Raw genomic sequence first — 57,057 nt, 5'->3', positions numbered from 1 at the left:
CATCTGTTTGTGGAAGTTGACGGCAACGATATGGAGGTGCTTTACAAAGATGCCGAGCGCATTGCCGAAGTGATGCAACAGCACAACTCCGGCGATGTACTTTTTGCCGACACCGCCGACCAGAAAAACATGCTTTGGCTCATGCGCCGCAAAGTGGCCGAAGCCGTAAAGTCGAACAGCGTGTACAAGGAAGAAGACACCGTGGTGCCGCGCGCCGCATTGCCGCAACTGCTCACCGGCGTAAAAGCAATAGGGCAGAAGTACGGCTTCAAATCTGTTTGCTACGGCCACGCCGGCGACGGCAACCTGCACGTAAACATCATCAAAGGCGAGCTGAGTGATGAGGTATGGCAAAACGAATTGCCCAAAGGCATCACCGAAATATTTGAACTTTGTGTGAAGCTCGGCGGCACCATTTCAGGCGAGCATGGCATTGGTCTGGTGCAGCAGCCGTATATCGGGATTGCTATTGATGAGAAGCGGCTCGAGCTGATGCGGGAGATTAAGCGGGTGTTTGATCCGAACGGGATTTTGAATCCGGGGAAGATTTATACATCTCTTACAGATTAATACTCAGGTAGTTTATTGATATTTGTTAATCATTAATGTATAGTCAACATGCCCGGAATATTGAAGTTTTCAAGTTTTGAGGAAATGAAGTCATACGAGCTTCAGCAAGCAAATATGCCTTTTGATGAAACTAAAATAGATCTGAATTTATCTGCTTTTATTGCAATTTCAAATTTGAACCCAAATAATAAGAGGCACTCTAACAGCGATACCAACAGTAATGAATTTGGACAAGCAACTAATTGAAATTTGCAGACTTTTAAATAATCACGGTGTTAAATATTTGATTGGTGGGGGGCGCTGCTGTAGGTTTTCATGTTAAGTAATAAGTAATATATATTGGGAATCATTTTATTTTTACAGAATAGAATTGAAGCGTTATGAAGCATCTGATAATTTTTCTGAGCTTAGTGTGCTGGTCTTGCCACTCTGGAAGTACCATGAGTAATGATTTTGAAAACTCAGATTCGGCTAAATATCTTTTATCAGATTCTTTAGTGAATGAAAAAAATGATTCATCCCAATCACCTGTCAATTATCATGAAATAACAAAATTAACAGCCGGAACAGATGAGTTTCAAGTAGTAATTGCCGGAGAATTTTATGCCACACAGGAGAAGTTCATTAATGATACTTTTCGGATAGAGGTTTCAGTGGGTATGAATCCGGGTGATTTATCTTTTCAACTGAATAACCTTTTACTCGATGAAATTAGTGTAGAACAATGTGCTCAAACCAGTGTAAGTATTATGCAGGAAGGTCCTCATTGCGATTTGGAAAACTGGTTGCATCATACCTCTTCCTGGCAAATGCTTACAGCAAATAATTCAGGAAGTTATTTCTTAAAAGATTCTTTAGGGCCGGAAACCGCTATGTTTCCCGAAGTTACAGCGGATGAAATAAAGAAAGCGGCTAAATATTATTGCGGATCAGATTGGAATGAAACAATAAATACCATTACAAGTGTAAATGAATATCCCTGTATTGTTGGAGTAAACAGATTGATTGTGCGGATTTCGGGAGAGGAAAAAGTCAGCAGAAAGAGGGTAGTAAAATATCTCCTTTTTGTATTTTCTATGGGGTGTTAGCGCAGGAAGCAAAATCTACACACTCAACAATCCATCCTTCATTACCAGCTTGCGGTCTGTTTTTGCAGCCAGCGCATCGTTGTGCGTTACAATCACAAACGTCTGGTTGAGTTGTTTGCGCAGGTCAAAAAACAGCTCATGCAGTTGTTGCGCGGTGGCAGAGTCGAGGTTGCCGGAGGGTTCGTCGGCAAATACTACGGCGGGTTTGTTGATGAGTGCGCGGGCCACGGCTACGCGTTGTTGTTCGCCGCCCGAGAGGGCTGCGGGTTTGTGTTCGGCGCGTTCGGCCAGGCCGAGCATGTGCAGCAGTTCTTTGGCGCGGGTTTCGGCTTCGGCTTTGGGTGTGCGGGCTACGAGTGCGGGCATGCACACGTTTTCGAGCGCGGTAAATTCGGGTAACAGGTGGTGAAACTGAAACACAAAGCCGATGTGCCTGTTGCGGAAAGCCGCCAGTTCGCGCGGCTTGAGCGACGAAATCTGCTGCCCGGCTATTTCGAGCGAACCGCCGTCGGCCAGATCAAGTGTGCCGAGAATGGTGAGCAGCGTGGTTTTGCCTGCGCCCGAGGCGCCAACCACCGATACTACTTCGCCCTCGGCAATACTCAGATCAATGCCGCGCAATACTTCTAAACTTCCGTAAGATTTGCGAAGATTTTGTGCGCGGATGAGTTCTTTCATGGATGCGAAGATAATAAACCCTGCCTCGTTTCGACTCTGCACCATGTGACAGGGGGGATTGATATCGGTTCGGCTGAAGCGTATAACGTTTCAAAAAAATCAACAGTAAAATGCACTGTCATTCCGGACGGAGTGGTGGAAAGACAGTGTATTGCAGTTGCAAGGCTTCTTTTGCATGGATTTCTTCCCCGCACATCCTGCAAGCCCCAGCACAAAAACAAGAATTAACAAACTTTTCATTCTGCGCATAGTCCTGAAAGATACGGCCTTCGGCTGATATTCCGGCCGGTAGGTCGAAAATCAACCACGGCAAAGAATCTTTCCGGGAAATTATAGGCATATTTGCCCGGAACCATTTATTCTGATTCATCATGTCGAACGCCACGCTTTCGATCCCCGTTCATAAAACAAACCAGTCGCGCCTGCCGGGTCTGGATATTAACAATCTTCCTTTTGGCAAGGTTTTTTCCGACCACATGTTTGTGGCTGAATACGCCGACGGTCACTGGCATAAATCCGAGATTGTGCCATACGCACCGCTGAGCATGAGCCCGGCCAGTTCGGTGATGCATTACGGCCAGAGTATTTTCGAGGGCATGAAGGCGCACCGCTCCGACAATGGCGAAGTGTTGCTGTTCCGTCCGCTCGAAAACCACAAACGCCTCAACCGCTCTGCCCAGCGCATGGCCATGGCCGAAGTGCCCGAAGCCATATTTATGGAGGGCCTCGACGAACTTCTGCGCCTCGACCAGAACTGGATTCCGGGCGGCGACGGACGTTCGCTTTACGTGCGTCCTTTTCTCATCGCTACGGATGATTACATTGGCGTAAAAGCTTCAGATACCTATAAATTCCTCATCATTACCACACCTGTAGGCGCCTATTACGATCATCCGTTGCGCGTGCGGGTAGAGAAGAAGTTCTTCCGCGCGGTTGAAGGTGGCGTGGGTTATGTGAAGGCATCGGGCAACTACGGCCGTTCGCTGTACCCTTCGGCGCTGGCCAAGCACGATGGCTACGACCAGCTCATCTGGACCGATGCCCGCGACCATAAATACGTGGAAGAATCAGGAACCATGAACCTGATGTTTGTGATTGGCGATACGCTTATTACGCCGCAGCTTGGCGATACCATTCTGGCCGGTATTACCCGCGACAGTGTGCTTACGCTGGCCCGCGACTGGGGCATGCGTGTGGAAGAGCGTAAAATTGGTGTGGATGAAATTGAGGAAGCCCTCCTGAAAGGCCAGCTCAAAGAAGCATTCGGTACCGGCACAGCCGCCACCATTGCCACCATCACCACAATTGGTTACGAAGGCAAAGACTACGATTTGCCGCAGGTAGATGAAAACGGGTTTGCCCGCCGCGTAAACAAGGCGCTCGACAGCATCCGCCGCGGGCGCATTGCCGATCCGCACAACTGGGTGCATCGCGTGTGCTGAGTAACTGTAAACCCCTAACTTTCCTCTATGCACTACATTTTCTCGTGGTCTAACCCACAGAGCAGATACCTTACCATTACTGCCATTGCCGAGGAAATAAATTCTGGCAGTGTTGACGTGCAATTGCCCTCGTGGCGGCCCGGCAGATACGAACTGGGGAATTTTGCCAAAAACGTGCGCGGATTCCGTGCCGAAACACCCGAAGGCAAGCCGCTGCACAGCGAAAAAATTACCAAAGACCGCTGGCGCGTGCAGTGCAACGGCGAGGCTACCGTGTATTTTGTATATGAATACTACGCCGCCGAACTCAATGCCGGTTCTACCTGGCTCGATCAAAGCCAGTTGTATGTAAATCCGGTAAACTGCTGCGTGTATCTCACCAACCGCCTGAGCGAAGTATGCACGGTAGAACTGCAACTGCCCGAAGGCTGGCGCGTAGCCACGGCATTGCAGCAGCCCGCTGCCAATGTACTTGTAGCTTCTGATTTCGACCGCCTTGCCGATAGTCCGTTTATTGCCAGCCCCACGCTGCAGCATAATTTCTTTGTGCTCGACGGGGTGGAGTTTCACCTTTGGTTTCAGGGCGAATGCCGGCCCGACTGGTCACGTATTATTGCCGACAGCTTTATTTACGTAAACGAAATCATGCAGATTTTCGGCTCCTGTCCGGCCGAGAAATACCATTTCCTTTACCAGATTCTTCCGCAGCGCTTTTATCACGGCGTAGAGCATACAGACTCAACTGTTATTGCCCTCGGCCCGCCCTACAAGCTGATGAATGAGTTGTATGGCGATTTTCTGGGCGTGAGCTGCCACGAGCTTTTCCATGCGTGGAATATCAAGGCCATTCGTCCGGCAGAGATGATGCCGTATGATTTCACGCGCGAAAACTATTCGCGCCTGGGCTATGTGTGCGAAGGGGTAACCACGTACTACGGCGATTACCTGCTTTTCCGTTCGGGTGTGTTTACCGAGCGTGAATACTGGCACACGTTCGAGGAACGCCTGCAAAAGCATTTCGATTCGCACGGCCGCCATTTCCTTTCCGTAGCCGATTCGTCGTTTGATACCTGGCTCGATGGCTATGTGCCCGGCGCGCCGCACCGCAAAACATCCATTTACCACGAAGGCTGCCTGCTGGCCTTTATTACCGATATTTTCATACGCCGCCACACCCAAAACACCCGCAACCTCGATCACGTGATGCGCCGCCTCTGGACCGATTACGGCCAGCAGGGAAAAGGCTACACCGAGGCTGAATACAAAGCACTTGTAGAGGAAATTTCGGGCAAAAAATTCGACCATTACTGGAATTCATACTTCTATCAGTCAGCTGATTATACTATTCCACTTGATGAGGCGCTTGAATACATCGGTTTGAAAATGAACCGGTATGAGGCGGCCAAAATTCACGAAGATAAATTTGGCTTCAAACTCACCGAGCAGGGCGGCGTAACCCGTGTTACCGAAATCTATTTCAATTCGCCCGCTGAACAGGCTGGTTTGGCGGTAAACGATGAAATTGTAGCTATTCAGGTGAATGGAAGAGCCGAAGATCCGATTCCGGTTAAGGTTGATTTGCAGGAATGGCTGCGCTATTTTGAGAGTGATTCGGTGATTTTGGTAGTAAATTCGGGTGGCGCACAAAAATTTCTTCCCCTCAGGGCCGATGGGGAAAATTATTACCCCGTGTATAAGGTTGCCAAGCTGAATAGCCTGAGTGACAGTCAGAAAGCCGCATTTAAAAGTTGGAGCGGGGGCATGTAACCTCAGGGTTTTCTGCGGCTTTGCCAAAAGATGTTAATAACTATAAGTGCTGTGGGCTTGTAAAGCCTGTGAAAAAGCATTTTTTTTGCCACACTTCAACTATTCACCCTTTTCAAAACCAAAAAACTAAATTTAAAATGGATCAAACAAACGCACCTTCAACTAAAGGTAAAGGCCTCGGCGTTGCCGGTATGGTAGTTAGCCTCGTAGCTCTTGTTATTGCAATTATCCCGGGTATCGGCGCTGCCGCCCTCTGGATTGCCGTAGTGGGTCTCGTACTCAGCGTTGTTGCTTTCTTCATGGCTCGTGGCGCTGGTAACCCCAAGAAAGGTATGATGATTGCCGGTATCATTATGGGCGCTGTAGCTCTTGCTCTCGCTATCTACTGGATCACCGCTATCACTTCTGCTCTTGGCGATATTAAAGACGGTCTCGAAAACATGGACACCGCCGCTCTGCGCAAGAACCTCGAAGATGCTTTCAAAAGCAACTAATCGGTTTTCATAAATAGCAAAAGCCGGATAAACTCTGTTTATCCGGCTTTTCTTTGCATAAAAAAATCCCGGATGCACAGGCATCCGGGTTTTTGTTTGTTTGCTGATTGCGTTAAACCAGTTCTTTCTTGCGGAAACGCTCGGCCAGTACAGGCGCTTTCGGGTTCGAGTAATCGTAGAAGCCTTTGCCTGTTTTATCGCCAAGATGGCCGGCGGTAACCATGTTTACCAGCAGCGGGCAGGGGGCGTATTTCGGGTTGCCGAAACCGTCGTGCAGTACGCGCAAAATGGCGAGGCATACATCCAGTCCGATAAAATCGGCCAGACGCAGCGGGCCCATCGGGTGGCCCATGCCCAGTTTCATTACGTTGTCTATTTCCTCCACGCCGGCCACGCCTTCATAAAGCGTAATAATGGCCTCGTTAATCATGGGCATGAGGATTTTGTTGGCTACAAAGCCGGGATAGTCGTTTACTTCTACCGGCACTTTTTCGAGCTTGCGTGAAAGCTCCATGATCTGAGCCGTCACCGCATCGCTGGTGGAGTAGCCGCGGATTACTTCCACCAGCTTCATTACCGGCACCGGATTCATAAAGTGCATGCCGATTACAGACTCCGGACGTTTGGTAACGGCTGCAATTCTGGTGATGGAAATGGAGGAGGTGTTTGAAGCGAGGATGCAGCCCGCCGGAGCGGCAGCATCAAGATCGCGGAAAATTTTGAGTTTGAGGTCCACATTTTCGGTGGCGGCTTCCACTACCAGTTCGGCATTGGCTACGCCTTCGGCCAGATTGGTGGTAGGGGTGATGCGCCCGAGCGCCGCCGCTTTGTCGGCCTCGCTGAGCGTGCCTTTGCTTACCTGCCGGTCCATGTTTTTGGCAATGGTGCCCAGCCCGCGGTCAAGCGCCTCTTTTGAAATATCAACCAGCGAAACGTTGTAACCGCATTGTGCAAACACGTGCGCAATACCGTTACCCATTGTTCCGGAACCGATTACGGTGATGTTTTTCATTGAAATGGAAGTAAATGATACGTATTGAGAGGCCGTAAAGATAAGCGGCCTGACGGGTTTCAAGCCGTTTTTCAACGGTTTTTGTAAACAGCTGGAATTGTGGAAAAGTTCAGGCTATTTTCCCCGACCCTGAACTACAATTAGCACGGTGTAGATCAGAATTTTAAAATCCACGTACAGCGACATATTCTCAATATACAGCAAGTCGTATTTCAGGCGCTCCACCATCTGATCCACATTTTCGGCATAACCATATTTCACCTGTCCCCACGAAGTGATGCCCGGCTTTACATTGTGCAGGTGGCGGTAATGCGGAGCTACCTGCACAATTTTATCAATAAAGAACTGCCTTTCGGGGCGGGGGCCCACCAGCGACATTTCGCCGATGAGTACATTGTAAAACTGGGGAATTTCGTCGAGACGGGTTTTGCGCAGGAAACGGCCGAATGGTGTAATACGCGGATCGTTTTCGCTCGAAAGGGCAGGGCCGTTGCGCTCGGCATCCACATACATGGAGCGGAATTTATGAATGCGGAATGGCTTGCCGTGTATGCCTATGCGGTAGTGGCTGTAAAAAACAGGGCCTTTCGACGAGAGCTTTACGCCAAGCGCCGTGAGCAGATAAACCGGCATAAAAACGGTGAGCGCAATGAGCGATACAATTACATCAATTATGCGCTTGATCGACTGCTGCCACGGCGGCATGATCTCGCGCTTAATTTCAATCATCGGCGCACCGAAAATGGTGCTCATTTTCACCTGCCCCGAAAGGATATCGTACATATCAGGAATTACCTTGATTACCACCGGCTGATCGTCCATTTCATTGATAATGGCGTTCAGCCTGTCGTGCTCCGATGATTCGATGGCAATAATCACTTCCTCGGCCTGATGTTCGCGGATAATGCTGCGAAGCTGATCCACCTCGCCAAGGTGCGGCAACCGGGCTTTCAGCTCGTGCGAGTAACCGTTTTTATTGTCCACATGCACAAACCCCACAAACCGGTTGCCCCACGATTTTGTCTGGCTTTCCAGTTCGCTGAACAGCTTGAGGGCATTGGCGTTGCTGCCTATAAGTATGGTGTTGAAACCCAATTTACGGTTTCGGATACGGCTGTTTGTAATGGAGGTCAGGATCATGCGGCCGGTTACGGTAAAGCAGAAATGGGTAACAAACAGTGTTAATGTACTCAGGTAGTAAGTTCTGTAGCTGATTACCGTATCATCAAGCAGCAGCGTAAAGAAAATTACCAGCACGCCAATGCAACTGAGCAGCAAAATCTGCCCGAATTCCTTGAGGCGCGAACGGCGGTATATATTCCGGTAACTTCCCGTAATGCCATACAGCGAAATCCAGAACAAAACCACCGCACCAAGTCCGATAAAGAACTTCTCGTCAAACATCACCGGCACTTTCAACCCGAACTTTACGGATTCAATATTCACCTTGCGGTATTGGTGAAACAAAGTCCAGGCTATAGCCGCCGAAACAATGTCGCTGAATAAATAGTAAAGAACCTGACGGGTTTTATTCATACCGGCAATTACCGCACTACTTTAATATTGTCTATATACAGGTAAGATTCACTTACACCAGCCGGCAATCGCTGGGTGATGTAAAACGCATAGCCGGTAGAGGAGGGAGGCTGATTGACCGCGTCGGTAAGGTTGATATATATTTTACCCCAGGTTGACTTAGGGCTGATGGTTGCTACATTCCGGTATTCATATTGCCGTGTCATGATGCCTACTGAAAAAGGCTGATCGCAGCGGTAATTGAGTTCCATATATACAAACGAAGGCGCGGGAAATAGGCCGGTGAAAAACTGCGAGCGGATAAACAGGTCGTTTGAATCAGTATCTAATTTAGCATAGCCTGATTCAAAGCCTTCGAAAACTTCGGTTGGGTTTAACGTGGTATGAAATACATTCTGCACGATAGCACCGCTGTCGGTAAAACTTTGTCCCGGCATTTCAAAATCTTCAAGCCACACAAAATCAGTAGCCGGAAAATATTGAAACCTCGGCGTAACGCTTACCACCTGTGCGCGGGTTATTGTAAATGTGCTGTCCCAGCCTTTGTAGGAAGGATAAATGGCGCGTGTGGTGGTGGTGCCGTTCATTTTTATTCCGGCGCGGATCAGAAAGCGGTGGCTGCCCTCGTTGAGAATGGGAATGGTGCAGGGTACTTCAAATGCGCCGATAAGCTCATCATCCATAAACACCCATACATCGGTAATCTGGTGTGCGGATGAGCCCTGTCCGGAAAGCGCATTGAATTTTACGGAGCTGATTCTCAGGTAGGAAGGAATTTCTTCGGTACGATCGAAGAGTTTACAGCCTGAAAGCAGCGATACCGAAAGCAGCGCAAAGGCAATAAAAGCGGGGTAAAAAGTAATTTTTCGAATCATGCAGTTTAATCTCCCGTGTATAACGCAGCCAGGCTGTGTTTATTGCCGGGCGGCTGCAAAATTAGTTTTTGCCTGCACTTGGTCAATAATTTTATGCGCAACTTCCAGTGCTTTGTACCCATCGTCTATAGACACCAGCGGACGGGTGTTTTGGGTAATGGAATCGGCAAAGGTGCTGAGTTCCATGCGTATGGCATTGGTTTGCTCCACTTCGGGGTGCTCGAAAAATAATTCTTTGGGTGCTTTTCCTTCGCCGGGCTGAATAATTATGGCCAGCGGATCGGGTTCACCTTCTATGGTTTTCATACGCACTACACTAACCTGTTTGTCGAGAAAATCGACAGATACATACGCATCGCGGCGGAAAAAGCGCGATTTACGCATGTTTTTCAATGAAATGCGGCTTGCGGTAAGGTTGGCTACGGCGCCGTTGTCGAATTCAATGCGTGCGTTGGCAATATCGGGCGTATCGCTCACTACAGCTACGCCGCTGGCGCTGATGTGGCGTATATTGGCACGTATCAGGCTGAGTACGATGTCGATATCGTGTATCATCAGGTCGAGGACAACAGATACATCGGTGCCGCGCGGATTGAACTGGGCCAGCCGGTGCGTTTCAATAAACATTGGCTGATCGAGCAGGGGCTGGGCGGCAATAAAGGCCGGATTGAAACGCTCCACATGGCCCACCTGCACTTTTACATTGGCTTCGGTGGCCAGCTGCACCAGCATTTTGCCTTCATCAACAGTATGCGTAAGCGGTTTTTCAATAAACAGGTGGCGCTGGCGGCGCAGGGCTTTTACGGCTACGGCATAATGATGCAGCGTAGGCGTAACAATATCAACCACTTCAGCCGCTTCAATTAATTCGTCGGTGGTTTCAAAGGCCCGGATGCCAAATTCGGCCGCCACGGCAGCACGCACGGCCGGATCGCTGTCGTGAAAACCAACCAGCTCATAGCGGCTGGCCAGTTCTTTAATCTGACGGATATGAATTTTGCCAAGATGCCCGGCACCGGCAACACCGATTTTCAACATAGCCTGTTTGATTTTTTACAAAATTATTCGCGCAGCCGCTCCTGCTTTCAGGTTAACTTCGTAACATATCAACAGCCAAGTGTTGTTTGCTGCTGCTGAATACACTTTATGACTACTCCTTTTGAAGATACCTACCGCCAGAAAGGTCTTCGCCGCAAACTGGCTGAGCTGATGCGCGAACGCGAAATTACCGATGCTGCCGTGCTGAAAGCCATTGAGCAGGTGCCGCGCCATTTGTTTTTCGACAAAGCCTTTCTCGAATTTGCTTATCAGGACAAGGCTTTTCCCATTGGCGCAGGGCAAACCATATCGCAGCCTTACACCGTGGCCTTTCAAACCCAGCTGCTGCAACTCCGCAAAGGCGACCGTGTACTGGAAATCGGTACCGGATCGGGTTACCAGACTGCCGTGCTGCTTGCCTGCGGCGCCCGCGTATGGACCATTGAACGGCAGCGTACCTTATATGATGTAACGCGCGCGCTTCTGCCTCAAATGGGATACTCGCCCAATTTTCAGTATGGCGATGGTTATAAAGGCTGGCCGGCATTTGCGCCGTTTGATAAAATACTGGTTACCTGCGGCGCACCCTTTGTGCCCGATGCACTTACCGATCAGCTAAAGCCCGGCGGCAGATTAGTGATTCCGGTGGGGGAAGGTGATTCGCAGGAAATGACTCTTATCACAAAAGATGAGACCGGAAAACTGACCAAAACCTTTCATGGTTTGTTTCGCTTTGTTCCCATGCTGGGTGAACGGGAGTGGAAGGGATGAGGAAAATCAATTTCCTGTTATTAACAGTATGTGGTGAAAAAGTTGATTTTTGTTAATACCGTATCTTCACTATATAAATCAATACCTTTGACAATAGGGTATAATCCCTGACCAGAATAAAGAAACATTAACTAAAACCACACATTATGAAAAAATCGACGCTCATCGTAGCGGCGCTGGCTTTTGGTGTAACCTCTGCCTTCGCACAAGATTTAACTTCAAAAAAAGGTGAACCTATTCTCCCCGAAGCAGGTGACTGGGCTATTGGCGTAGATGCCACGCCTTTCCTTGATTACTTTGGCAACTTTATCGGTGGTAACGGTTCTAACTATGGTACCGCCAATTGGGCCTTTACCAACCCGTTTGCCATGATCACCGGCAAAATGTTTGTAAGCCCCAATATGGCTTACCGTGGCATGCTCCGCATTGGTTTCGGTTCTGAAACCATGAAAAACTTTGTAACCGACGATGCTTCAACGGCTACCCCGCCCGCAACAGTTACCGACGAAATGAAAGTGTCTGGCAACTTTATCGGCCTTGGCGGCGGTCTTGAGTGGCGTCGTGGCAAAACCCGTTTGCAGGGCTACTATGGTGGTATGGCTATGGTAATGTTTGGTGGCGGCAAAACCAGCTACTCTTACGGTAATGCATTTTCATCAACTAACACTACTCCCACTACTACATCTGACTTCCTTACCGGAACTTCAGCAGCAGCGGGTTCACGCATTACAGAAGATAAAAGCGGCAGCACCCTCGGTTTTGGTGTACGCGGTTTCATTGGTGCTGAGTACTTTGTACTCCCCAAACTTTCTGTAGGCGGCGAATTTGGCTGGGGGCTTGCCCTTTCGCGCACCGGCGACGGTGAGCAAACCGTAGAAAGCTGGAATGGTACAGCTGCAACTTCTACCACCACCAAAACTGCCGGCGGCGGATCTTTTGGTGTGGATACCGACAATGCCAACTTCGGTATGGCTCCCGGTGCACTGTTTATCCACTTCCACTTCTAGTCGGAAACTGAATAATTAACAAAAACGCCTCCCGAGCAATCGGGAGGCGTTTTTGTTTTGTATGTGTGAAGAGTATTACTTGAACTTACGTGCGGTTTCGCGTTCAATATCCCGTTTCTTTATATCCTCGCGCTTATCAAACGTTTTTTTGCCTTTGGCTAACGCAATTTCAATTTTAGCCCAGCCGTTTTCGCTGATAAACATGCGCAGCGGCACAATGGTAAGGCCCTGATCTTTTAGCTTGTTCTGAAGTTTGCGCAGTTCGCTGCGCTTTAGCAGCAGCTTGCGGTCGCGTTTAGGGGCGTGGTTGTAATAGGTGCCTTTATCGTATTCGTTTATCTGTACGTTCCGCAGAATAAGTTCGTCGTTTTCAAATACACAAAAACCGTCGGTAATATTGGCTTTTCCCAGCCGCAACGATTTTATTTCGGTGCCGGTGAGCACCAATCCTGCAATAAATTTATCAAGGAATGCGTATTCAAACGAAGCCTGTCTGTTTCTGATGTCGATGGTATTGGGCGTTGAAGTAGCCATAACTGTAAAGTAAACTATAAATGAATAACAATACTCAAAAGCCCGCAAAAAGGCATAAAAAAAGGCAACCCGCAGTCTGGATTACCTGAAATGTTTTGGTGGTGTGCCCAGGGAGAGACTCGAACTCTCAAGGGATATTCCCAACGGCTTCTGAGACCGCAACGTTTACCAATTTCGCCACCTGGGCAAGCAATCAGCGGTAGTGCTGATTTGTGTAAAGAACTGTGCCCAGGACTGGATTCGAACCAGCACGCCTCGCGGCGCCACCCCCTCAAGATGGTGCGTCTACCAATTTCGCCACCTGGGCTTGAGATGAAAACGTTGCGAACAGCGTTTTCTAAAGCGGTGACAAAAGTAGTATCTTTATTTAACTTTGACAATATGAACGCAAAATATTTTTTTCTGCCCGTTTTTTCTTTCACGCTGCTCGCATTCGGAGCCTGTCAGCAAAGCGAAACTGCCGGCGTGGATTACCGTGCTGAAATGCGGGCTTTTGTGCAAAAAATAAATACACAGGCCGAGCTGATGCGCCCCGGCTTTCTGGTGGTGCCGCAAAACGGCGAAGCTTTACTTACTACTGACGGAAAGCCCGATGGCACGCCTGCAACCGGATATATCAATGCAATTGATGGTTTCGGGCGGGAAGAGTTGTTTTACGGCTACAACAATCAGGACGATTTGCTTACGCCCGAAAGCGAAGAGCGCACCGGCTGGCAGGAAATGTGTGTGCTTGGAAACAGTTTGGGCAAAAAAATATTGGTGACTGATTATTGCTCCACACCGTCGAAAATGGACGATTCGTATGCCCGCAATCAGGCGCTCGGCTTTATTTCCATGGCCGCCGACAGCCGTGAGCTGGATAAAATTCCGGGCTATCCGGCCACGCCGTTTAACGTAAACACTGCAAATACAAACGGGCTGAACGGCCGCAATTTTCTTTACCTGATTGCGCCTGAAAAGTTTGCCACTAAAGAAGAATACCTGCGCGCGCTGGAGCAGACCAATTATGATATCTTCATCATCGACCTGTTTTTTACCGGCGGCGATGAGCCCGAAATACTCACTGCGGCTGATGTAACCCGCCTGCGCAACAAACCCGGCGGCGGCACCCGCACACTGCTTTGCTACATGAGCATTGGTCAGGCCGAAAGCTACCGCTACTACTGGCAAAACGGCTGGAATGCACAACCGCCTGCATTCATAGACATCGAAGATCCGTCGTGGCTGGATAATTATTATGTACGTTACTGGGATGCTTCGTGGCAGGAAATCATTTGCGGCAGCAACGATTCGTATCTTCGCCGTGTGGCCGATGCCGGATTCGACGGGGTGTATCTCGATCTGGTAAATGCCTACGAATTTTTTGAGCAACGCTGATGAAGCAATTTCTCCTGGGTATTGTGCTTGGCATTTTCAGCCTGAGTGTATGTGCGCAAACGCCGCAAGACACTACCGCCGCCGCGCCCATGAGCCGGGCCGACAGCATTGTGGCCTATGCCAAACAGCATCTTGGTAAACCTTACAAATATGCACACGCCGGTCCCGATGCATTCGACTGCTCAGGCTTTGTGAGTTTTGTGTTTGCGCATTTCGGCATCGCACTCCCGCGTTCCTCGCGCGATTACATGCACACCGGCCGCGAAATTCCCATTGAACAGGCCCGCAAAGGCGACGTAATTGTATTTACCGGCACCAACCCGCGCGAACGCCGCGCCGGACACGTAGGCATTGTTATATCCGAACCCGGCGCTCCGCTGCAGTTCATTCACGCCTCCTCGTCCGACAAACACCGCGGCGTGGTCATTACGCAATATCCGGGCAGCAATTATCCCAAACGGTTTATTAAAGTGATTCGCGTGGTTGAATAGCGCCTCAGCCCTTAAACTGTTGCGGCACCACCACACGCAGCGCCGAGGGCGAAATACTTACGTTCAGCACCTTTTCAAGCATGGCCGGCTCACCGTCGAAATGAGCAGGGCCGTCGCTTTCGCGGGTTATCTTTATTGATTTTCCGGCGTAGGTGCTCACTAAGTTGGAACGGTCAATGGTTTGTCCGAACATGCGCCAGATGAGTGCAGGCACATCGTACCAGCTGAATTTGCCGAGCACCGATACGTGCAATATACCGTCGTTTACCAATGCAAGCGGGGCAATCCATGCATTGTTGCCATACTGTCCGGCATTGGCTACAGTAACCAGAAAGGCTTTGTGCTTGTAGGTGAGGCCGTCAACCTCAATGGTGTAGGTTTCGGGGGTGTAGCTTCGCAGTTCGCGCAGGGTAATTTTGGCGTAAGTCCAGAAGCCGCGTGTGTTGCTTTCGGCAAAAAGCTGGCCGATGCGTGCATCGAAACCGGTGCCGGCCGTGCAGAAAAACGTAAGGTCATTGATGTGGCCTTTGTCCATCTCCACACAATGCCCGCCTTCAATAATGCGCATGGCTGCCGCTACATTCATGGGTATGCCCAGGTGGCGTGCCAGCCCGTTTCCCGAGCCGAAAGGCAAAATGCCCAGCGCCGTATTGCTGCCGCTTAGTACGTGTGCAAGCTGGTTTACGGTGCCGTCGCCGCCGCAGGCCACGGCTATGTCGTAATTGCCGGCAAGCACATCGGCAAAAATCCGGTCGCGGTCGTTTACCTGGTTCCATTCGATAATGGTACAGTCGGCCGTTTGCGGCAGAAGCTTGCGGATAAGCTCGGTGCGGTTTGTGCTCCGGTTGCTGCCCGAATTGGGATTGATGATAAACGCAATGCGTTTGCGGCTCATAGGTGCAAAGATAGAAGTTAGTTTAAACCTCGGCAGCACCCGGGCGAATGCCGGTGGCCGTTTGCTGGTGTGTGTGAAGAATGCGCAGGATATGATTGCCGATAAGGTGATCGGCCTGTGTGGCCCATTCCTTAAACTCGCCCGAACGCGACGTGTAGGAGGGAAGCCATTTCAGAAACCGTTCAATATCGTATTTCGTGCTGTAAATGCCTGCACCGGCCTTGTGCGCATCGCGCGAGTTGCAGAACTGCTCGAAATGATATTCTACCGGAATCATAAACACCGGCTTGCCCAGATACATTGCCTCACACACCGATTCGAAACCGGCTGTGGTGATGAGTCCGCTGCACGACGACATGTATTTCAGAAACTTCACGTCGCTGAGTGTATGCACATAAAAATTCTCGTGCAGCATTTCGGTTTCGGCTTCCTGTTTGCGGTCGGTAAATACATGAAACTCGAGTTCGGTATGTGTGCTGTGCCATTTGGCCACATCATTCAGATAGCCCGCATTAACCATATACACCAGAAAATGATTGCCCCGGCTGGCATGCTGTTTCACCACTTCGGGCCGCAGCAGCGGCGGCACGGTAAACAGTTTTTTCGACACATCGTCAGACATGGGGTAAAACGAAAGTCCGAGCATGGCCGATGAACCATAGGCCGTAAAACGTGTGTAGCCGTTCAGTATTTGCCTGTCGAGCCAATGCCCTTTCGGATGTGCAAAGCGTTTGTGCAGCATCATGTACTGGTGCGCAACAGACACCACAGGCACTTTACCGCGGTAGCGGAATTTCCACAATGCCGAAAGCGGTTCGTAGAAGTTGATAATTAAATCGGGCTGTGTGCTGCGGATGAGTGCATCGAGCAGTTTTACACTGCGGCGGTAGCGGCGCAAATGGGTAATGGTTTGCCACGCAGTGCCGGAAAGATTGATGCCGCGGTTTTTCCATTTCACAAAGTTCGGACTGGGCAGCAGCGTTACGGTAACAGGCTGCATGCGCCGGCTGAAAAATTCGGGGATTTGCCGGTTTTTGTTGCTGCCTACTACGGCGCCGCATACTTCAATGCCTTTTTCGTGCAGGAGTTGCTGCATGGCCAATGCCTGCGTAAGGTGGCCGCGCCCCTCGCCCTGAATAATAAAGAATACGCGCATGGGTTATGCTGTTTGCAAGGATGTAAAAGGTGTAAGTGGAGAAAAATCGGCCGCGGCCTGATTGCTTTGCGGCTTTTCTGGCGCAAGGGTGTGTATCCAGTCGGCGTAGTAGATGAGTTTCCATTCGCCTTCATGCGTCTCCACAAGGGCGGTAAGCGATTCCACCCAGTCGCCGGAGTTGAGGTAGTGAATGTTTTTGATGTATTTATCGGCGGGGGTGTGAATGTGTCCGCAAATAACCCCGTCGCAATTTTTTATCCGCGCCACTTCGCACAGCTGCTCTTCAAAATCAGAAATAAACGAAACCGCACCTTTTACTTTTGCTTTCACCACCTGCGAAAGTGAGTAATAAGGTTTACCCCGCTTTTCGCGCCAGCGGTTATAGTGTTTATTCAGCCACAACAAAAACGTGTAGCCCACATCGCCCAGCTTGGCAATCCATTTCAGCTTGGTGGTTACGGTATCAAAAATATCGCCGTGCACTACAAAGTAGCGTTTGCCGTTCGACTCATAGACATGATCGCGTACAATCGAAAAATTGCCCAGCCTGAACGGCAGCACTTCATCCAGAAAATCATCGTGGTTGCCGCGTACGTAAATAACTTCCGTGCCTTTGCCCGCACGCTTAAGCACCATGCGGAAAAAGCGCGTGTGTTTTTTCTTCCACACACCCGATTTGCGCAGCTGCCAGCCGTCAATAATATCGCCGTTCAGAATAAGCGTTTCGCATTTGTGGTGGCGCAGAAAACGACAAACTTCTTTTGCTTTCGAGGCCGATGTGCCTAAGTGCAGATCGGAAAGCACAATGGTGCGGTAGGATGTTTTACTCACGGCTTTTGGTTTTGCAAATATTCTTTGTTAATGTGTGCTCCGCGTAAACATCACATCATGCTTGCATCACCATCGTGCATGCAAATACTTACCACGCAGTTACCCGTGTGTAAAGCCGGGTTAAGCGCACGTAAATAGTTTTCTTAAACTGTTTAAATGGATATACTGAAAGAATGTCAGGTTGATGATGAGAAAACTGAAATTATGTCAGCTTGAATAGATCAAAAATGACATTTTGTCTTTGAAAATCAGTGTTTTACGAAATGGTATTGAAATTGAATAAGTGTGTGCGTCGGTTAAAATAATCCGGCAATAAAATACGACTAACTTAAAAACAACAAAACCATGTATAACACAAAATTTGCTCCCGTTCGCCGCAACGCTGTTTTCTTCGGCATGCCTTTTTCATCTGTCCTTAACGATTCATTTTTCGGAACTGATCAGGCTTCGTTCATGCCTGCGGTAAATGTGAGTGAGGATGAAAAGTCAATTCATCTTTCATTTAACGCGCCCGGTTTCGAGAAGGACGATTTTAAGGTGAACATTGAAAACAACGTGCTCACCGTGTCGGCCGAACACAAAACCGAAACAAACGAGAAGGAGAAAAACTACACCCGCATCGAGTATCGCTACGGTTCGTTCAGCCGCAGTTTCCGTTTGCCCAAAGACAAGGTAAACGAAGATGCAGTAAACGCCACCTACAAAAACGGCATTCTCCTGCTCGAACTGCCCAAGCGCGAGGCGGCTCCGGCAGTGGCTGCCAAAACCATTCAGGTGCTGTAATTCGCAGCATCTTCAGCCGCAAGCAGGCTGCCGTTTAACTTTGGGGTTGGTTGGCGGCAGTTTGCCCGGCATTTCAAGGCTGTTTGTGTGTGCATGAAAAGCGCAGGCAGGCAGCCTTTTCTGTTTGCGTTTGGCCGGGTTTAGCTATATTTGGGTATGAAAAAACTACTGCTTTGCTTCGGAATTTTGCTTCTGGCCGCCGGCCTGCGCGCGCAAACTTTTACCGTGGCCGATACCGTAGTTTATTTCAGCGGCCCGGCCCAGGCCACCGACATTGTGTCGGGCTATGTGAAATTTTACAACACCACAGCCGATACACTTCCCATGCGCTGGGTGCGTGCCCAGGAAAACATTCCCGGCTGGTGGCGCTCATCGGTATGCACAGAATACTACTGCTTCTCCATTCCCGACGACAGTGCAAGCTGGAACATCCTGCCCGGCGACAGTGATCTGGTCTATATTCACATTTATCCCTACGGCAACAGCGGCATTGGCGATGTGGTGGTGCGTTTGTTCGACACCCGCCAGCCCGCCGCGTTTACCGATATCCGCTTTGTGGTGGATGTGCTGGCCTCCGTACACGGGCAAAACACCGCCGCATTCAACTGCTGGCCCTCGCCCGCGCACGATGTGCTGAATGTGCAGTTTACCACCGCACAAAACGGCCTGCTTACCGTAACCGATGTGGCAGGGCGAATGGTGCATACACAGGCTGTTTCTGCGGCTGATGCGCTGCTGCAGATTAATGTGGGCATGCTGGAGGCCGGTGTGTATGCGATGAATTTTGTGAGCGGGGCGGGGGATAGGGTAGTGGTGAAGTTTGTGAAGGAGTGATTTTTTTTTGGGGGGGGGAATCAGGGCTTTTCTTTGCTTTGTGCGAAATAGTTGGTTTGGGTGGGGTGTTTTTTTGGGGGAGGCTTCAGGGGATTTTAGCGTTGGTCTGTGCGTTAGTAAAAATATAAATATGCCCCCAAATGCATTGGCTAAACTATTCCTCTTATATGATTTGCTATGTTTATATTTTCAATGTTTGGTCTTAATGTGTGATTTGTCGGCATTTGTATTTTGTCGAAGGCAAGTGATTGAAACTTCCGAAAACCTGAATCAAGCCCAACTTTCTCTAAGTATTCCATTTTACTATTGTTTATCAAAATATTAAATTCGTTATCAAAATATATCAAGGAACGGTCATAAGCTGTGTGATGTAATGCACATAGGCTAATACCATTACCAATGTCGTCAGTTCCTCTTTCGTGTGAATGTGGAACAATATGAGCAGCTTCAATTAATTCCAACTGAATTCCGCACATAGCACAACGGTTGTCGTAAGCAGCGTAAACTATAGATTTAAATCTTGGGTCGCGTTTATACCTTGTATGTGTAATTGTTAAATGTCCCTCAGGAAAGTCTGCAAAGCCGTCTTGATTATTTGAATTCAAAGAGTCTGATTCATTCACGAGTGCTAATAATTCATCGTCTGGTAGCAAATGGATGTTTGATAAGTTCTCCAAATAGAGTCCAAGATAGTCTGGTAAAAAACTGATTACTGATTGTCCGTTAGTATCCCGATATGTGGCTATTTTATTTTTAGCTGCATGTATTTGAACGGAAAATCTTGAATATAAAGAGATTGTCTGTTTCTGATTAAATCGGTCCCTCATTAAATATGGATTCCAAGCTGTGAAAACTTTTTCATCTGCAAAATAACCAAGGACAATTACATCTATTCTTGAATTCAGGGCATCATTAAAATTGCCTGTTTTCGCAACTTGAATTCTACACTCATCTTGATTGCCTCTACCGTCACCAGATTCGTGAACATTCTTGATTAAGACATAAAATGTCTTTTTGTTAATTGAAAAGCGGTATGGATTGTTTCCATCAATGAATACTACATTATCTGAATACAAACGCAAACTATCAATCAGCAAATACTTTAAGTCTGAATGATTTAAGATTATGGTGTTTCTTACGCTCATTATTTAAAATATTGTTTTTTAATTTCATTCGCAATTCTATAAGCTAATAAAGGTGGGACAGCATTACCAATCTGTCTCCATTGCTCTTTATATGAGCCTAAGAATATATGTTTATCTTCAAATGATTGAATTCTTTTTATTTCTTCAATTCTCAAAAATCTATTTTTCCAATGAAATGGACCCATATTATTCGAGTGACTGGCTTGAATCGTCCAAGAAGGTCTTTCGGGTGATAGTTTTAATAAGAAAGACCAATATCTTGAACGCCATTTGAAAATGGGTTTTGGATGGTTTCTCTCTTTTGTGAAAAATAAATAATTGTCTCCTGGTGGAACTAATTTTAATAGGTCCTTATGTTTTGAACCTGCTAACATTTTACTGTCCTCTGGAGAGTCAAAATCTATATCATTTAAGATATCGCCACAAGTCACCCACGGTTTTGTTCCTTTTGTTGGTTTTGCTGGGTCAGAATGCGTTTGCTTAGGAAATTTGAAATCCTTCATCGTTTTCTTTACACCAATGCAAATAAAACGTTGTCTTGTTTGTGGGACACCGAAGTCAGCAGCATTAAGAACATTGTGAAATATTTTATACCCTAGTCTTTCACTTTCTTTTTCGACCAATTCCAAAGCTGTCTGATGTGGTTTAAAAACAAATCCGTGGACATTTTCAAAAAAGAAAAACTTTGGATTTAATTCTTCGACTGCTCTAAAGTAATTTGAAACTGTCATAAAACCATCTTCATCATCAATACCTCTTTCTTTTTCTTTACGATAAAATCGAGATTTAGAGAAAGGAGGACAAGGAGGACCTCCCACTAAACCATCAATGATTTTATGTTTCATTTTAATTTTTTTAAAATCAACATTCTCAATTGTGTCACAAACAATCTCTGAATTTGGGAAGTTGGCTTTTAATGATTCACAAGCTTTATCCCAAATATCAGATGCAAAAACTGTTTCAAATCCTGCTTTTTCAAATCCGAAATCAATACCACCAACTCCCGAAAATATACTTACAATTTTTGGCTTCATTAAATATTAGAAATTAAATGTTTAACAATTGCTTTACCTAATAGGGATGGAACAGCGTTGCCAATTTGTTTTTGTATTGAACGCCTAGTCCCTACAAAATGGTAGTCTTCAGGGAATGTTTGGATAGCAGCACTTTCGGGAACTCTTAATCTTCTATTATTCCAATGAAATGGACCAACCCAAGGACCGGGTTGAGCAGCAATAGTCCAAGATGGTTGATTTGGATGGAGTTTTAATAGGAAATTCCAAAATCGCTTATTTGCTTCAAATTTTGGGTTTGGATGTCCGCTTCTTTCGGTTAGAGCAAAATAATTTTGACCAGGTGGTATTTGCTTTAATTCTTCATCGTAAGTTTTTCCTTTGGTTAATTCTTCAGCTTCAAAGTATTTATCTGAATCAAATTTCCCAATCCAATCAATAACTCTTTCGTGCGGTAACAATTTTTTATTTACTAATATTTCTAATTCATCACCGTGAGTTTTTATTGGTTCTCCCACAATGCCTTTTCTTGAAGCAATAAAGAAAACTCTTTTTCTTTTTTGCGGCACACCAAAATCTAAAGCGTCAGCACGATAAACAATAAATTTATACCCTAGTTTATCAATTGCTTCTTTTAAATCTGTTACTGCTTGTGCGTTTTTGGGATGCAAAAGACTTTCTACATTTTCAAGCAAGAATCCGTCAGGCTGAAGTTCTTCAACTATTCTTAAGTATTGTCCTATCATATTTCTTGGGTCTTCACTTCCAAGTCTATTTTTATGTGTCACCCAATAACCGGCCTTTGAAAATGGTTGACAAGGGGGACCTCCAACAAGGATTAGTTTTTCAGGATTATTTGCCTTTATAATTTTATTATAATCCTTGGAATACATTTCTTTAATGTCCTTGTGAAAGTGAGTAGAGTGGGCGAAATATTTATTTGCTTTCATTGTTGCCACGCTATCTCTGTCAAAATCTAAACTAGAAATCACTTTCGCCCCTGCAAGTTGTGAACCTATATCAAGGCCACCAGCACCTGAAAAGAAACCAATAGTTTGAATTTTACTATCTATTATCAAATCAATTTTGTCGTTAACGGTATAACCACGATGATTGAATTCTATACCGATAAACTCTTTTTTGGAAGATATTTTAAACTCGTCCTCAAATAATCTAATCTGTGGTTCTTGGACAAGCATTAAAGATTCTTTGGGTAACTTGTATTGAATGGTTTTAGTGCTTATCATTTTTCTTATAGTATTTTATTTTTTGTTCGGCAACTTTCAAGATTTCAATCCCATCCTCTTCCTCTAAAAGTTGATATGTGATTTTATCACTTAAGTAACGAACTTTCAATTCTCCTTTGTCTATTTCAAATATCTCTGAAAGTCGTTCTATGATATGGTCGCTTGCATTCCGTTCATTTTTTTCAATTTTACTCAGAGTTGAAGTGTCAATGTCAAGTTCAGCAGCAATTTTTCTTAAAGGAAGATGTTTGTTTTCCCTTAATTGCTTAATGTATTCTCCGAACGATGTGTTATTTATCTTGGACATATTGTGCCTTGACAAGTATTGTCCAAATATACATCTAAAGATCTTTTAGCCAAGCTTTATTATAAAACTTTATTAACACTTTTGATAACTATTCACTTGTGGTGGCTTGGGTGCGGTTGGGCAAAATTAAATGTGCTTCAAAAGCGTTGGTTTGTGTTTCGGCTTGCCGCCCTTTTAATTTTGCGAAGGGTTGGCATTTTGTCTGCCCTTTTACTGTTTGTTTTCTTTTTTCGTGTCGTCTTTTAGGGTTACCGCTAACGTTTCTGGGGGGCAATGGCGGGTTTAATTAACACTAAACTTAATTAGTAGAACTGAACTTCCGCCTTGCACAAATGTGTCTGCGAAGCACGGCCCCCCCGCTATTGCAAACCCCTTGTTAGCGGCTGTATTTTTATCAAACTTTGATTGTTCCATTTGTCCACCATTTTATGAATGTTGTCAGGTCTGGTGCTACCCAAGACCTGCTATCCGTTTCATGATTCCATACAAAAATGTCGTAACGGTCAAACTTTCCATTAAGAGTTACAAAACCGAATAAGTCTCCATTGCCTGCGTCTGAAAAAAAAAAAGCTGGTCAAAAGACATGTAAAGTTCTTTAAAGTCAGAATAGCTCCTGTACTCTTTGTTTGTCTCAATTACTCTGCTTATTGTCCAAATGAGTTCACCAATCTTTTGTCCGCCTAGCAATTCGTCAACTCCATTTGTTTGTCTATATAATTCTTCAAGTTCTCTAGGAAGTTCCTGAAGTCCAAATTGTGTTTGCAGGTCTCCAAGTAAGTCGTCCGATGCGGGCAACTTAAAATCAAAACTTGAGGTTTTGTCAGTTAAGTCCAGTCTTGTTATGAATTCTTTCCAGTCCATACTTTCGTGTCTGTGATATTGCCCCTAACTCCCAAATATACGCAACACCACCCCAATCCAACATAACGCTCCAGGCTAAATAACCATCAGAAAACCAGTGTAATACATTGGTTCGGGCACATAATACGCCTATAACGCATTCCATATATCTTCCAATATTACTACACAAATACGCATAAAAAAACGCTCTCAACGGTTACAACCTCACCCCAAAAAATCCCCCCCCAACCGCCGTAGCCTCAATCTCCACCAACATCTCCGCATCAATCAGCTTACTCACCTCCACCATCGTAGTGGCCGGGCGTATCTCCCCAAAAAACTCACCATGCGCACGCGCGGCTTCCTCCCAGCGCGAAATATCCGTTACATACATGCGCGTGCGCACCACATCGGCCAGCGAGGCACCGGCCTGCTGCAGGGCGCGTTCTATCTTTTGCAGCGCAAAGCGTGTTTGTGCATACATATCGCCGGGGGCTACCACCTTGCCATCGGCAAAGGCTGTGGTGCCGGCTACTTCTACAAGGTTGCCTACACGCACCGCGCGCGAGTAGCCTGCAAGGCTTTCCCAGGGCACGCCGTCTGTAATGAGCTGCCGTTTCATTTTGCCTTCTTTTTGCTTTGTGTGCCTGCCGCCGGGGCCGGTTTTACGGCGGGCAGGCTGCTTTGCAGTGCAGGCCATTGGAGCGGAAGTTTGCGCAGGGTTTCGGCTATTTTACCGGCTACCACATATTCCTTATACCAGTTCTGATCGGCCGGTACAATGGTCCATTCGGTTTTGCTGCAGGCTTCGGTGAGGCGCGCGTAGGCCTGCATGTAGGCATCGTATTTTTTGGCGGTTTCCCAGTCGCCGTCGCTGTGTTTCCAGAATTTGGTGGGATCGGTGCGGCGCTCCATCAGGCGTTCTTTCTGCTCCTCGCGCGATACGTTGAGCATGAATTTCAGCACCACAGTATTGTTATCGGCCAGCAGCTCTTCGAAATTGTTGATGGCTTTGTAGCGTTTGAGCAGCGTTTTTTCATCAATCCATCCTTCTACCCACGGCACCAGCACATCTTCGTAATGCGAGCGGTTGAAAATCTGTATCATGCCCGCCGCCGGTGTGGCCTGATGCACACGCCAGAGGAAATCGTGCGCACGTTCTTCGGGCGTGGGCGCTTTAAAGGCTTTTACGGTGCAGCCCAGCGGGTTTACGGCGTCAAACACTTTACCAATCAGTCCGTCTTTGCCCGACGCATCCAGCCCCTGCAGCACAATCAGCAAACTGTATTTGCCCTGTGCGTGGAAAATCTTCTGCAATTCGCCAATTTCTTCCACCCATTTTCCGGTTTGCTGTTTGGCTTTTTCCTTGTCGAGATTTTTAGGTGCGCGGGTTTCTGCAAATTGTTTTTTCATGGGTAAAGTGTATGGTGTGATGTATGAATGCGGTGAATGAAAAACGGAGCAGGCTTTTGCTGCTCCGTGGTATGAACTCAGGTTTGAATTACGCCTACATTGTAACGTTTGGTAATGGGCGCATTGTTGGCGGCTTCAATGCCCATCGAAATCCATTTCCGCGTATCGAGCGGGTGAATGATGGCGTCCACCCAAAGCCGCGCAGCCGCGTAATAGGGCGACATCTGCGCCTCGTAGCGTGAGCGGATTTTCTCGAACATGGCATCTTCATCTTCTTTCGAAAGCTCCTGTCCTTTGGCTTTGAGCGTGCTTACCTGAATCTGAAGCAGTGTTTTGGCCGCCTGCGACCCGCCCATTACCGCAATCTGTGCCGTAGGCCAGCCCACAATCAGACGCGGATCGTAAGCCTTGCCGCACATGGCATAGTTGGCCGCACCAAACGAATTGCCGATGATTACCGTAAATTTGGGCACCACCGAATTGCTCATCGCGTTTACTAATTTGGCGCCATCCTTAATAATGCCGCCCTGCTCAGAACGCGAACCAACCATAAAGCCGGTGGCATCCTGCAAAAATACCAGCGGAATTTTCTTCTGGTTGCAGTTCATAATGAACCGTGCAGCTTTGTCGGCCGAGTCGGAATAAATTACGCCGCCAAACTGCATTTCGCCTTTCTTGCTTTTCACCACTTTACGCTGGTTGGCCACAATGCCCACCGCCCAGCCATCAATGCGCGCAAGGCCGCAGAGTATGGTTTGCCCGTACAGCTCCTTGTATTCTTCAAACGACGAATCGTCCACAAGGCGATTGATGATTTCGCGCATGTCGTAGGCTTTGTCGCGGGTATCGGGCAGGATGCCGAAAATTTCTTTCGGGTCGAGCTTCGGAAGTTTGGCTTCGGTGCGGCTGAAACCGGCTTTATTCGTGGCGCCCACCTTGTCCATGATGTTGCGGATGCGGTCGAGGCAGTCTTTATCGTCTTTGCACTTGTAATCGGTTACGCCCGATACTTCGCAATGCGTGGTGGCGCCGCCCAGTGTTTCATTGTCGATGCTTTCGCCAATGGCGGCTTTTACTAAGTAGGAGCCGGCGAGGAAAATGGTGCCGGTTTTGTCCACAATCATAGCTTCGTCGCTCATAATGGGCAGGTAAGCGCCTCCCGCCACGCACGAGCCCATGATGGCTGCAATTTGCAGAATGCCTTCGGCCGACATGATGGCGTTGTTTCGGAAAATGCGGCCGAAGTTTTCCTTGTCGGGGAAAATCTCGTCCTGCATGGGCAGATACACGCCCGCGCTGTCCACGAGGTAAATAATGGGCAGGCGGTTTTCAATGGCAATTTCCTGCGCACGCAGGTTCTTTTTGCCGGTAATGGGGAACCATGCGCCCGCTTTCACGGTAGCGTCGTTGGCTACTACAATGCACTGCTGTTTTTTTACGTAGCCAATCATTACCACCACGCCGCCCGACGGGCAGCCGCCGTGTTCGGCATACATATCTTCGCCGGCAAACGCACCAATTTCAATGCGCGGCGAATCTTTGTCGAGCAGGTAATCAATACGCTCACGCGCGGTGAGTTTGCCCTGCTCGTGCTGTTTTTCGATACGGCTTTTGCCGCCGCCCAGCGCAACCTTCTGAAAACGCTGTTCCATGGCCGAAATGAGCAGCTTAAGCGCGTCTTCGTTGCGGTTAAATTCAATATCTATTTTATCGGTAGTGGCTGATGACATATTCCTGTTTTAAATTGGAGCATAAAGATACATTTCCCGCCACGATACACGCGGGCTTTTTCACAATCCTCACCGGTCTTTAATGTGTTTCTGCCTGAGTTTTTCAATCTGCACAAGAATTTTACCCGCGCGGTTGGCTTCTCCGGCTGATGCGTTGGGCAACCATTCGCGCAGCAGCAGCTCCAGCTCGTCGGCCATTTCGGGGTATTGTTTTACCAGATTAAACAATACAGTCATTGAAAAAGCCCGCACGGCAATTGGTGTTTCGGCCGCCTGCAAAAAGCCGAAGCATTTTTCGGCCAGTTTGCCCTGGTGTTTTTCGGGAACCGGCACAAACTGCAGTATGCGCACAATGTTGCGGTCTATGGCGCTGTGATTGCCTGCTTTGCCCAGCCGCTCAATGAATTTGCCCAGCCAGGGTTTTATCAGTTCAGGGTGCGCATCGGCACACCACATTACCGACATGGCCGCGCGCTGACTGATGCGCAGGTCTTTTCCGAGGAAAAGCGAAACGAGTTCGGAAAAACGTTTCGCATCATTTCCAACCCATTTCACCACCTGTGTGGCTAAGGCTTTGGAATGTCCCTGTGCAAGAATTTCGGCCGGGTGCATGTGTTTATGTTAGGGGGTAATGATTGACTGGCGAAGGTAATCGGCTGCAGCGGGGCCGGTGTTGCAAAGCAGGTCGATGATGGAAAGGTTGGGGCGGAAGGGAAACCGGTCGGAAAAAACCTGTGTGTAGTGCTGAGGCTGAAAAGCGGCATCGGTTTCGAACGGAATTTTCGGACTGATGGCCGTTCGGTAATCCGTTACTTGCGCCGGCGCTTTTTCATACGCTTCAGTAAGCGTGTAGCTTGTGTTCAGTTTGAGCAAACGCAAAGTAAGATCGAGCAGGGGCAGGCTGATGTCGATGAGCCGGTGCGGCAGCGGAGTTTTGTAAAACGGCGCAAAGTAATCGGCGTAATATTCCCAATAGGCCGATTTTCCGTAGGCCGACTGTATGGAGCGCCAGTGTTGCAGCGGCCACTGCGTATGCGCGTCGATCACCACATCTTTAACCGGCGTGTGCGAAGACGGAAGCATAACGGGGATGCTGAGCATTTGTGTGCCGTTGGCTCCGTCTGTACAATAACGGTTGCGCCAGGTTTGTTTTACGTAATGCTCGGCAATGTCGATGCGGATTTCATCGTGCAGCAGCCATTTGCTGTACCACTGTACCGGGCCGAGAACGGTCAGACTTAATAGGGCAGGCTGGGCATACATGGCGCAAAGATAGGGGTATGATTAATTCGTATTTCCGGCGTTCATTGGTATCAGAAAAGAAAACCATTGATGAGGTGTTGAATTTTTCAAATACCTGTCAAATACGTTTTTTACTGATCAACGTGTCCGAAAGAAATATGAGTAAGTTTGGTCATTCAATCCCCTGAACATGAAAACGAGCGACGATTTATTTGACCTGATCCATTCGTTAAGTAAAGGTGAAAAACAAAAGTTTAAACGCGATGCTGCTCCGGGCACACCGGATAAGGAGGGGAAATATGTGCAGCTATTTGATATCTATGATTCATTAAGTGAATATGATCCGAAAAAACTTGGAAAGAAAATTAAGGCTGCCGGACTGGAAAAAAACATAACGATACTTCGTTCCCGGTTATACAGAGCGATACTGGAATCAGTTAGTTATGCCAGTATGAGTTCGCCGTTAAAACAAGTTTTTGAGCAGTTAATTTTTGCCGAATTTCTTGGTGAAAAGGAACTAAAGGAACAACAGCAGAAATTTTTATTCAAAGCGGCAGATACCGCCAATGATTATAATATACATCCCTATGCAGCAGCCATACTTACTGATTGCATAAAAAACAGCGTTCCCACGCTAAAAAACGAATCGGAGATAAGTACTTTATTTGAGCAGACACAACGCCTGCAACAGGCGGCAAGTGAAGAGCTTGATTATTACAAGATTGATTATGAATTGAATATGCTGGTGCAGCATAATGGATTAATAAGCACTTCCAAAATGGATAAAGCACTTGAGTCCATTAAAAATAAATTCATCGAAATTGAAGGGAAATATCCCGGAAGCAATGCCAATTACCAGCTACGCGAAATGATACTTGGGGCAATTGCCTTTATAGAAAAGGACATTGAAAAGGCATTGCTCCATGTAAACCGGCAAATTGACATGATAGAAACATCCGAAAAAAATCTGCGTTTTCGGTATAAATTACTTACCCTGATTTATTGGCGGAAAGTAATGCTTCTAAGTATGGTGGGAAAGGTGCCGGAGATTGAAGATGAATTTATCCGTATAGATACTTTTTTGAATAAAGTATTTGACGGTAAGCCCATGCCAATGCTTGTTCGTCTTATTTACCGCTTAAAAATCCAAACCCCGCAGGTTTATCTGGCAAACCGTGAATATAAGCGCGGACTCGAAGTTGTAAAAAAGCAAGAGCTTCATGCCAATGAATTGTTTGCTGATTTAGGAATGAAAGTGACTGATGTGTACTGGTATAACCTAATGTATTTGTATTTAGCCAACGGCGATTACAAAGGGGCATTACAAACTTCGTTCAAATTCGGATCGCAGGATGATGAAGTAAAACCTGTTCTTGTTCGTGTGTACATGCGCCTGCTCACTTTAATCACACATTACGAACTTGGTAATTATGAGCTCGTTCAGTCAATGGTCACGTCCATAAAAAACAAGTACACTGAAATTCTCGAAAATTTAGCGTTTGAGCAAAATTTCCTTCTTTTTGCCAGAAAACAATTAACAGCCCCCTGCCCGCCAGAGAAATTCAGCGAATACATAACCAGTCAGGCCGCGTTACTTAAGCCAGAGGGGCACAAATTATATTTCGATTTTTCCCTTTGGTTTCATGCAAAAGCTGGTGGGCAAACTATTGTTCAACATCTTGAATCTGGCGCTTAAACTCAGGTTTGTGTTGTTATGGGTGTATAGTGTAAGTGTCTGTTATTCATTTGTTTGTTTTTGGATTTATGGCTTTTTAAGTGTTGAGATTCAAAAAGAAATAGTTGTGCAGGATTTTGGGCTGCTTACTTTTGAATTGCTCAACACAACAACATTACTTTTCAATGCGTAAAAAATGGTTTTTCACTCATTTGCACGCGCGTAGTTTTTTAGCGCTGATCGTTTGTCTGTTTATTTCAGGCTCACTATCAGCGCAAAATACGCCGCCACATTATTTTCACGTACCCGCTACGGCAGCGCCAACGGTCAATTATTTTGGTCAGTTTCAGAAAACACTAAGCATTTATACGCAATCCGAAATCGCTTCAATGGTAAGTCCCGTAAACGGTCTGCTTACTATTGATACAATTTGGTTTCGTCATGGCGGTACTGCCACTGCTTCTGCCGTTAACCTTACCAATCTGGTTATTACGCTGGGGCATACCAGCCTTTCTCTGGCTGTTGATACGTTTGCCAGCAATTTCAATGTGGGGGCGCCACAGGTTGTGCTTAATGCCGCATCCTATACATACACACCCAATACAGGTGCGCAAAATATTCCGGCAAACAACTGGACGCCCATTCCCCTTCAGGTTCCGTTCAGCTATAATTTTTCGGATAATCTGGCTGTTCAAATCTCATTCTCGGGATACAGCGGAACTATAATGAGTAATTATGCATTTCTCACACTCGCTACGGTTACTCAGTTTTCAACTATTGATACCGATGCAGTGGCAACCGGTTGTGTAGCCCGCCCGATGATTGGTTTTTCCGGAGGCTGTGGCTCTTCCTTCAATCTTGGCCCGGATACCAGTTTATGCCAGGGACAAAATCTGCTTCTCTCGCCCGGTAATCAAAGTGGCGCTTATGTATGGTCAACCGGCGATACCACACAAACGCTTACGGTTAACAGCTCCGGCGTGTACAGCTTGCAAATTATTAACGGTTCGTGCATCAAAAACGATTCGGTGACAGTCAGCTTTCACCCTGTACCACAGCCGGTGCTGGGCAATGATACAATTTTATGTCCCGGAAACAGCCTTGTGCTTAATGCACAAAATCAGGGTGCTGCCTATTTGTGGAATACCAATTCCACCCAGCAAAGCATTACCGTTTCTCAGGCCGGGGTTTATGTTGTTTCAATGGCTTTTCATCCGGCCTGTCCTGTTTCGGATACAATACAAGTATATGAAGCGGAGAACCCTGAACTGGGTGGAACACGCTCCCTTTGTGGCAGAGAAGGAGGGATCATGCTCAATGCGCAGAATCCGGGCGCTTCCTATTTGTGGTCAACAGGCGATACCTCGCAAACGATTGAAATAACAGTTCCGGGCTACTATGCGGTAACTGTGAGTACAGGTGCGTGTGTACTTTATGATACCGTTGAAGTGACCGGCGATATCTATAACGGAATTGTGTATGTGCCCAACACCATCACACCCAACAACGATGGTCTGAACGACGTGTTTCAGGTGAAGGGGGAAGGATTAACGGAATTTCATATCCGCATTTTCAACCGGTGGGGAGAACTGATCTTTGAATCATACGATACTGCTTTTGTGTGGGACGCCCGCTATAAACAGCAAATTGTGCAGGAAGATACTTATGTATATTTAATTGATTACAAAGCCGACTGCAGCGACTCAGGGGTGGTGCGAAAAACCGGACACATTAACATTTTGCGCTAGGTGTGCCTGAATGCTGTTTAAAATGCGGCCGTGATGTTCAGCAGTTTGGTTACCCTGGCAGCAAGGCACAAAATTCAGTTGAGTAGCACGCTCCTTGATTTTATGATGAAACGCAGCATGATTAAACGGAGCTGCTTACTTAATGCCGCATACGGCCGTAGTCAGCAAAGCCGCGTTTTTTATTGCTTACCGTAACGCATCAGCGTTTCAGAAACACATCATAGCCGAGGCGCAGAATAAGTGCACAAACCACCACAAGGAAGAACACGCGCACAAACTTATTACCCTTGCGCAAGGCCGTGCGTGCACCCAGCCACGAGCCCGCCATGTTGCTTGCCGCTACCGGAATCGCAATGGCGTAATGAATATTGCCATGCACACCAAAGTAAATAAGTGCAGCTACATTGGTTGCGCAGTTTACCAATTTGGCGCATACCGATGCTGTAAGGAATTCGTAGCCAAACAGCGTTACAAAAATCAGTATCAGAAAACTGCCCGTGCCCGGCCCGAAAAATCCGTCGTAAAGCCCCAGCAGGGCACCGGTGAGCAGCGAAAGCAGAAACGCTTTTGTCCCCTTCGGCGTTTCGCGGCGGTGCTGGCCGAGGTCTTTTTTGAAAAACGTATAAATGGCCACGGCTACAAGCAGCACAAGCACCACCGGCCGCATCAGGGCCTTGTCTAAATGACTGGCAAGGTGTGCGCCTGTCCACGCCATTACCAAAGCCGAAAACAGGGCAGGGGCAATGGTGCGCCACGGCACGGCTGTAGTGAGCATATAGCGTATGGTGGCCACACTGGTGCCGGCAAAACTGGCTAATTTGTTTGTGCCCAGCAATTGCGCAAAAGGCATTTGCGGATAGGCCAGCACAAACGAAGGAAGCTGAATGAGTCCGCCGCCGCCTACCACTGCATCTACAAAACCGGCTGCAAAAGCCGCAGCAATGAGCAGAATGAGTTCAAGCGGCATACAAGGCTATTTTACCGTTTCAAAGCAGCGGTTCCAGCGCACACTGCCGTTTTTGCGGTCGTACGAAAACAAAATCATGGTGGCGCGGCCTACAATATGATCTTCCGGCACAAAGCCCCAGTAGCGCGAATCCATGGAGTAATGGCGGTTGTCGCCCATTACAAAGTAATAATTCATCTTAAACGTGTAGGCCGAATCGAGCTTGCCGTTGATGTACAGACTATCGCCGCGCTGCTCAATCGTATTGTGCTCGTAGCTCACAATGGCGCGCTGGTAAAGCGGAAGATTCTGCACCGTGAGCTTAATGGTTTTACCCGCCTGCGGAATTACCAGCGGGCCGTAATTGTCGAGGTTCCACGGGTAAAACTCATTGTGCGGAAAAATCTGTTCATCAAAACTGCCGGCTTTTGATACTTCCGGCTCTACCGAAGTAACCTGCTTAATCAGCCGCAAACTATCGGCCTGACGCGGAAGCAGGGCCACGGTGTAAAGCACATACTGCCCCTGACGGCTTTCGCGCATCAGTCCGAGGCCTTTGAGTTTTACACTGTCGGCGCGCGTCGAATCTATCTTAATAATGTAATTAAACAGCGAAAGCTCCGGCGCATTTACTGCTTTGGTGTTAATGAACACTTCCTTATCGCGTATGGTCAGTGTATCGCCCGGCAGTGCCACCACACGCTTGATAAAGTAAGTGCGGTGATCGACCGGATATTCGTGTGTGTGACCGTTTAGGGCAAACAAATCTTCGGCCGGGAAGTTGAATACAATTACATCATTCAGCTTTACTTCGCTGTAGCCGGGCAGGCGGTGGTAGCCCCAGTTCCACCAGTCGAGATAAGCCTTCCGGCCGGTGGTGCCAATGGTTTGGTGGCCAAAAGGCAGGCTCAGCGGCGTCATGGGCATGCGTGCGCCGTAGGCTAATTTGTTTACAATAATGTAATCGCCCGTTTGCAGGGTGCGGACCATCGAATCACTCGGAATGGCAAACGGTTCAAACACGATGAGTTTGAGCAGCAGCACGCCGAAAAAAGCAAAGAGCAGGGCTTCCACCCATTCACGCACCGGATGGCGGCGACGTTTCTTTTTTCCTGCAGGTGCTTCCGGTACGGCATCAGCAGCCGCTTCCAGCCCGTCGGCTGCAAGTTCCTCCGCATCGGTCAATTCATAATCGGCCGAGGGATCATCCTGGATGTCGTCGTCAAAATCTTCGTCCATTCAGAAATTATTTCTTGTTGCGGTTGGCAGAAGTGGTTACAGTATCTGCCTTTTTCGCTTTGTTTTTGCCACGGAAATAATTGAAGCCCCAGATACCGGCAATACCAATGGCAAACCAAAGCAGATACGATTTGCCGGGGCCGTTTTGTCCCACAAACGTAAACATCCGCTCAGGCCGCAAACCGCTGAAATCGCCTTTCGAAAACCAGATAAATACCGGCTTGCCGATAATGTGTGTTTCGGGCACAAAACCCCAGTAGCGCGAATCGAGCGAGTTGTGGCGGTTATCGCCCATCATGAAATAATAATCCTGCTCAAACGTGTAGCTGGTAGCGGGTTTGCCGTCGATGAGAATGGTGCTGCCGTTTACTTTCAGGTCGTGCCCTTCGTACACCTGAATCACACGCCGCCAGAGCGGAAGATCTTTGAGGGTGAGCGGAACGGTTAAGCCTTTTTTGGGTATTTGCAGCGGGCCGAAATTGTCGCGGTTCCAGCGGTAATTGGTATCCTGCGGGAACACATCCGGCCCCGGTCTTCCGGCCGAATCAATAACATCCACGCTGGCAAACCCCGTTACGTTTCTGAATTTTTCTGCATCAGCAGGACGAACGGGGGTATGAAAGTATGTGCCTTTCTGATCAACAAATTGAGAGGATGATTTGTCGGTTACACCCGCTTTAGCTACGCGGGCATAAATTGACTGACTGTATAAATAATTTCCCTGCTGATCATTAGGATCTACGAAAACATTCGGTTCGTAATACTGCTGGGCAAAAAGCGCATCTTTTGGGAGTGCCTGCTGGGTATTATTAATGAAAATAGTTCTGTTTTTAACTTCAAGCACATCTCCTGCTACAGCCACACAACGTTTTACATAGTTGTCTTCCTTGTCGATCGGGTGAACCACAATTTCACCATTATCGATCACCTGATTGCGGAATTGCGGGCCTCCTTCGCGTGCATACCTGTAATAACTTGCATTGCGGTTACCGGAATAAACAGTATCACCTTCCGGAAAATTAAACACTACAATATCACCGCGTTCTACTTTACCAAATCCCGGTAAACGCATGTAGGGCAGTTCTATCCAGTCGAGATAGGAGGGTGTTGTTTCAGTAAAGGGCAGCGTGTTATGCGTAAACGGCACGGTAAGCGGCACCGAAGGAATTTTGGCGCCGTAGCTCATTTTGCTCACAAACAAATAATCGCCGGTAAGCAGGGTGCTTTCCATGGACGAGGAAGGAATAACAAACGCCTCGAAGAAAAAAGAACGGATAAGCGTGGCGGCCACCACGGCAAACACACCGGCCTCGCCCCATTCCTTGAGCCAGTGGCGGTTCTTTTCTTCGGGCGGAACACCCAGAAATTTAAGTGTTTTCGAAAAGCCCAGCATGGGCATGTAAATGAAATAGGCCACCACGGCAACAACGTGGTCGGTAAACCTGCGTTTGCCAAAACAGTTTGCCGTGAGCACAAACATTATGGGCAGCATAAACACGCCCACCGTGGGAATGAGTATGAGAATAAGCCACCACCAGGGCTTTTTCAGGATTTTGAGCCACACGTAGAAGTTGTAGCCGGGAATGAGTGCTTTCCAGCCTTTCTCGCCGGCTTTCTCAAAAATTTTATAAAGCCCGGCAAAAAGAGCCACCAGACTGAGCAGAAGAAAAATGTGTATCGGACGCATAAGCTAAAATGAATCGGCTGCAAGGTAAGCCGTTTTCGGGATTGGGTAAATGTTAAGGTTTTTTAAAGGGTTTGAATGGTAAATTGATTATTCGGAAGGTAAAACGGCCTGCCCGAGCAGATCGTCCATACCAAAAATGCCTTTGCGGCCGGGCAGCCATTCGGCGGCTACTACCGCGCCCAGTGCAAAACCCTCGCGGCTGAACGCTTCGTGGGTAATGTTGAGGCGGTCAACCGCCGATGTGTAGCGGATGGTGTGGGTGCCGGGCACTTCGTCGGTGCGGATGGAAACCACGGGCAGTTCGGCAGGGGCGGTGTTTTCGGGGCCGCGGTGCATGTAGGTTTTGGTTTCGGGCTGCCGGGTAAAGTGCTGCTGCAGGCCGTTTACCAGCGTAATGGCGGTGCCGCTGGGCGCATCGAGCTTGTGGATGTGGTGTATTTCTTCCACTTCGGCGCGGTAGCCGGTGTGCGGCTGCATGAGGGCGGCAAGGTATTTATTGAGGCGGAAGAAAAGATTAACGCCAAGGCTGAAGTTGGAACTGTAAAACAGGCTTCCGTTTGCGGCGTGGCAGGCGGCTTCTACTTCCGGCAAGGCTGCCAGCCAGCCGGTGGTGCCGGTAACTACGGGTACGCCTGCCGCAAAGCAGCGCTGCATATTGGCCACCGCGGCATGCGGTGCACTGAATTCGATGGCTACATCGGCTTTAGCCAGTTCTTCGGCGGTGAGGTGTTGAATGGAGCCGGCATCGGCGCGGATAATTACTTCGTGACCGCGTTCGGTGGCCATGCGTTCAATTACTTTGCCCATTTTGCCGTAGCCCAGCAATGCAATTTTCATAGGTTTGTGCTTCAATGCGGCCAAAGATACCGAACGAAGGGATGGAAAGAAGGGCATTTTTGAGAAAATTACGCGTGGATGCTTGTTAGTTTACCAAATCTCCCTACATTTGCCGTCCCGAAAAACGGGTATTCACTATTTATCAACAACTTAATTCTCCGCAGAAATGCCGACGAAAATCAGACTCCAGCGCCATGGTAAAAAGGCTTACGCCTATTTCCATATCGTTGTTGCGGACAGTCGTTCCCCACGTGATGGGCGATTTATCGAAAAAATTGGCACCTACAACCCGAACACCAACCCGGCGTCGATTGATATCGACTTCGACCGTGCGTTCGAGTGGGTGAAAACAGGCGCCCAGCCTACAGACACCGCCCGTGCGATTCTTTCGTACAAAGGTGTTCTTTTCCGTTACCACCTGTATCGCGGTGTGCAAAAAGGCGCACTCACACAGGAGCAGGCCGATGCCAAACTGGCAAAATGGCTTGAAGAGAAAAACAGCAAAATTGAAGGCAAGAAAAGCAAACTTTCTTCAGCTGAGCGCAGCGCCGCTGCAAAACGTATGGCTGATGAAACTGCTGCCCGTGAAAAAGCCGCTGCTAAAATCGCTGCCAAATCAGCACCCGCTGCTGAAGAAGCTGCCCCCGCCGCTGAAGAAGCTGAAGCACCGGCCGAAAATAACGGATAATCTTCCTTTCCCTGCAATTATTACTTTAACGGTCAGTCCCCCAGGGCTGACCGTTAATCATTTAAGAACTTCAAAAAAGCAAAATATCCTCATTGGGTGCAGCACGAAAATCCTCATTTACACAAGTAAACTCCGGTTTTCGTTCCTTTGTCCGCCTCAATCGTTTACTTTTTAGAGGTTCTCATTTTAATTTAAAGCCATGAAAAAAAGCGAATGTTACTCTGCCGGCTTTGTGCGCCGCACTTCAGGACTGAAAGGCGAAGTGGTAATTCAGCTTGATGTGGATGAGCCGGCCCGCTACCGCACGCTGGATGCGGTTTTTCTGGATATAAACGGCACGCTTACACCGTTTTTCATTACTCACGCGCGGCTGCTCAACAATAACCTTACCGTGGCGTTTGAAGATGTAACCACGCCCGCCGCTGCCGAAGCACTGGTAGGTTGCGAAGCCTTTCTGCCGCTGGCTGCACTGCCCAAGCTCGATGACAAACAGTTTTACTTTCACGAAATTCCGGGCTTTGCCGTTATTGATTCGGAAAAAGGTAAAATTGGCGATGCGGTGAGCGTAATTGACCGGTTGCAGCAACCTGTTTTGCAGGTAGGCGAGGGACGCAATGAAATCCTGATTCCGCTGGCGCCCGGCGTGGTGCTAAAGGTTGACCGCAAGGCGCGCGAGCTGCACATTGCCGCGCCCGAAGGGCTGATTGATATTTACCTCGGCAGCGGCAACGATGAGGAGGAATTCGACGGCGATTTCAATCCGTTTGCGGTGGATCCCGACGAGGAATAAACCCATGCGGCGCTGTTTTGCCGAATTTGTGTATTTTGGTAAAGCGAAAACCGACCCGCACCCTGCGTGCATCGTTTATGCCGTCTGCCACATTTGCCTTTAAGCAGTTTAACGTCCGCCAGGACCGCTGTGCCATGAAAGTGGGCACTGATGCGGTGTTGCTGGGCGCGTGGGTAAAAACCTACGGTGTGCGCCGCATCCTCGACATCGGCACCGGCACGGGCGTAATTGCACTGATGCTGGCCCAGAAATGCGGCGCGCAGATAGATGCCATCGACATTGACGAAACCGCCGTGCAGGAAGCGCGTGGCAATGCCGCCGCCAGTCCCTGGCCCGAACGCATCCGCGTAATGCACCAGTCGCTGCAGGATTTTGCCGCCGGCACCGATGAGCGTTACGACCTCATTGTAAGCAACCCGCCTTACTTCAGCGAAACGGTAACTGCCGCCGAAAAATCGCGCGCGGCCGCCCGGCATCAGCTTCTGCTGCCCTTTACCGATTTGCTCGAAGGCGTATCCAAACTGCTCACCCGCGATGGTAAATTCTGCGTCATTCTCCCTTCGCGCGAGGGCGTGAAATTTCTTGCGCAGGCGGCCTCGCACGGACTGCACCTCACACGCTTCACCCGCGTAAAAACCACACCCGAAAAAGCCGAAAAACGCTGGCTCATGCAGTTTGCCTGGCAGCCCAAGCCGCATTTTTCCGAGTCCACGCTGGTTATTGAAAAGGATAGTTTGAATGAGCAGAATTATACGGATGAGTATAAGGAGTTGACGAAGGAGTATTATTTGTATTTCTGATATGGAATTAATCCTTTGCCTTCGTTTATCCGGTATGCGTATAGTGTTAATCTTCCTGTTATTCTTCTTCACTGCATGTATTCCCAATAAACACCCCAACGTCACATATAGTTTTTCCAGCGGTGTAACATGGCAAAGTTTCAAGTTCAACGTTGACAGCACTTTTACATGGAAGGAGGGTAGCTGCACCCATCATGGGGAAATATCTGGTAACTACACAATTGTGAATAGGAAATTAACGCTTTTTGCCGACACATTAAAACCAGCACCTGTACCATCGCGCATTCACCATACAGAACCTGTTGGCGACAGTTGTTTGCTTTCGTTTACCGTATTTGAGCGATTGGACACAATTTATCCAATCCCCTTTACACTATTTAATTTAAGTTCTGAAACTGATACCTCGTGGAAAAAACAACTGGTTGCAAATATTGACGGAGTGGTGTCATTACACGTACACAAATACCTTTTTCCAATAAAAATACAAACCCGCTATCTGGGTTACGGACAAAATAATTTTGTGTTAGACAGGCCTGTAAATACCGCAGATTCTATTTTTCTGGCCGGATCAGGTGAGCAACTATTGTTTCTTTATCCCATTTTCCCTCAGGAATACCGAATTTTAAGGATGAACCGGCGCAAACTTCATTTAGTAAGAACCAGCGCGCAAATAATTCCAGGTTGTGGAAATGCACATACCCGTAGTATAAGACTCCGGCGATCAAAAAAGTATTGAAATGAAATACTATTTATTTGTTGGTACACCAGCATCTATACTGATTTTGCTTTTATCGGGTTGTTTCCATGACCGATACATCAGTAGAAGTTACAGTTTATCTACCGGTATGACATGGCAGAGTTTTGAATTTTATTCCGACAGTACTTTCAGATATAGCGAGGGAGGTTGTGTATATTCAAGCGAAATTACCGGCACTTATATACTTAATCGCAATATGCTTACACTGAACAAAGACACATCAAATTCATACCGATCCTTTTTTTCTCATCTTCCTGTAAATTCCGATAGCTGCTCTATTTCATTAACAATTCTTGCGCCTGTTGATACAACTAACCCGGTTCGTGTCGGAGATGCCATATTAACTGGCCGGTTTCCTGAGTTTAAAATTGATTCAATTTATCCTGCATCTAGTGCATTGATCGTATTCAAATCAACTGCTGATACAGTGTGGCGAAAATTATTTGTGGCAGATGTTGAAGGGAAATTAAATGCGGTTATTCACCGGTCATATTTTCCTCTTACAATAAATATTTACTATGCCGGTTATTCACCGGCAAATATTATAGTAAACGAACCATCGAAAATTGCGGATACGCTATATCTTTCTTTTCGTCCGGCTATTTTCCTGCAATTCTGCAACACTTTTCCTTTAGATTATAGAATTAATAAAATGAATTATAGAAAACTTGATCTGGCAAGGATAGAGAAATGCAGTCCGGATTGTAAAGAATGTGAAAGCTCCCAAAGAATCATATTAACAAGAAGAAAAAAGTAAGTAGAACAATATTCATTATGCGGTGTTTAAATGTTAATGACAATCCTCCACAAATTCCTAATCAAGGCAGCAAAACACGTGGCATTCGAAAAACACCATACCAAACTCAAAGCAGGCGATAAAGCACCCGCCATACACGGCATCCTGCACGACGGAACCGAATTTGATGCTAAAAACTACAAAGGCAAAAAAATTGTGCTGTATTTCTACCCGAAAGACAGCACACCCGCCTGCACCGCACAGGCCTGCAGCCTGCGCGATAACTACAAAGCCATGTTAAAGGCCGGTTATGCCGTGCTTGGCGTAAGTGCCGATACGGTGAAGAAACACCAGAGCTTTATCAATAAGTACGATCTGCCTTTTCCGCTCATTTCCGATCCCGAGCTTTCGCTTATTAAGGCGTATGATGTGTGGGGTAAAAAGCAGTTTATGGGACGTATTTTCGACGGAATAAACCGTACTACTTTCGTAATCAACGAAAAAGGGAAGATTGAGGAAGTAATTTCGGAGGTGGATACGGCCGGACATGCGGCTCAGATTCTTGGGTAAAGAACCGGATTATTACCTTTAGCTATTAAAAACAGTGTGGCGGGATAAAAAATATTTTATTCCGCTATATTTTTATAATGTACTGATAATGTGATTATTGTTTTGGTTTTAACGCTCATTTCAGTATGAAATATTAAGCGTTGTTAATAAAATTTTCGTCAAAAAACTTGACACGTAAAACCTTATTTGTAGGTTTGCATCGGAAAGAACGCTGAATCCGTTCCCAAGCCAATTATTACATAAAAAGAACCTTAACAACCATTACCATGGCTAAAGACAGCAAAGAAAAGGAAGTGAACAAAGAGAAGTTGAAGGCATTGCAGTTGACGATTGATAAACTTGAGAAGACCTACGGCAAAGGAACAATTATGAAGCTGGGCGATAGTCCGGTGGAGGCTATGGAAGTAATTCCCACCGGTTCGCTGGCGCTGGATATTGCGCTGGGTGTGGGCGGTTATCCCAAAGGCCGTATTATTGAGATTTACGGTCCCGAATCATCCGGTAAAACTACGCTGGCCATTCATGCCATTGCCGAAGTGCAGAAGCAGGGCGGCATTGCAGCCATTGTGGATGCGGAGCACGCGTTTGACCGTTTTTATGCACAGAAATTAGGCGTGGATATTGAAAGCCTGCTTATTTCGCAGCCCGACAATGGCGAACAGGCACTGGAAATTGCCGATAACCTGATTCGTTCGGGTGCGGTGGATATTCTGGTAATCGACTCGGTGGCGGCACTTACGCCCAAAGCAGAGATCGAAGGTGAAATGGGCGATTCGAAAATGGGTTTGCAGGCGCGTTTGATGTCGCAGGCCTTGCGTAAACTCACAGCCAACATCAGCAAAACCGGCTGCTGCTGCGTATTCATCAACCAGCTGCGCGAGAAAATTGGTGTAATGTTCGGTAACCCCGAAACCACCACCGGCGGTAATGCGCTTAAGTTTTATGCTTCGGTGCGTCTCGACATCCGCCGTGCCGGACAAATTAAAGACGGAGAAACCGCCACCGGCAACCGTGCCCGTGTGAAAGTGGTTAAGAACAAGGTAGCGCCGCCGTTCCGTCAGGCTGAGTTTGATATTCTCTTCGGCGAAGGCATTTCGCGTGTGGGTGAAATCATCGACCTCGGTGTGGAACACGGCATTATCAAGAAAAGCGGCTCGTGGTTCAGCTACGAGGATATGAAATTAGGTCAGGGACGCGATGCGGTGAAGAACCTCTTTGCCGACAATCCCGAAGTCATGGAGCGCATAGAAGCGCAAATCCGTGAAGCCCTGAGCGGTGTTCCGGCGCCCGAAGCTGCAGTTGAAAGCTGAGCAGCAGGATAAGCCGCTGCTAAATACTAAAGCGGCAAAAACGGCACAGTCATTTGCCATGGTTAGCCTGGCTGTGTCCGTTTTTGCAGTTGCGCAGCGGTGGTGAGGATGGCGTGAAGCAGAAATGGCAATTTGCAAGGAGTGAGCGATGGAAGAGAAGAAGATTGGGCATGCACCGTAATGCAGACTGATCAACACATGCAAATTGCCGGAGAAAAAGCAGCATAGGCACGCCCGGAAAAGTACACACAAAAGCATTCGCCGCCGGAAACGGCCGCCCGCGTCGGCAGTAAGACCCGACAGAAGGCGCCACCGGCAAAGCGAAATTAGCCGCTTACACATCCCGGAGTATCACAACTTGCAAAGAGTGTGTACCTTCGGGATGTGTTTTTTCATGCACACCAGTTAATTATGTCCATTCGCGTACTTCTTCTGCTGCCTTTTGCGGCATTCCTGCTCAACTTCTCGGCCGGCTGCGGCGAGGGTACTCCTGCTGATAAACCTGCGCCCAAAGATTCAATGGCCCTGAAACTGCAGGCCATCAATGATAAGCTGCTGAAAGAGCCTAACAATCTTGATTTGTACATCGAACGCTCGCGGCATTACATCAATGTAAAAAACTACGAAGCCGCACTGGCCGATGTAAACCGCGTGCTGAAATTAGACAGCAGCAAAGCCGAGTACCTCAGCGCCGGTGTAGATGTGTATTTCTTCACCAACCAAACCCGCCGCGCCAACGAACTGCTGATACGCCTGGTGGAGCTTCACCCTGAGAATGTTGATGGCTTGCTGCGACTGGCGCAAATGAAACACTACCTCCGCAAATACGAAGAAGAATTGTCGCTGCTCGACCGTGTGCTGCGTATCGACGTAAATAATTCGCAGGCATATTTCATGAAAGGCATGGCCTTTAAAGAAACCGGCGATACCGCCAAAGCCATATCGAGCATGCAAACGGCCGTGGAGCAGGATCCCGACTACTACAATGCCTGGATTCAGCTGGGTGTAATTGCAGCATCAAAGAAAGACCCAATGGCCACACAGTACTATTCCAATGCGCTTAAAGTTCAGCCGCAAAGTCAGGAGGCATTTTATCACCTCGGCATGTTTTACCAGAATACGCAGCAGTACAATCCTGCACTGGAAGCATACAACACCTTGTTGCAGCTTAATCCCAATCATTTTGATGCCCATTTCAACCTCGGCTACCTGCATACGGTTGAGCTGAACGACCCCACAAAAGGCATGGAGTATTTCAACCTCTGCATCAAAGACAACCCGAAAGAGCCACGCGGTTATTACGGCATGGGCTACTGCTACAAGGAAAAAGGCGATATTGCCAATGCCGAGGCCATGTTCAAAAAAGCACTCGAAGTTGATCCGAAATACGAAAATGCGGTGATTGAACTCAATGAACTTGACCGGATAAAAAAAGTCGGAAAATAAGAGCCTCAAACAACAGCCGCATGCACGTTTTGTCTGCGGCTGTTTTTTTTCGACTTGTCACTTTTTCAGTTTTCATTGGCTTTGGGCAGATAATTAAAATCATTTACACCGGTCAGTTTCTTAACCTGCTTATTGATTGAGTTGCTGAATACGGATACTTTCGAGATGCAGTGCCTGCATATAGGTGCGGACAAATGATTCACTCAGTCCGAGCTTTTGCCCCTTTTCCATTGCGCGTTGCATAATTTCATTCCATCGGGAAGACTGCAATACAGTGATGTTGTTTTCCTGTTTGAGCATTCCGATTGCTGAGGCCACACGCATGCGGTCTGAAATTTGTGAAAAGAGCTCATCGTCGATATTATCAATTGTGCTGCGCAGCTGGTGCAGCCTTTGTGAATATTCGGGATTGGCGGAGTTTGTTTTTTTATGAGCTATACGGTCAAGCAGCTCATTGAATTGTGCCGGGGTAAGTTGTTGTTCACGGTCGGTCCGGGCCTGGTCGGGGTTTTCGTGAACTTCTATCATTAATCCGTCGCTGCCAAGATCAATAGCTTGTTGAATAACAGCAGCCAGCGAATTTCGTTGTCCGCAAATGTGCGACGGATCGGTAATGAGGGGAAGCTGAGGGAAAAGCCGTTTCATTTCGATAGGCAGTTGCCAAAGCGGAGCATTCCGGTGGTGTGTATATCCATATACGCTAAAACCGCGATGAATGATTGCGGTATGTACAATGCCTGCACGCATTACACGTTCAACTGCGCCGGCCCAGAGTTTCACATCGGGATTTACCGGATTTTTTACAAGTACCGGTACATTGGTATTTCGCAGTGCATCGGCAATTTGCTGCACAGCGAAAGGATTAACCGTAGTACGCGCGCCAATCCAGAGAAAATCAGCTTCATAAAGCATCGCGTCTTCAGCATGGCGAGCAGTGGCTACTTCCACGCCAAATGGCAAACCGGTTCGCAGGCGGGCTTCGGCCAGCCAGGGCAGCGCCTTTATTCCAACACCTTCAAATTCACCCGGCGAAGTACGTGGTTTCCAAGCTCCGGCTCTGAGCAAATGTACTTTACCTGTGGCGGCCAGTTTTTCGGCCGTTGAAATAACCTGTGTTTCCGTTTCGGCACTACAGGGGCCGGCAATTACAACGTTTTTTTGTAATATAAGCGATGCCGCATTTGCAGCGTGTGGTTTTGGTGGGTTCATATTCAGTTTATATGAATCGTTAGTGAAATACGTATTTTACTTAGAGCCTGTTTAAAATTCATCCTTTGGCTTTGTTTCGGCACATTTTTCCTCATCCTGCGTTCTGTTTTTTGTCGATCCTCTCCAAGGATCGCCTGCAAAACACGCCTTGTCTGAGAAAAAATGTGCTCAAAACAAATCTCAAAAACAAATTTTAAACAGGCTCTTAGTGAGGTGTTGCACTGCGGTACATACCATGCAGATGAACAGATTTAGTGCAGGATTTCAATTCGAGAAGCCCATTTTCCAGACAGGCTTTATTGGTAAATTCAATGTCGAGATGAAATGAATATTCATGTATGTGGCCGGGAACAGGTACGCTCTGGATTTTGGTTACATTAAGCGAATGACTGGCTAAACAACTCAATGCCCCGGCCAGACTACCCGGTGTGTGAGCAGTACGGATGGTTACGGATGCCTTGTTCGGATTTTCAGGATAGTCCTGCCCTTTACTTAATATGTAAAAGCGGGTGTAATTCAATTCCGTATCGCATATATTCGGTGAAATTATCTCCAGTCCGAACTTTTGAGCAACAGCAGAACCGGCAATTACAGCCAGCCCATTCTGTAAGCCGCCGGCAACCATAGAGGCACAGGTGGCAGTATCTTTGTATTCATTTATTACCACATTACGCAGTTTGGAAAGAAATAACTGCGACTGACCCAGTGCCACGGGGTGAGAAAGTATTTCCTTTACTTCACTCATTTTCATTCCTGCCGGGCCCAGGAGATGCAATTCAACAGGAACAAAAACTTCGCCGATTACATTAAGTTTGAACAGCTCAATAAGCTGGTAATTTAACAGGATGCTCCCGGCCACTTTGTTTTCGATGGCGATAATGCCGTAATCACACTCGTTGTTACATATTCTTTCGCATACTTCTCTGAATGAGCCGCACTGCAAAACAGAAACATCTTCGCCGAAGTATTTTCGCGCAGCAAGATCATGAAAGGAAGAAAGTGAACCCTGAATGGCAATGAAATGATTTCTCATGGTAGTGATGATTATGTGTGAGATGAGTTCTAGAATTCTATTACTAAAAAAGCCCTGCTTTTCGGGCAGGGCTTTGTGCATACAATAGCTTTCCTGCCTCATGGCTGGATGAAGAAGAAATAAAAGAAAACTGTTGATGTCTGTCTTTTCATGGCATAAAAAAAGCCTTCCGTGCAGGGAAGGCTTTTTGTTATAGTTTGGTCAATAACCTTCCTTTTCACCGCATTGCGTTGAAAAAGAAGAAATAGTTATTGAGTTGTTTTTGCATTTGTTTTTCTGTTTTGCAACGTTACAACAGTTTTTCGATTAACCCAAATTTTTATCTGTATTTATTGTTTTGTGTACCTCAGGCTCTTAATAACGTTTCCGTTCAATTATTGTTCCGTCGGGTTTGCGGAGTACCCATTTTCCATTTCGTTTGCCGTTTACATAATTTCCCATCCAGACATTACCACTTACGTGATCAACCTCTTTCCACGTTCCCGAGCGCATGTCATTCATATAATTCCCGCGCATAATTACACCGGTAAGCGTATCTGTTTCTTCCCACGCGCCATTACGCTGGTTTCGGTTGTAGTAACCTTTGGCATAGGTATTTCCTCGTGTATCGTAAAATTCCCAATAGCCGTGGCGCGTGGCGGTATCGAGCATGCTGCCGTAGCAACGTGTTTGCCATGTGGCCGATTTAATGGTCATCAGCATAGGCTCTTTACTTTGCGGCGGTGCTTCTGCCCAGATAATGGTTTGCTGCGTGGCTGAATCATAACGCGAGCCGGAAATAAGCTTCGCATCGCGGAAACGTACTTGCAAGATGCAACGACCAGTTGCATTGTAATAACTCTGCTCGGTTATTTTGCCGTTTTCCCAAGTGGTTTTTGAAGTAACGGTGAGCGGAGGAATGGAATAGAAAGATTCTACCGGACGGTAATGACCCGGCAAACATTCAATGCTGGTGTGCTGTGCATTTTTAAAAATATCGGCACCTGTAATTGAATCGCGCTGTACATAAAACCATACCGAGTCAGCCTGATATTCCGGCACACGTGAGGCAATGGTATTGCCGCGAATGATCCACTTGCCGGTGCGCACAGTTTTTTCAACCCACACAAAGCCGGGTGGCGTATTGTTGCTGGCATACGCCTCCTGACGGTGGATGTAGGGCATGTATTCATAATCATACATTGCCGGTTGCAGTTCGCTGTACACATATATGTGGCCTTCTTCCTGCACATAATCGCTGCGCAGCAGGTTTTGGAAATAGTACAGCGAGTCATTCACGTGCTCGTACCACATATAGGGCTGTGAGGATTGCAGCTGAAACAGCTTGCGTTGTTTCATTACTCCTTCATCAAACCATTCCTCCGAATACACCTGCCGGATACTGTCCTGCGTGTGATAATAATACAGCCATTTCCCGTTTTTCTTTCCGTTCAGGTAATTCCCTTCAGTTAGTATGTGGTTAAACTGCCAGGTGGTCCAGCGTCCGGTTTTCAGGTCGTTTTCAAACGCTCCTTTTTCATCTGCCATGCCCGGGCTGGAATAGCGGATGTAGGTGCCGGTTTTCTTTCCGTTTTTCCAAATCACTTCTTCATTCACCGATTTATCGTTGAAATAAATCCGCCATACACTGTCTTTCACACCATTTTTAAACCAGCCTTCCACAAAAGGACTCCCGTTTCTGTAGAACTGCACCCAGCGGCCGTGCAGCTGACCATTTTCATTGCATGTGCCCTGCCATTTCAGTGTTGGCTTGGTTTGTTGGCTACCGGAATTTCCCCAATAATAGGATATTTCGGAAAATACCGCGCTTCCGCATTGTGGAGGAACTGGTTTGTTTTCATCAATCAATATGGGATTGTAATAGGAGGGTTGAATCAATGCGAGTTCATCAATTGTAAATCCGCTTTGTGCCTGCCATTGAAAAAAAGCCGGGTCGGTTAGCTGACGGATGTAGATGTAGTTATTGGTGAGCGACACTTTTCGGGCAAGTTTTCCCGCACCGCTTTTGAGCATGAGATAGCCAACGGCACAATGCGTGCCTGTTTCATCAATAAACACCGGTATGCGGCCGGGTTTGTAGTTGTTTTGCGGGAAAATACCGCTGTCGGCATAGGCTTTTAGTTGGGTAATCAGGCTTTTGCGACGTTGGAGGCAGCCGGGCGGCAGGTGGAGCGGGAATTTACGACGTTCGAGCAGCGAAATAACCTGATAAAGATGGGTTTGAATCAGTGCTCTGTCGCTGTTGAAATGCTGCGCAGGCTCATTGGCTATCGAGGTGTATTTTCCCCATTCGGTATTTATGGTTTGCAGCTGGTTGCGAAGCGTTTGCCCCTGAGAGACTGTATGGACAACAATAAGCAAAAAAGTAAGTATGTGTCGCATTGGGTGGTGTTTACAGTGGATAGATGCTCGAAACAGGTTTTTCCATATTAAATTCCATCTTTTTTTTGAAAAACCGGCAGCATGAAATAAACGTAAATTTGCATACTATGAAAATCGGTATTGTATGTTATCCTACTTTCGGCGGATCGGGAGTTGTAGCCACAGAGCTGGGCAAGGCCCTTGCAGCCAAAGGTCACGAAATACATTTTATTACTTACAGCCAGCCGGTGAGGCTTGATACGTTTCAGGCCAATATTTTTTACCACGAAGTATCGGTGAGCGATTATCCGCTTTTTGATTACCAGCCTTACGAGTTAGTACTAAGCAGCCGCATGGTGGATGTGGTAAAAAACGAAAAGCTCGATCTGCTGCACGTGCATTATGCAATTCCGCACGCATCAGCCGCCTATATGGCGCAGCAAATTCTGAAAGAAGAAGGCATTCATCTCCCGTTTATTACCACACTTCACGGCACCGACATTACGCTGGTGGGCCGCGATGCGTCTTTTGAACCGGTAATTACCTTTGCCATCAACAAATCGAACGCAGTGACTGCAGTTTCCGATAGTTTGCGGCAAGACACCTACAGCAATTTTAAAGTGAACCGCGAAGTGGAGGTAATTCCCAACTTTATTGAACTGAGCGAATACGGACAGGCCCGGAGCAATTGCCAGCGCCAGATGTTTGCGCCCAATGGCGAACGCATTATGGTGCACGTATCAAACTTCCGCAAAGTGAAAAGGGTAGAAGATGTGTTGCGTGTGTTTGATAAGGTGCGCAAACAAATCCCTACACGCTTAGTGCTTGTGGGCGATGGCCCCGAACGCCCGCAAATAGAAAAACTTTGCCGCGAACTCAATACCTGCGATGAAATCCGCTCGCTCGGAAAGGTGATGAACCCTGCCGAAGTGCTTTCCGTGGCCGATTTATTTATTCTTCCTTCAGAAACGGAAAGTTTCGGACTCTCCGCACTCGAAGCCATGGCCTCTCACGTGCCTGTAATTTCTACAAATACCGGTGGTTTGCCGGAGGTAAACGTGCAGGGGTTCAGCGGTTTCCTGAGTAATGTAGGCGATGTGGACGAGATGGCTAAAAATGCCATCTATATTTTGTCGGACGAATCCCGACTGCAGCAATTCAAAGCCAATGCATTTGCTCAGGCACAGAAATTTGATTTGCAAATCATTTTGCCGCAGTACGAAGCACTTTATGAGCGTGTACTGAAAGGTGTTCCGGTGTTGTAACAGATTGCACTATTCATTTTCAGGCACTACCATTTTCCGTGCAGGCGCAACACCTGTTCAATTACATCGCGCACACAACCACGCCCGCCGTTAAACGGAGAAATATAAATGCTTTCGGCGCGGATTTCGTGAACGGCATCGTGCGGACAGGCGGCTACACCGGCAAGGCGCATGGCCAGTAAATCGGGCACATCATCGCCCATGTAAAGAATATCGTTGTAGTGCAGACTGGTTTCGGCGGCAAATTCCTTGAGCGTAATTTCCTTATCGGTGCTGCCGAGATAAATATATTCAAAGCCAAGTCCGGCTAAGCGTGCGCGTAATGTTTCCTCACGTGCACTGCTGATAATAGCCATGGTGTAGCCTGCTTTGGCGGCTGTGGTAATGGCATGCGCATCTTTGGTATTGAAACTTCGCGTAACTGTATTGTCTGAACCAATAGCCACGGTGCCGTCGGTAAGCACACCATCAATATCAAAAGCAAAAGCACGTATCCGGTTGAGGCGTTGTTTGAAGTTGTCGGTCATAAGTCAGCGTGCGTATGTTGAATGCTGCTGCTTAGCAGCTTGTAGAGTTGCTGTAGTTCTTTCTGGTTTTGCAGGAGTTGAAGATGGCTTTGCATTACCTTTTTATCGTGTCGCAGGGCCGGGCCGGTTTGCGCGCGGGCAGGAGCGAGGTGTTTTATTTTTTCGGCGGTTTCGGTAATGAGCGGATGCAGGATGTGGAAGGGGATTTGTTGTGCGGAGGTAATTGCTTCGGCCAGTGTGAAAAGGTGGTTGCTGAAGTTATTTACCAAAACCGCAGCCAGGTGCAGGTGTGCGCGTTGTACAGAACTAAGCCTGGTTACATTTTCAGAAAGTGCGTGTGCAAACAGCCCCAGTACTTTTGCCGCCGCCGGTGAAGAGGCCTCCATGCACAGCGGTATTTTTGAAAACCGGATGCGATGTCCGGCCGTAAGACTTTGCAGCGGCCAAAGCACGCCGGTATGTGTTACAGCCGCATGTTCCAGCACATTAAGTGGTACACTGCCGGCGGTGTGTACAACCATGCCACTTCCTTTTGGAATACGGGCAACGGTTTGTGCAATTGCATCGTCTTTTACGGCAATGAGGTATAAATGCGCCTTTGCAGCCACCTGCATATCGCCCCAGGCGGCCTGCGTGCCAAGCAGGCGGGCCAGTTTTGAGGCTTGTGCACGGCTGCGGCTCCACACCTGCACAATTTCGGCGCCTGATTTTTGCAGCGCGCGCCCGAAATGCCAGGCCACATTGCCTGCACCCAGTAGCACCACTTTTTTTCCGCTCAATTCCGGCATGGTGTAAAGTTAGTGCTTTGCCTGTTGCCGTTACATGCACACATAAACGTAAATTTGAAACCATGCGACTGTTGCTTTTTTTGCTGATCGTTTTTTTTGCTTGTGAACTTCCTGCACAAACCCCGCTGCTTAGCCCGCTGCAGGTGGTTGAACAATACGTATCGCCGCAGGGCTTTCCGGATAAAAAGAGTTACGTAAGCGGCGAGCTTACCGGTGAACGCAAAACCGATACTACGCTTGGTCAGCGGCTTCCGTTGCGTGTGCAGCGCCACACACGCCTTGTGCGGCAAGACAGCACATTTGCCTGTGTAGCGGTATGGCTTCATGATTCGCTACTGAGCACCGATTATTATTTCTATCTCCGCAAAAAAGAAGTGTGGAGCATGTATGCCATCCGCACACTTACCGGCACAGCCCCGGTAAAAGCCGCACTGGCCCGCCTCGATTCAGTGCCGCCAGCCGCACGGGGCAAGGCATACACTGCCGCACACAGTCACAGCTGGGCCTTTGAAAAAGCCAATTGTACATTGTTTCTTGGTTGCGACAGTGTGCTGAAAACACATTTCATCAGCAACCGGAAAACCTTTGTGAACCTGCAAACCACGCTGGCAAAAAATCCACGGCAGTGCAGCAATGATTCCTTGCTTGCACGTGCTTTCGGAAATAAAAAGATCAGTCGCAAAGCCGGTCAACTGCTTATCCGAAGCGTGGTTACTGATCCGCTTTGGCCCGGCACACTGCTTTTTCTGATAGGAGGCACCAGCGATAACCGGGTAGGCTATCTCTATCAGCCCGACCCGGCAAAAATTCCACCGGTTTCGGCACGGAATTATATTCTCATTGAGCCGCTGGGCAATGGCTGGTATCTTTTCAAAACCACGTAACCTGCGGCGGGCAGAAATACGGCTTTTCTCTTGTATGGCTGTAATTTTACCCGATTTGCTTGCCACAGTTGCGCAGAAACCAGTAAATTGCCCCTGTTAATCACTGTTTATGCGCATCACGGCATTAACTATATCCACCGCTTTTATTGATGAATGCAGGCGTTTTTATGTAGAACGTCTCGGTTTCACGGAGCACGAAGTGATTGGCGGTAGCGACGGGCTGGCCATGCAGGCCGGTTACACACGTTTTACACTGGTGCCCGGCACGGCCGATGCACGCTATCATTTTGCATTCAACATAAAGCCCGATCAGCTTCCCGATGCGGCCGAATGGCTTCAGCGTAAGGGCGTAGAGCTTATTCCTTCGTCAAACGGACAGGGTAATGTGATTGATTTTCCGGACTGGAAAGCCCGGTCGGTTTATTTTTTCGATCCGGCGGGCAATATCGTTGAGTTAATTGCACGTGCAGCAATACCCCCGGCGGGCAATGCGCCCCGGTTTGGAGCGGCATCGCTGCTTGGTGTGAGTGAAATAGGACTTGTGACCGACGATCTGGCCGCATACCGCGACTGGCTTGCGGGAGTACACGGCATTGCCGGTTTTGTGCGACAGGAAAACACCGATGCTTTTACCGCATTGGGTGATGATGAAGGCCTGATTTTACTGGTTCCACCCGGCCGCGAGTGGTATATGGGGCGTTTTCCCGCTGAAAAGCATCCGGTTTCTCTTGTAGCAGAAAACGGAGGGAGAGAAATCAGGCTGAGGCTGGGTTAAACAGCCATATTCTGCTGCCCGATTCGGGAATAGTTGATTCGTATGCGTACAAAGCACAAAGCAACCGAAATTGCTTCCGGTTGCTTTGAAACAGGCAAAGAATATGGGTTTATGCCATAGCCTGAAACTCGGAGGGTGCTTGTTGCTGGTAATGCTGCTCGGCATCATTCATGAGCGGCATAAAAGCACCAAAATTGGATACGGTCACATGCACATAGCGGAACAGCGAGATATTTACGAAACGGCTGTTGCATACAGGCTTATTCTGGAAAGCCAGCACCGCAGCAATTGTCCGCCGGCAAAGCACATGATCAGTTTTAGTGACGCGAAGAAGTATTTGCCCGGTTGCACTTTTCCGTTCCCAAAGTCCCCATTTCTTTGATTTGATAAGTGCATGGCGCATGTTTTCCGACTCACCAATGTATAACAGTTCGTAAGCATCCGGGTGATCATGTGCTACAAGCCCCGGTTTTTTGGGAGCAAATACAATGTAAATGCCGGGTGTATTGGGCACAGATTCAGAAACAGACCGGGATGAAAGATCCCAGGTACCTTCCCAGAAAAGGCGTAAATGTAAACGATCCATAGTGCAGGGGGAATTAGGACGTTATACAAAAAGAGAGTTGGCTAAAAATGGATGGCAGAATTCGTTTCAGGAACCTGCATTACTGCGTCGAGCAGTACATCTGTTTTGAGCGGTTTTTCGAGGCAGGCTATCACCTGAGGGAAGGCAAATGCCTGTTTAATGAGTAGTGGCCTGTAGTTGAGCCAGGAAGTAAGTACAATTACTTTCGTTTTTGAACTGATTTCCTCCGGAAGTTCCTGAAGCCGCTCCAGAAAGTCGATACCCCCTTTTCCGGGCAGATACAACTCCAGCAGAATAAGATCAGGAAGTGTTTGGGCCTGAGCAAGGTGAAAAATACCAGCCCGGCCCGAATTGAAGGCTCCGAAATTACGGCACAATCCGTGTTTCTCAAGCATCAGACGGCTTTGAAAAACGTCGGTTTCATTGGCATCGATGTGCCAGATTGTTTGAAAAGGGGTTAACTGCCCCTCAAACCCAAATTCCCGTGACTGATTACCGTACATAAGCCTTATTTTTTTGATAGTACTAAGTAAAGACCGAAACCTCTCAAAAGCGAGTATGTTTTGAGAGGTTCAGGACATTCGAAAATGTAATCGAAGGTGTTCTTTAAAGGATTTTTTACTATTGCAACTGGTAGCTATTCAGCAAATTATGGTATTTGGTTTAATTTTCGTAAAATTATTGTTTATAGGTTCGTGGACATCCATAAATATGATGATGAGTTGTTAATTAGGTTAGCTGAGCACCTCTTCCCAGTCACGAATGTTATCTGCTTCTATGAATAAAATGAATCTTTTGCCGCCAGTTACAGTTACGATAACATTTGTTGAACCTTCTACAGGAGTGATGGTTTGAACTGTGTACCCCCGATCCGCCATAAACTCAATAATGTCAGCATCACTTATTGCACTGGCATTTGATGCGTGCTGTTGGGTTGCTGCAGAAGCTGAGTTAGCATTCAGAGATGTAAATGAAGTAACAAAGAGTGCGGCAATTGCCAGAGCAAGCATTTTGATAGACATTTTCATTTTTTTGGGAGTGATTAGTTGTTATTTTTGTTTGTATTACACTGCAAAGGAATTGCATTTGGATAGAACTTTAAGAGACATTTCAGCGTAATAAAGACTTTCGATTCCATTATTTATGAATGTCCGTTTGGCCAAATCCTCACCGAAATAAGGTATTCAGAAAAAGAAGCCTTGTTGAAAGTGGAAATTCAATAGATATTGTATTATCTTTTATTTCTCAATGACGACTTCAAAACAGAACGAATTAGATAAACTATATAAACTGCTGCACACACTCAACAGGCAGCAAATAAAGGTATTGAAGAAATATCTGGTTGGGTTTTCGACTCGTAATGAGGCAGAAACTAAAATGCTTGAATTGGCCAATTTATTACTAAGTAAAAAACAATCTGCACCTGATATTGATTTTTGTTCAAAGTCTATATATGGTGCTCCCCGCGATAGTCGAATTGATAAATTAAAAACGCGGTTATATAATAAAGTTCTCGATTCGCTTGCTATCGATATTAATATTCAGCGAGATGAGTATGAAGATGAAATTCATCCCATTACAATCCGATTAAAAAAGAAAGCAACAATTTTACAAATTATCAGATTTACCCCACTACGTGAATCGCTTGGTATTGAATTACTGAATGACATTATTTATACCTCCAGAAAATACGAAATGTATTTTGTTCTTCTTGAGCATTTGCACCAGTTGAAGTATATGAAAACATGGCGAGAAGGTCAAAAAACATTTGAGAAGTTCATTGAGGAAATAAATTATTATGAAAAATGTAATCAAGCTAATATCAGAGCAACCGACAATTATTATAAAACAATTTTTCACACTTCTTTCTCGGGAAATGTTGGGGATAAAAAACTTACATCCTTTTATCTTGATTGTATAACACAAACCAGATATGATTATCAGCAAACACAATCCCCTTCAGTAGGTTATTACTTGCTTATGTTTGAGATGGGGTATTACCAAAGTATCCATGATTATCATAAAGCTAAAGAAACGTGTGAAAGTTTAATTAATCTAATTCAAAATAATATATCAGTTTATAGGAAAAACCGAATGGGGTATGCATATGGAAATTTGGCAGAATGTGAAGTTTATCTCGGGCATTATGAACAGGCAATAATTGATGTGCGTAAATCGGTAGGTTATCTCACCCCAAACTCTTCTGATTATTATTTGAATAAGCAATTTGAATTTGAGATATTATTTTTGAATAATAAATGGCATGAAGCACAGCTAATAATCGAAACTCTCCAGAAAACAAACCGCCTGAAACAAGGTGATTTCCGTATTGCCAAATATGCCTTTTATGAGGCCTGTGTGCATTTCAAGCTGGGGCGCTTTAAAGAGTGTTCGCGGCAGCTGAGCCTTAAGTTTGAACTATCGAAAGATAAGCTGGGCTGGGAAATAGCCATTCGTATTTTGCGGATAATGACCATGATTGAGCTGAACCGGCACGATGAGGCCCAGCCAATGGTGGGTAATCTTCAGAAACACATTGAACGCAATGCCCGAAAGGCCGATGTAAATGAGCGCGACAGGATGATTCTTAAACTGTTCAGGGAGCTCGACAAAGCCGGCTTCCGGTTTGATAATCTTTCAAAAGTGCCGCGCGACCTGCATGCCAGACTCAGCGAGAAAAACCAGCCCTGGAGCTGGAAACCGCTCTCGCCCGAACTCATTCCCGTGCACGAATGGCTGCAGAGCAAACTACCAGCCCAAACCACATCGCGCCGAAAGTCGTGAGGCTTTACCGTTTTCCGGTTATCTTTGGCATTCTTTCACTTAAATACATTTTATGAAACTTCTTGAAGGAAAAACGGCTATCGTTACCGGCGCATCGCGCGGAATTGGCCGTGGCATTGCCATTATGTTTGCCCAGCAGGGCGCCAATGTGGCATTTACTTACCTCTCGTCGGTTGAAAAAGGGCAGGCACTTGAACAGGAGCTTGCCGCTTTTGGCGTAAAAGCTAAAGGATACCGCTCGGATGCTGCTGATTTTGCCGCTGCCGAAAAATTAGTGAACGATGTGGTGGCCGATTTCGGTACGGTTGACATTCTGGTGAACAACGCCGGTATTACCCGCGATACCCTGCTTATGCGCATGAGCGAACAGCAGTGGGACGAGGTAATAAACGCCAACCTCAAATCGGTTTTCAACCTTACCAAAGCGGTACAAAAACCGATGCTGAAACAGCGCAAAGGCTCCATCATAAACATGAGCTCGGTGGTGGGCGTGAAAGGCAATGCCGGACAGGCCAACTACGCCGCTTCAAAAGCAGGCATTATCGGCTTCAGCAAGTCGGTGGCGCTTGAGCTTGGTTCGCGGAATATCCGCTGCAACGTGGTGGCTCCGGGCTTTATTGAAACCGAAATGACCGGCGCACTCGACCCGAAAGTGGTGGACCAGTGGCGCGAGGGTATTCCGCTTAAACGTGGCGGTTCGCCCGACGATATTGCCAATGCCACCGTATTTCTGGCATCCGACATGTCGGCCTACATTACCGGCCAGGTGCTGAATGTATGTGGTGGTATGCTTACCTGAGGCTGAGAGACTGACGCAACGCACCTTTTCCATTGAGCATTAAAATAGTTACTGAAGCACCGCTGTGGTACACGCTGTTTTGCCTGCTGGCAGGTGGCGTGTACGCGGCGTTGCTGTATTTCCGCAATGCCCGCCTGAACGAGTTTTCGCGCGGCATGCTTTGGCTGCTTTCGGGTTTCCGCTTTGTGGCGGTAAGCCTGCTTTGCTTTTTGCTGCTCAGCCCGCTGCTCAAAACGGTGAGCCGCGAAGTGGAAAAACCGGTGGTGGTGATTGCGCAGGATGTATCCGAATCAACCCTGCTTACGGCTGATTCTGCCTGGTACCGCAACGAATATCGCCAGAAGCTCAGCCGCCTGACCGAAAAGCTGGCCGAAAAATTTGAAGTGAAAACGTATTCGTTCGGCGAAAAATTCAGAGAGAATATTGCGCCGGAATGGACCGACAGGCAAACCGATTTCAGCACCTTGTTTGATGAAATTGAAACCCGTTTCAGCGGGCGCAATCTGGGCGCTGTAATTGTGGCCAGCGACGGGCTTTACAACAAGGGCGAAAGCCCGGTGTTTGCCGCATCGTGGCTCAAAGCACCCGTGTTTACCGTGGCCATGGGCGATACCACCGTGCGCCGCGATTTGCTGGTGAACAATGTGCTGCACAACAAAATTGCGTTCCTCGGCAACACTTTTCCGCTCGAAATTGTGGCC

At 47.4% G+C, this 57,057-nt stretch carries 57 protein-coding genes, 2 tRNA genes and 1 pseudogene (1 of these 60 cut by a window edge); 27 read left to right on the top strand and 33 right to left on the bottom strand.

The window, feature by feature from the left end; all coding sequences use genetic code 11:
- Together IM638_17725 and IM638_17720 are read left to right on the top strand one after the other, a co-directional pair.
- The coding region (locus tag IM638_17725; GenBank protein ID MCA6364875.1) for an FAD-binding oxidoreductase at positions 1 to 570 on the top strand (570 nt) is incomplete at its 5' end.
- A gap of 440 nt (positions 571 to 1,010) precedes the next feature.
- The gene (locus tag IM638_17720; protein ID MCA6364874.1) at positions 1,011 to 1,658 is read left to right on the top strand and encodes a hypothetical protein; all 648 of its coding nucleotides are present in this window, start codon (positions 1,011 to 1,013) and stop codon (positions 1,656 to 1,658) included.
- Positions 1,659 to 1,673: 15 nt separating this feature from the next.
- Here IM638_17720 and IM638_17715 read toward each other — a convergent pair whose 3' ends face one another.
- Entirely contained in the window at positions 1,674 to 2,336 is a 663-nt protein-coding gene (locus tag IM638_17715) for an ABC transporter ATP-binding protein (protein MCA6364873.1), read from the bottom strand.
- 371 nt (positions 2,337 to 2,707) lie between these two features.
- Between IM638_17715 and IM638_17710 the strand changes: the two genes are divergently transcribed.
- The 3 genes from IM638_17710 to IM638_17700 all read left to right on the top strand — a co-directional run bounded on the left by IM638_17710 (position 2,708) and on the right by IM638_17700 (position 6,039).
- On the top strand, positions 2,708 to 3,778 hold the full coding sequence (locus tag IM638_17710; protein MCA6364872.1) for a branched-chain amino acid aminotransferase: 1,071 nt from the start codon (positions 2,708 to 2,710) through the stop codon (positions 3,776 to 3,778).
- Positions 3,779 to 3,805: 27 nt separating this feature from the next.
- On the top strand, positions 3,806 to 5,545 hold the full coding sequence (locus IM638_17705) for a M61 family metallopeptidase (GenBank protein ID MCA6364871.1): 1,740 nt from the start codon (positions 3,806 to 3,808) through the stop codon (positions 5,543 to 5,545).
- 68 nt (positions 5,546 to 5,613) lie between these two features.
- Positions 5,614 to 6,039, top strand: a complete 426-nt coding sequence (locus tag IM638_17700) for a hypothetical protein (protein MCA6364870.1) — start codon at positions 5,614 to 5,616, stop codon at positions 6,037 to 6,039.
- A 112-nt stretch (positions 6,040 to 6,151) separates the two neighbouring features.
- Here IM638_17700 and IM638_17695 read toward each other — a convergent pair whose 3' ends face one another.
- From IM638_17695 to IM638_17680, 4 genes are all read right to left on the bottom strand, one after another.
- On the bottom strand, positions 6,152 to 7,051 hold the full coding sequence (locus IM638_17695) for a 3-hydroxybutyryl-CoA dehydrogenase (GenBank protein ID MCA6364869.1): 900 nt from the start codon (positions 7,049 to 7,051) through the stop codon (positions 6,152 to 6,154).
- Between the two features lie 114 nt (positions 7,052 to 7,165).
- A complete protein-coding gene (locus tag IM638_17690) occupies positions 7,166 to 8,587 on the bottom strand; it encodes a sugar transferase (GenBank protein ID MCA6364868.1) in 1,422 nt (473 codons plus the stop codon).
- 8 nt (positions 8,588 to 8,595) lie between these two features.
- On the bottom strand, positions 8,596 to 9,462 hold the full coding sequence (locus IM638_17685) for a hypothetical protein (protein MCA6364867.1): 867 nt from the start codon (positions 9,460 to 9,462) through the stop codon (positions 8,596 to 8,598).
- 39 nt (positions 9,463 to 9,501) lie between these two features.
- Complete coding sequence (locus tag IM638_17680; GenBank protein ID MCA6364866.1) at positions 9,502 to 10,500, bottom strand: Gfo/Idh/MocA family oxidoreductase; 999 nt, start codon at positions 10,498 to 10,500, stop codon at positions 9,502 to 9,504.
- 108 nt (positions 10,501 to 10,608) lie between these two features.
- On the opposite strand from IM638_17680, the gene IM638_17675 reads away from it, so the two are divergent.
- Both IM638_17675 and IM638_17670 read left to right on the top strand, forming a co-directional pair.
- On the top strand, positions 10,609 to 11,271 hold the full coding sequence (locus IM638_17675; protein MCA6364865.1) for a protein-L-isoaspartate(D-aspartate) O-methyltransferase: 663 nt from the start codon (positions 10,609 to 10,611) through the stop codon (positions 11,269 to 11,271).
- A 146-nt stretch (positions 11,272 to 11,417) separates the two neighbouring features.
- Complete coding sequence (locus IM638_17670) at positions 11,418 to 12,278, top strand: hypothetical protein (GenBank protein ID MCA6364864.1); 861 nt, start codon at positions 11,418 to 11,420, stop codon at positions 12,276 to 12,278.
- A gap of 75 nt (positions 12,279 to 12,353) precedes the next feature.
- On the opposite strand, the gene smpB is transcribed toward IM638_17670, so the two are convergent.
- The 3 genes from smpB to IM638_17655 form a co-directional block, all read right to left on the bottom strand.
- Positions 12,354 to 12,812 (bottom strand): SsrA-binding protein SmpB, encoded by a 459-nt coding sequence (gene smpB / locus IM638_17665; GenBank protein MCA6364863.1) that lies wholly within the window; start codon positions 12,810 to 12,812, stop codon positions 12,354 to 12,356.
- Between the two features lie 104 nt (positions 12,813 to 12,916).
- Positions 12,917 to 12,999 (bottom strand) — tRNA-Leu (locus tag IM638_17660).
- A gap of 38 nt (positions 13,000 to 13,037) precedes the next feature.
- Positions 13,038 to 13,119: transfer RNA gene (locus IM638_17655), tRNA-Leu, on the bottom strand.
- 74 nt (positions 13,120 to 13,193) lie between these two features.
- On the opposite strand from IM638_17655, the gene IM638_17650 reads away from it, so the two are divergent.
- Positions 13,194 to 14,189, top strand: coding sequence for an endo alpha-1,4 polygalactosaminidase (locus IM638_17650; protein ID MCA6364862.1), 996 nt, complete (start codon positions 13,194 to 13,196; stop codon positions 14,187 to 14,189).
- Entirely contained in the window at positions 14,189 to 14,680 is a 492-nt protein-coding gene (locus IM638_17645; protein MCA6364861.1) for a C40 family peptidase, read from the top strand. Before IM638_17650 ends, IM638_17645 begins: the two co-directional genes overlap by 1 nt.
- Before the next feature lie 4 nt (positions 14,681 to 14,684).
- Here the strand turns inward: IM638_17645 and IM638_17640 are convergent, their stop codons facing one another.
- Genes IM638_17640 through IM638_17630 form a run of 3 tightly spaced genes read right to left on the bottom strand, consistent with a single transcriptional unit; the run spans position 14,685 to position 17,562 of the window.
- Entirely contained in the window at positions 14,685 to 15,575 is an 891-nt protein-coding gene (locus tag IM638_17640) for a YegS/Rv2252/BmrU family lipid kinase (protein MCA6364860.1), read from the bottom strand.
- Positions 15,576 to 15,597: 22 nt separating this feature from the next.
- Complete coding sequence (locus IM638_17635) at positions 15,598 to 16,731, bottom strand: glycosyl transferase (protein ID MCA6364859.1); 1,134 nt, start codon at positions 16,729 to 16,731, stop codon at positions 15,598 to 15,600.
- 3 nt (positions 16,732 to 16,734) lie between these two features.
- Entirely contained in the window at positions 16,735 to 17,562 is an 828-nt protein-coding gene (locus tag IM638_17630; protein ID MCA6364858.1) for a UDP-2,3-diacylglucosamine diphosphatase, read from the bottom strand.
- A 345-nt stretch (positions 17,563 to 17,907) separates the two neighbouring features.
- Here IM638_17630 and IM638_17625 point away from each other — a divergent pair, with 345 nt between their 5' ends.
- Together IM638_17625 and IM638_17620 are read left to right on the top strand one after the other, a co-directional pair.
- Positions 17,908 to 18,345: an Hsp20/alpha crystallin family protein gene (locus IM638_17625; GenBank protein MCA6364857.1), complete on the top strand. Its 438-nt coding sequence runs from the start codon at positions 17,908 to 17,910 to the stop codon at positions 18,343 to 18,345.
- A gap of 156 nt (positions 18,346 to 18,501) precedes the next feature.
- Positions 18,502 to 19,179, top strand: coding sequence for a T9SS type A sorting domain-containing protein (locus IM638_17620; GenBank protein ID MCA6364856.1), 678 nt, complete (start codon positions 18,502 to 18,504; stop codon positions 19,177 to 19,179).
- A 149-nt stretch (positions 19,180 to 19,328) separates the two neighbouring features.
- On the opposite strand, the gene IM638_17615 is transcribed toward IM638_17620, so the two are convergent.
- The 10 genes and pseudogenes from IM638_17615 to IM638_17570 form a co-directional block, all read right to left on the bottom strand.
- Positions 19,329 to 20,324 (bottom strand): HNH endonuclease, encoded by a 996-nt coding sequence (locus IM638_17615; protein MCA6364855.1) that lies wholly within the window; start codon positions 20,322 to 20,324, stop codon positions 19,329 to 19,331.
- Entirely contained in the window at positions 20,324 to 21,358 is a 1,035-nt protein-coding gene (locus tag IM638_17610; GenBank protein MCA6364854.1) for a DNA cytosine methyltransferase, read from the bottom strand. Before IM638_17610 ends, IM638_17615 begins: the two co-directional genes overlap by 1 nt.
- Positions 21,358 to 22,536 (bottom strand): DNA cytosine methyltransferase, encoded by a 1,179-nt coding sequence (locus tag IM638_17605; GenBank protein MCA6364853.1) that lies wholly within the window; start codon positions 22,534 to 22,536, stop codon positions 21,358 to 21,360. Before IM638_17605 ends, IM638_17610 begins: the two co-directional genes overlap by 1 nt.
- Positions 22,537 to 22,570: 34 nt before the next feature.
- Complete coding sequence (locus IM638_17600; GenBank protein ID MCA6364852.1) at positions 22,571 to 22,891, bottom strand: helix-turn-helix transcriptional regulator; 321 nt, start codon at positions 22,889 to 22,891, stop codon at positions 22,571 to 22,573.
- A gap of 394 nt (positions 22,892 to 23,285) precedes the next feature.
- Positions 23,286 to 23,686 (bottom strand): annotated as a pseudogene (locus tag IM638_17595) (SMI1/KNR4 family protein).
- Between the two features lie 262 nt (positions 23,687 to 23,948).
- On the bottom strand, positions 23,949 to 24,353 hold the full coding sequence (locus tag IM638_17590) for a RidA family protein (GenBank protein MCA6364851.1): 405 nt from the start codon (positions 24,351 to 24,353) through the stop codon (positions 23,949 to 23,951).
- Complete coding sequence (locus IM638_17585) at positions 24,350 to 25,144, bottom strand: polyphosphate kinase (protein MCA6364850.1); 795 nt, start codon at positions 25,142 to 25,144, stop codon at positions 24,350 to 24,352. The genes IM638_17590 and IM638_17585 overlap by 4 nt, the downstream gene beginning before the upstream one ends.
- Positions 25,145 to 25,221: 77 nt before the next feature.
- Entirely contained in the window at positions 25,222 to 26,850 is a 1,629-nt protein-coding gene (locus tag IM638_17580) for an acyl-CoA carboxylase subunit beta (protein MCA6364849.1), read from the bottom strand.
- 93 nt (positions 26,851 to 26,943) lie between these two features.
- Positions 26,944 to 27,486 carry a hypothetical protein gene (locus IM638_17575; GenBank protein MCA6364848.1) on the bottom strand — a complete coding sequence of 181 codons (543 nt, stop codon included), beginning with the start codon at positions 27,484 to 27,486 and terminating at the stop codon, positions 26,944 to 26,946.
- A 9-nt stretch (positions 27,487 to 27,495) separates the two neighbouring features.
- Entirely contained in the window at positions 27,496 to 28,137 is a 642-nt protein-coding gene (locus IM638_17570; protein ID MCA6364847.1) for a WbqC family protein, read from the bottom strand.
- Positions 28,138 to 28,306: 169 nt separating this feature from the next.
- Here IM638_17570 and IM638_17565 point away from each other — a divergent pair, with 169 nt between their 5' ends.
- Entirely contained in the window at positions 28,307 to 29,812 is a 1,506-nt protein-coding gene (locus IM638_17565; protein MCA6364846.1) for a hypothetical protein, read from the top strand.
- A gap of 368 nt (positions 29,813 to 30,180) precedes the next feature.
- A complete protein-coding gene (locus IM638_17560; GenBank protein MCA6364845.1) occupies positions 30,181 to 31,539 on the top strand; it encodes a gliding motility-associated C-terminal domain-containing protein in 1,359 nt (452 codons plus the stop codon).
- Between the two features lie 199 nt (positions 31,540 to 31,738).
- Here the strand turns inward: IM638_17560 and IM638_17555 are convergent, their stop codons facing one another.
- The 4 genes from IM638_17555 to dapB all read right to left on the bottom strand — a co-directional run bounded on the left by IM638_17555 (position 31,739) and on the right by dapB (position 36,248).
- Complete coding sequence (locus IM638_17555) at positions 31,739 to 32,506, bottom strand: TSUP family transporter (protein ID MCA6364844.1); 768 nt, start codon at positions 32,504 to 32,506, stop codon at positions 31,739 to 31,741.
- A gap of 6 nt (positions 32,507 to 32,512) precedes the next feature.
- The gene (lepB, locus tag IM638_17550; protein ID MCA6364843.1) at positions 32,513 to 33,724 is read right to left on the bottom strand and encodes a signal peptidase I; all 1,212 of its coding nucleotides are present in this window, start codon (positions 33,722 to 33,724) and stop codon (positions 32,513 to 32,515) included.
- 7 nt (positions 33,725 to 33,731) lie between these two features.
- Entirely contained in the window at positions 33,732 to 34,796 is a 1,065-nt protein-coding gene (lepB, locus tag IM638_17545) for a signal peptidase I (protein MCA6364842.1), read from the bottom strand.
- A gap of 702 nt (positions 34,797 to 35,498) precedes the next feature.
- Positions 35,499 to 36,248, bottom strand: a complete 750-nt coding sequence (dapB, locus tag IM638_17540; protein ID MCA6364841.1) for a 4-hydroxy-tetrahydrodipicolinate reductase — start codon at positions 36,246 to 36,248, stop codon at positions 35,499 to 35,501.
- Positions 36,249 to 36,414: 166 nt separating this feature from the next.
- Here dapB and IM638_17535 point away from each other — a divergent pair, with 166 nt between their 5' ends.
- The 8 genes from IM638_17535 to IM638_17500 all read left to right on the top strand — a co-directional run bounded on the left by IM638_17535 (position 36,415) and on the right by IM638_17500 (position 43,345).
- A complete protein-coding gene (locus IM638_17535; protein MCA6364840.1) occupies positions 36,415 to 36,936 on the top strand; it encodes a 30S ribosomal protein S16 in 522 nt (173 codons plus the stop codon).
- A gap of 199 nt (positions 36,937 to 37,135) precedes the next feature.
- A complete protein-coding gene (gene rimM / locus IM638_17530) occupies positions 37,136 to 37,726 on the top strand; it encodes a 16S rRNA processing protein RimM (GenBank protein MCA6364839.1) in 591 nt (196 codons plus the stop codon).
- Between the two features lie 77 nt (positions 37,727 to 37,803).
- Complete coding sequence (locus tag IM638_17525; protein MCA6364838.1) at positions 37,804 to 38,526, top strand: methyltransferase; 723 nt, start codon at positions 37,804 to 37,806, stop codon at positions 38,524 to 38,526.
- 1 nt (position 38,527) lies between these two features.
- Entirely contained in the window at positions 38,528 to 39,262 is a 735-nt protein-coding gene (locus tag IM638_17520; GenBank protein ID MCA6364837.1) for a hypothetical protein, read from the top strand.
- A gap of 1 nt (position 39,263) precedes the next feature.
- On the top strand, positions 39,264 to 40,040 hold the full coding sequence (locus IM638_17515) for a hypothetical protein (protein MCA6364836.1): 777 nt from the start codon (positions 39,264 to 39,266) through the stop codon (positions 40,038 to 40,040).
- A 36-nt stretch (positions 40,041 to 40,076) separates the two neighbouring features.
- On the top strand, positions 40,077 to 40,589 hold the full coding sequence (gene bcp, locus IM638_17510) for a thioredoxin-dependent thiol peroxidase (GenBank protein MCA6364835.1): 513 nt from the start codon (positions 40,077 to 40,079) through the stop codon (positions 40,587 to 40,589).
- 266 nt (positions 40,590 to 40,855) lie between these two features.
- Positions 40,856 to 41,899 (top strand): recombinase RecA, encoded by a 1,044-nt coding sequence (gene recA, locus IM638_17505; protein MCA6364834.1) that lies wholly within the window; start codon positions 40,856 to 40,858, stop codon positions 41,897 to 41,899.
- A gap of 411 nt (positions 41,900 to 42,310) precedes the next feature.
- Positions 42,311 to 43,345, top strand: coding sequence for a tetratricopeptide repeat protein (locus tag IM638_17500; GenBank protein MCA6364833.1), 1,035 nt, complete (start codon positions 42,311 to 42,313; stop codon positions 43,343 to 43,345).
- Positions 43,346 to 43,474: 129 nt separating this feature from the next.
- Here the strand turns inward: IM638_17500 and IM638_17495 are convergent, their stop codons facing one another.
- The 3 genes from IM638_17495 to IM638_17485 form a co-directional block, all read right to left on the bottom strand.
- Complete coding sequence (locus IM638_17495) at positions 43,475 to 44,554, bottom strand: bifunctional 3-deoxy-7-phosphoheptulonate synthase/chorismate mutase type II (GenBank protein MCA6364832.1); 1,080 nt, start codon at positions 44,552 to 44,554, stop codon at positions 43,475 to 43,477.
- A gap of 205 nt (positions 44,555 to 44,759) precedes the next feature.
- Positions 44,760 to 45,587, bottom strand: coding sequence for a prephenate dehydratase (locus IM638_17490; protein ID MCA6364831.1), 828 nt, complete (start codon positions 45,585 to 45,587; stop codon positions 44,760 to 44,762).
- Positions 45,588 to 45,941: 354 nt separating this feature from the next.
- Positions 45,942 to 47,969 (bottom strand): hypothetical protein, encoded by a 2,028-nt coding sequence (locus IM638_17485; GenBank protein MCA6364830.1) that lies wholly within the window; start codon positions 47,967 to 47,969, stop codon positions 45,942 to 45,944.
- 107 nt (positions 47,970 to 48,076) lie between these two features.
- On the opposite strand from IM638_17485, the gene bshA reads away from it, so the two are divergent.
- Positions 48,077 to 49,213, top strand: a complete 1,137-nt coding sequence (gene bshA, locus IM638_17480) for an N-acetyl-alpha-D-glucosaminyl L-malate synthase BshA (GenBank protein ID MCA6364829.1) — start codon at positions 48,077 to 48,079, stop codon at positions 49,211 to 49,213.
- Between the two features lie 26 nt (positions 49,214 to 49,239).
- On the opposite strand, the gene IM638_17475 is transcribed toward bshA, so the two are convergent.
- Together IM638_17475 and IM638_17470 are read right to left on the bottom strand one after the other, a co-directional pair.
- A complete protein-coding gene (locus IM638_17475) occupies positions 49,240 to 49,740 on the bottom strand; it encodes a 3-deoxy-D-manno-octulosonate 8-phosphate phosphatase (GenBank protein MCA6364828.1) in 501 nt (166 codons plus the stop codon).
- A complete protein-coding gene (locus IM638_17470) occupies positions 49,737 to 50,528 on the bottom strand; it encodes a DUF2520 domain-containing protein (GenBank protein ID MCA6364827.1) in 792 nt (263 codons plus the stop codon). The genes IM638_17475 and IM638_17470 overlap by 4 nt, the downstream gene beginning before the upstream one ends.
- A gap of 62 nt (positions 50,529 to 50,590) precedes the next feature.
- Between IM638_17470 and IM638_17465 the strand changes: the two genes are divergently transcribed.
- A complete protein-coding gene (locus IM638_17465; protein MCA6364826.1) occupies positions 50,591 to 51,412 on the top strand; it encodes a hypothetical protein in 822 nt (273 codons plus the stop codon).
- A gap of 109 nt (positions 51,413 to 51,521) precedes the next feature.
- Positions 51,522 to 52,187, top strand: coding sequence for a VOC family protein (locus IM638_17460; GenBank protein ID MCA6364825.1), 666 nt, complete (start codon positions 51,522 to 51,524; stop codon positions 52,185 to 52,187).
- Between the two features lie 109 nt (positions 52,188 to 52,296).
- On the opposite strand, the gene IM638_17455 is transcribed toward IM638_17460, so the two are convergent.
- The 3 genes from IM638_17455 to IM638_17445 all read right to left on the bottom strand — a co-directional run bounded on the left by IM638_17455 (position 52,297) and on the right by IM638_17445 (position 53,801).
- Positions 52,297 to 52,773, bottom strand: coding sequence for a hypothetical protein (locus tag IM638_17455; protein ID MCA6364824.1), 477 nt, complete (start codon positions 52,771 to 52,773; stop codon positions 52,297 to 52,299).
- A gap of 41 nt (positions 52,774 to 52,814) precedes the next feature.
- On the bottom strand, positions 52,815 to 53,168 hold the full coding sequence (locus IM638_17450; protein MCA6364823.1) for a response regulator: 354 nt from the start codon (positions 53,166 to 53,168) through the stop codon (positions 52,815 to 52,817).
- Between the two features lie 339 nt (positions 53,169 to 53,507).
- Positions 53,508 to 53,801 carry a hypothetical protein gene (locus IM638_17445; GenBank protein ID MCA6364822.1) on the bottom strand — a complete coding sequence of 98 codons (294 nt, stop codon included), beginning with the start codon at positions 53,799 to 53,801 and terminating at the stop codon, positions 53,508 to 53,510.
- A 220-nt stretch (positions 53,802 to 54,021) separates the two neighbouring features.
- Between IM638_17445 and IM638_17440 the strand changes: the two genes are divergently transcribed.
- The 3 genes in view from IM638_17440 to IM638_17430 are tightly spaced (at most 52 nt apart) and all read left to right on the top strand, a layout consistent with a single transcriptional unit that may run on beyond the window.
- Entirely contained in the window at positions 54,022 to 55,557 is a 1,536-nt protein-coding gene (locus IM638_17440) for a hypothetical protein (GenBank protein ID MCA6364821.1), read from the top strand.
- Positions 55,558 to 55,609: 52 nt separating this feature from the next.
- The gene (fabG, locus tag IM638_17435; protein MCA6364820.1) at positions 55,610 to 56,356 is read left to right on the top strand and encodes a 3-oxoacyl-[acyl-carrier-protein] reductase; all 747 of its coding nucleotides are present in this window, start codon (positions 55,610 to 55,612) and stop codon (positions 56,354 to 56,356) included.
- A gap of 32 nt (positions 56,357 to 56,388) precedes the next feature.
- A protein-coding gene (locus tag IM638_17430) for a hypothetical protein (protein ID MCA6364819.1) crosses the window boundary here: on the top strand, positions 56,389 to 57,057 show its 5' portion. Its footprint extends 1,422 nt past the window's final position; 669 of the gene's 2,091 nt are visible here — the first part of the coding sequence; the start codon lies at positions 56,389 to 56,391; its stop codon lies beyond the right edge, outside the window.

Source organism: Bacteroidota bacterium (assembly GCA_020402865.1).
Lineage (GTDB): Bacteria > Bacteroidota > Bacteroidia > Palsa-965 > Palsa-965.
This window is presented reverse-complemented; position numbering and strand designations above follow the sequence as displayed.

Bases quoted from the DNA above. Each gene is read 5' to 3' on its own strand.
- IM638_17720 (MCA6364874.1), top strand. From the start codon at position 1,011: ATGAGTAATGATTTTGAAAACTCAGATTCGGCTAAATATCTTTTATCA.
- IM638_17715 (MCA6364873.1), bottom strand. From the start codon at position 2,336: ATGAAAGAACTCATCCGCGCACAAAATCTTCGCAAATCTTACGGAAGT.
- IM638_17710 (MCA6364872.1), top strand. From the start codon at position 2,708: ATGTCGAACGCCACGCTTTCGATCCCCGTTCATAAAACAAACCAGTCG.
- IM638_17705 (MCA6364871.1), top strand. From the start codon at position 3,806: ATGCACTACATTTTCTCGTGGTCTAACCCACAGAGCAGATACCTTACC.
- IM638_17695 (MCA6364869.1), bottom strand. From the start codon at position 7,051: ATGAAAAACATCACCGTAATCGGTTCCGGAACAATGGGTAACGGTATT.
- IM638_17690 (MCA6364868.1), bottom strand. From the start codon at position 8,587: ATGAATAAAACCCGTCAGGTTCTTTACTATTTATTCAGCGACATTGTT.
- IM638_17685 (MCA6364867.1), bottom strand. From the start codon at position 9,462: ATGATTCGAAAAATTACTTTTTACCCCGCTTTTATTGCCTTTGCGCTG.
- IM638_17680 (MCA6364866.1), bottom strand. From the start codon at position 10,500: ATGTTGAAAATCGGTGTTGCCGGTGCCGGGCATCTTGGCAAAATTCAT.
- IM638_17675 (MCA6364865.1), top strand. From the start codon at position 10,609: ATGACTACTCCTTTTGAAGATACCTACCGCCAGAAAGGTCTTCGCCGC.
- IM638_17670 (MCA6364864.1), top strand. From the start codon at position 11,418: ATGAAAAAATCGACGCTCATCGTAGCGGCGCTGGCTTTTGGTGTAACC.
- smpB (MCA6364863.1), bottom strand. From the start codon at position 12,812: ATGGCTACTTCAACGCCCAATACCATCGACATCAGAAACAGACAGGCT.
- IM638_17650 (MCA6364862.1), top strand. From the start codon at position 13,194: ATGAACGCAAAATATTTTTTTCTGCCCGTTTTTTCTTTCACGCTGCTC.
- IM638_17645 (MCA6364861.1), top strand. From the start codon at position 14,189: ATGAAGCAATTTCTCCTGGGTATTGTGCTTGGCATTTTCAGCCTGAGT.
- IM638_17640 (MCA6364860.1), bottom strand. From the start codon at position 15,575: ATGAGCCGCAAACGCATTGCGTTTATCATCAATCCCAATTCGGGCAGC.
- IM638_17635 (MCA6364859.1), bottom strand. From the start codon at position 16,731: ATGCGCGTATTCTTTATTATTCAGGGCGAGGGGCGCGGCCACCTTACG.
- IM638_17625 (MCA6364857.1), top strand. From the start codon at position 17,908: ATGTATAACACAAAATTTGCTCCCGTTCGCCGCAACGCTGTTTTCTTC.
- IM638_17620 (MCA6364856.1), top strand. From the start codon at position 18,502: ATGAAAAAACTACTGCTTTGCTTCGGAATTTTGCTTCTGGCCGCCGGC.
- IM638_17615 (MCA6364855.1), bottom strand. From the start codon at position 20,324: ATGAGCGTAAGAAACACCATAATCTTAAATCATTCAGACTTAAAGTAT.
- IM638_17610 (MCA6364854.1), bottom strand. From the start codon at position 21,358: ATGAAGCCAAAAATTGTAAGTATATTTTCGGGAGTTGGTGGTATTGAT.
- IM638_17605 (MCA6364853.1), bottom strand. From the start codon at position 22,536: ATGCTTGTCCAAGAACCACAGATTAGATTATTTGAGGACGAGTTTAAA.
- IM638_17600 (MCA6364852.1), bottom strand. From the start codon at position 22,891: ATGTCCAAGATAAATAACACATCGTTCGGAGAATACATTAAGCAATTA.
- IM638_17590 (MCA6364851.1), bottom strand. From the start codon at position 24,353: ATGAAACGGCAGCTCATTACAGACGGCGTGCCCTGGGAAAGCCTTGCA.
- IM638_17585 (MCA6364850.1), bottom strand. From the start codon at position 25,144: ATGAAAAAACAATTTGCAGAAACCCGCGCACCTAAAAATCTCGACAAG.
- IM638_17575 (MCA6364848.1), bottom strand. From the start codon at position 27,486: ATGCACCCGGCCGAAATTCTTGCACAGGGACATTCCAAAGCCTTAGCC.
- IM638_17570 (MCA6364847.1), bottom strand. From the start codon at position 28,137: ATGTATGCCCAGCCTGCCCTATTAAGTCTGACCGTTCTCGGCCCGGTA.
- IM638_17565 (MCA6364846.1), top strand. From the start codon at position 28,307: ATGAAAACGAGCGACGATTTATTTGACCTGATCCATTCGTTAAGTAAA.
- IM638_17560 (MCA6364845.1), top strand. From the start codon at position 30,181: ATGGTAAGTCCCGTAAACGGTCTGCTTACTATTGATACAATTTGGTTT.
- IM638_17555 (MCA6364844.1), bottom strand. From the start codon at position 32,506: ATGCCGCTTGAACTCATTCTGCTCATTGCTGCGGCTTTTGCAGCCGGT.
- lepB (MCA6364843.1), bottom strand. From the start codon at position 33,724: ATGGACGAAGATTTTGACGACGACATCCAGGATGATCCCTCGGCCGAT.
- lepB (MCA6364842.1), bottom strand. From the start codon at position 34,796: ATGCGTTTACCGGGATTTGGTAAAGTAGAACGCGGTGATATTGTAGTG.
- dapB (MCA6364841.1), bottom strand. From the start codon at position 36,248: ATGAAAATTGCATTGCTGGGCTACGGCAAAATGGGCAAAGTAATTGAA.
- IM638_17535 (MCA6364840.1), top strand. From the start codon at position 36,415: ATGCCGACGAAAATCAGACTCCAGCGCCATGGTAAAAAGGCTTACGCC.
- rimM (MCA6364839.1), top strand. From the start codon at position 37,136: ATGAAAAAAAGCGAATGTTACTCTGCCGGCTTTGTGCGCCGCACTTCA.
- IM638_17525 (MCA6364838.1), top strand. From the start codon at position 37,804: ATGCCGTCTGCCACATTTGCCTTTAAGCAGTTTAACGTCCGCCAGGAC.
- IM638_17520 (MCA6364837.1), top strand. From the start codon at position 38,528: ATGGAATTAATCCTTTGCCTTCGTTTATCCGGTATGCGTATAGTGTTA.
- IM638_17515 (MCA6364836.1), top strand. From the start codon at position 39,264: ATGAAATACTATTTATTTGTTGGTACACCAGCATCTATACTGATTTTG.
- bcp (MCA6364835.1), top strand. From the start codon at position 40,077: ATGACAATCCTCCACAAATTCCTAATCAAGGCAGCAAAACACGTGGCA.
- recA (MCA6364834.1), top strand. From the start codon at position 40,856: ATGGCTAAAGACAGCAAAGAAAAGGAAGTGAACAAAGAGAAGTTGAAG.
- IM638_17500 (MCA6364833.1), top strand. From the start codon at position 42,311: ATGTCCATTCGCGTACTTCTTCTGCTGCCTTTTGCGGCATTCCTGCTC.
- IM638_17495 (MCA6364832.1), bottom strand. From the start codon at position 44,554: ATGAACCCACCAAAACCACACGCTGCAAATGCGGCATCGCTTATATTA.
- IM638_17490 (MCA6364831.1), bottom strand. From the start codon at position 45,587: ATGAGAAATCATTTCATTGCCATTCAGGGTTCACTTTCTTCCTTTCAT.
- IM638_17485 (MCA6364830.1), bottom strand. From the start codon at position 47,969: ATGCGACACATACTTACTTTTTTGCTTATTGTTGTCCATACAGTCTCT.
- bshA (MCA6364829.1), top strand. From the start codon at position 48,077: ATGAAAATCGGTATTGTATGTTATCCTACTTTCGGCGGATCGGGAGTT.
- IM638_17475 (MCA6364828.1), bottom strand. From the start codon at position 49,740: ATGACCGACAACTTCAAACAACGCCTCAACCGGATACGTGCTTTTGCT.
- IM638_17470 (MCA6364827.1), bottom strand. From the start codon at position 50,528: ATGCCGGAATTGAGCGGAAAAAAAGTGGTGCTACTGGGTGCAGGCAAT.
- IM638_17465 (MCA6364826.1), top strand. From the start codon at position 50,591: ATGCGACTGTTGCTTTTTTTGCTGATCGTTTTTTTTGCTTGTGAACTT.
- IM638_17460 (MCA6364825.1), top strand. From the start codon at position 51,522: ATGCGCATCACGGCATTAACTATATCCACCGCTTTTATTGATGAATGC.
- IM638_17455 (MCA6364824.1), bottom strand. From the start codon at position 52,773: ATGGATCGTTTACATTTACGCCTTTTCTGGGAAGGTACCTGGGATCTT.
- IM638_17450 (MCA6364823.1), bottom strand. From the start codon at position 53,168: ATGCTTGAGAAACACGGATTGTGCCGTAATTTCGGAGCCTTCAATTCG.
- IM638_17445 (MCA6364822.1), bottom strand. From the start codon at position 53,801: ATGAAAATGTCTATCAAAATGCTTGCTCTGGCAATTGCCGCACTCTTT.
- IM638_17440 (MCA6364821.1), top strand. From the start codon at position 54,022: ATGACGACTTCAAAACAGAACGAATTAGATAAACTATATAAACTGCTG.
- fabG (MCA6364820.1), top strand. From the start codon at position 55,610: ATGAAACTTCTTGAAGGAAAAACGGCTATCGTTACCGGCGCATCGCGC.